We start from the raw sequence: 56259 nt of genomic DNA on the forward strand, positions 1-56259 counted from the left end.
GTTCAGGATGCCGTGAAGCGCGGCGCGACCCTCGTCACCGGCGGCAAGCGCGTTGAGGGCGAAGGAAGCTTCTATGAGCCCACGATCGTGTCGAGCGTTCCCGCCGACAGCGACATCCTTCGCGAAGAAATCTTCGGACCGGTCGTCTCGATCGTTGAGTTCACCGACGAAGCCGAAGGCGTACGCCTCGCGAACGACACCGAATATGGACTCGTCTCGTATGTGTTCACCGAAAGCCTTGCCCGTGGAAACCGGATGATCGATGCCCTCGACACCGGCATGATGGGCCTCAACGTTGGCGTACTCTCCAACGCGGCAGCCCCCTTCGGCGGAGTCAAGCAGTCCGGCATCGGTCGCGAAGGCGGCTCGGAAGGCATCCACGAGTACCTCTCTACTAAGTACACGCTCGTTCCCAATAGCTAATGTGCGACTGCATCCCGTCGGCGCATCTCGAGGAATGCCCTCTGTGCATTGACGAGCCCCACATCACGCGCGGCTACAACTAGATTCCCGTGAGCGAGTGGCCCCACCTAGTGCCGGGGCTGCTCGCTTTCTGGGTTAACGGGCTGGTTAGCGCGCTCAGCCTGCGGTTCGTCGGTTTCGCTCGCTTCTGTTCGCCGGGCGGGTGCAGGGCGCTCGGTTACGCTTGAGGCTCCGCCGCACGCGCTGTGTGCGGTGCCGCGCCACCGAAAGAGTCCCCATGTCTGAGCACCTGTTCGCCACTCTGCGACGTTGGCCCGACGTGGAAGCCCCCAATCTTTTTGCGGTGGATGCCAGCGATCGCCTCATTCTCGATGAGGCTGCTTCGCAGTTGGCCGATACCCAGCCGGGCGAGCTGGTGGTGATGGGCGACAACTATGGGGCGCTCACCCTCGGGGCGGCCACCTTGCACGACTGCCGCGGCATCCGCGTGTTTCAGGATTCTCTGGTGTCGGAGCTTGCTCTGGCCGAGAACGCCGGCGACCTTGCCCCGCACTACAGCTCGCACGCTTTGGGTGCCGAGTTGCTCGAGGGCGCACGGCTGGTGTTGATGCAGTTGCCGCGCAGCCTGGCCGAGTTGGATGAATGGGCCCAAGCCATCGCCCGCTTCGCGTCGCCTGACGTAACCGTGATTTCGGGTGGCCGCATTAAGCACATGACGTTGGCGATGAATGAGGTGCTCGGTCGCTCGTTCGATGATGTGAACGCGGGCCGTGGGCGTCAGAAGTCACGCACGCTCACCTCGTTGGGCGCAAAGCGCGACGCCGTAGAAGCTCGCTACCCGGTCACGTCGGTGTTGCGCGAACCAGAACTTCCCGTCGATGAGCTAACAGTCAGCGCCCACGGTGGAGCTTTCGCCGGTGCCGCCCTCGACATGGGCACGCGATTCTTGTTGACGTTCTTGCCCGAAATGAAACCGGATGCCGCCACCGCCGTTGACCTCGGCAGCGGCACCGGCGTGCTCGCCGTTTCGCTCGCTCTCGCCCGCCCCGACCTGCACGTGGTTGCCGTTGATCAGTCCAGTGCCGCCGTGGCATCGACCCGCGAAACGGCCGACGCGAACGGTGTCGGAGCGCGAGTTGAGGCAGCGCGCGAAGATGCCCTCACCGAACGGCCGACGGCCAGTGCTGATCTGATTGTGTGCAATCCGCCCTTCCACACCGGCGCGACAGTGCATGCCGGCGTTGCTTTGCGGATGCTGGCTGACGCCCGCCGCGTGCTCAAACCCGGCGGAGAACTGTGGGTCGTCTTCAACACCCACCTCGGGTATCGCGACTACCTGAACCGCACCGTCGGCCCCACCCGCCAGGCCGGGCGCAACAGCAAGTTCACGGTGACGGTGTCGGTGCGGGCGTAGCTCGTGCGCGGATGGACCGCTACGCGACTCCAGTCGCTGCCCACTTCTCCATCTGTTCGCGGAGGTGGTTCGGCGTGAGCATGAATTTGGGCTCAAGCTCTTCCCAACCAGGTTTTTTTGCGCGCCGGCTATACGCTGCGTGATCCGCTCCCATCTGGAGCTGCTCGTCGAGGGGCTCGCCCTCAGCACCCATGAGACTGAGGTGGTAGATCCACACCTGACCATCCGCTTCGGTGCTCTTGAACGTCGCCTCGAAGATCTGGCGCTCCGCTGAGACAGCGGCTTCGTGCTCGTCATAGCGATCGTTGAGCACCTTCATCCATTCCTCAAAAACCGGCTCTTGCCCGGGATTCAGAGGAGCACGGCTTAGCTCGAGGCGCATACCGGGCGGAACGGATGATGGCATCTGAAAGCCCTCGAAATCTCGCGGGTGCGGTGTGAACCGGGAGCCTGACGACTCAGTGTTATCTGTTCCCATCATTCGGGACCTGTCTCTTCGTGCGGTCCAGCGTCACCCTTCCGTCGCCGCGCATTTTGAACCACGACGTAGATCGTGAGTGACCAGATCGGAACGATCGAGATGAATCCCAACAAGTCGTTGGTGGCGCCGCCCTCAATATAGAGAATATTAAGCCCAACCAGCCACACGATGGCCGCAACAAACCACGCCACCGCCCACCATGGCGACAAGAAGCGCCTGAGCTTTTCCCTTGCACTTGTCATGAGTTCCCTCACTGATTGCTCATTGAAACCGCTGTGCATTTGATAGCGGTGGCCGAACATGAGCAATTTACCACTCCGGGAGGGTGTTGTCTGCTGCATCGACACCACACATGCCGACGAGACACTAGCGTTCTTGCGACTACTCCTACGAAAAAACCGAAGCGCGCGCGATCTGGTCGGGAGTTAGGGTGACGCCGGTTCGGCGCGCGAGTAGCCGTCGGGCAGCGGACGCCTCGGCCTTTCGCCGTGCGCAACTACGATGGCGACGCTGCCCTTCCCATCGGCTGCTGCTGGCCGAGGTCGACGGTCGTACCGCAGGGTGGGCATCCTTCGGCGGCGGGAGAGAGGATGGAATGACGCCTCTCGGCGAGCTCGCAGGACTGTACGTGCACCCCGACTTCTGGTCGCGAAAAATTGGACATGCACTCCTCCAATGAGTACAACAAGAACTACGCACCGAAGGTTGGCAACAGGCCTACCTATGGGTACTGAGCGGCAACAACCGAGCGATCCAGTTTTACGAGAAGCACCATTGGCACGCTGACGGCGAAGAAAAGGTTATTGACGCTGGTCGAGCTGGAACGCTTCACGAGTTGCGTCACATCCGTCAGCTTTAGCAAGCACCAGGTGCACCTTGGCTGCGGGGACCTCCTAGGGCAGCAAATCCAGCATCTGAGGCCGAGCCTTCATAGCGTGGATGATTAGCTCGTTTCCGCTGTCGAAGATGAGAACAACTGTCTCAAGGAGCCGACCTTGCGTGTCGAATCCTAAACGCAGCTGGCGCGCAGGCGAATCATCATCAAGGTCTTCGAGCCAGAGCGCCCATGTCGCAGCTTGGATTGAGTCTTCTGACCGAACGCCGTGCTTGAGCGCCGAATCGTGAACCTTCACGCGACGTATGAGGTGAGTGCGTCGCGGATCGCCTCCGACCGCGTCTTGTGCTCGCGTGCCGCGCGGGCATCGATCGCGGCAAGTTCATCTGGAGTGAGCCGAAGCGCCACAACCTGCGAAGGCTCGGCACCTCGCCCAGGGCGGCCACGACCGCGCTCCTTCAACTTGGCGACGTCATACCCCGCCTCTGCCTCAGCAGCCCATGCAGCTATTTGCTCCTCAGTGACGGGCACGCCGTTTACCGATTCACCTGTACTCATACGTTTAATGTAATACGAAAATCAGGGTGCGGCAAGACGCTCCGCTCCGCACCTAGTCGTGCAATCTCGCCGCCCTGCTCTCTCTGCCCCCGATCATGCGAACCCTCCCACCTAAGCTGAAGATCGTGATTGAGGAAGTCAGCGCTGCGTATTCACTTCGGGCACAGGAATACGTCGAGCGGTTCGGATCGATGGATGCCGTGCATCCGCAAGATCGTCAGCTGGTCGAGACGTGGGCCCGCGGCATCGAGCCCGGCAGCAGCGTCATTGATGCCGGTTGTGGTCCAGGCCAGTGGACGAACTTCCTTGCCGAGCTGGGGCTATTGGCCCACGGCATCGACCTAGTGCCCGAGTTCATCGAGTGCGCTCAGCGCACCTACCCCGACGTGCCTTTCAGCGCTGGATCCCTCAACAATCTAAAAGTGCCAGACGGTTCCATAGCTGCAGTGCTCGCGTGGTTCTCCCTGATCCACCACGAGCCCGTCGACATCCAGCTCCCCCTGCAAGAATTTCGGCGCGCGCTGCACCCCGGCGGCACCCTTCTTGTTGGTTTCTTCGAAGGACCCGTTGTTGAGCAGTTCGCGCACGCTGTCGCTCCCGCATTCCGGTGGTCGGAGGATGCACTCAGCGACGAGCTACGTGCGGCGGGCTTTGATGTCGCCACTTCGCAGGTCAGGCGTTCGCCGGGCGAGCGGCCGCAGGCGGCGATCGTCGCACGTGCCCGCAATGGGTGCTGACGAGGTTCCCGTAGACCCGCCGTCACCTTGCCGCGGGTGAACGCATCCCGCGTTCACTCACTGCTGAACTCAGCGCACGAGCACTGAGAAAAACTGCGCAGGCCAACGTCGCGATGATGAGAAGGAGAATACCCAAACCCACCAGCAGATCGGATGCTGAGCTCGCGAGAATCGGAGCCGATCCGCCGCCCTCGGGCACACAAAATAGGCCGGGTGGCACCATGCTCCGCACAATCTCTGGATCCGGGCCGAGCCCTGCCTTACCGAAAGCTTCGGCACATGCTCGCTCCACATCATCGGGGTAAACCATAAGCGTGACTCCGAACACCCACAGGGGCAGCCCCAGTGATGCGCCCAAACCGAGAATTCCTGCGCCCGTCGTGCGCGCGGTGCGAGTGCCCTCGTTGGACACGCCTGCCATCAACGCCACCGCGGCGATCAACCACAGGGGAGGGAAGAGCGCAAGCATTACCCCATAACTGCCGATTTGAGCGACGATGAGCGCAGTCGCGAAGATAGCCGCCTCGATGCCAAGCAATGCGAGCTGCAGCCGGGAGGTCTTCTGGGCTTTGAGTCGCGCCATCAATTACACCTCCGTTGCAGATCCCCATTGTGACTGCAATTTGAGCACCTGTCACCTACTAAACCGACTCATCGCTGATCGCTGATCGCTCAGAAACAGAAACGACTCATGCCCATCGCGATCTCACTCTTCGCGGTGAACCTGATGACGAGTTCGTCGGCTGTTATCTTTCCTGCACTGGAATTGGCGGGCGTCATCCCGTCCTGAATTGTGGACAAATAGCAGTCACCCGCCCGGAGAACGACGAGATTTCCTGCTTCAATAGAGCATGACGATAGCTCAGGCACAAGCGGATGTTCGCCGAATCTACCGAGGCGGGTATAGCGGTCCACTCGTGTCCGCGATCCTCTGGGGCGTCGCAAACGCGGTCTACTTCCTTGTGTCACCGGGGGCTGCGATGGTCACCCTCTTTTTCGGAGGCATGCTGATTTTTCCGCTCTCCGCTGTCATCCTCAAACTCATGCCAGGCGAGAGCGCGCTTCCGAAGGGGCATCCCTCGATTGGCCTGGCAATGCAGTCAGCCTTCACAATCCCACTGGGGCTTCTTGTCGCCATCGCCCTTGGCGCCTACGCCCCCGAATTATTCTTCCCAGCCTCGCTGATCATCGTCGGCGCCCACTACCTCACCTTCATCTCGCTGTACGGGATGAGGTCGTTCGCGGCACTTGCGGGCGCGCTCGTTCTCGTGGGAACCATCGCCCTGTTCTTCGTCCCCGCGATCGCGCCGATTAGCGGCTGGATCGGAGCGGGAGTGTTCGTTGTCTTCGTGCCCGTTCTGTATCGAGCAAGCAAACCAACCGGGCCTCGAGGCGACTAAGCGTCGAGATCGAACGGGCGAGAGCCAGCGTCGCGGGGAATCCGGAACAAACTCATTGAGCTCGGGGGTCACGGCCGCATCGACCCTTCACGAAAGCGGCCGGGACTGTGACATCTCACGCTCTTCGATTGGAACAATGGTGCGGGCCCGTCAGTCCGGGCCCTCTAATCCTCCAGAAAAGCATCGATCGCTCGCCTGAATGCTTGGGGTTGCTCGACCCACGGATAGTGCCCGCTGCGCTCAATCACTTCGGCGACCCCAGACGGAAAAAGGTCTGCAAGGGCGACTACCGGGGCGAGGCCAGTGAGGCTGTCCTCGGCGCCGGCGAGTACAAGCACGGGCGCTGAGATATCTTCCAACCGCAGGGCAAAGTTAGTTGGCGGGCTGAAGCTGAAGTACGCTTTCGCCGCGGCCAGGCTCCAGTTGCCGATCTGGGCGTGGGCTTGTTCCTTCGCGCCCCACTGTGCGTAGCCTGCGGGCGCTGTTTGCTGCTGCCACGCGTTGTAACCGGCATCGTCCGTTACTCGTGGGCCTGCAGCTAGTGCGGCGAAAGCTGACTCAAAAACTAGGTCTCCCCGTCGTTTCTGGCTCAGAACTTCGACATCGGATGCTTCGCCGACGAGGTATGTCGCCGGCGGGGTGATCAGCACCATCCGGGAAAGAGATTTCGTGAACTGGGCGGCGTACGCAATGGCCAGCCTGGTGCCGGCGGAATGCGCCACGACAACCACGCGATCAAGACCTAGGTGCATCCGTAGGCGTTCGATGTCGTCAGCTTGATTCCAGTACGAGCCATGCTCTTCGGCCACGGGCATCCGCGAGCGACCCACACCTCTGAGATGGGCAACGATAAGTTGGCGACTTTTACTGAGCCCGGCGAGATCGCCGAGGTAACTGGGATGGCGCGCGGCTCCCCCGGCAAGCAAAATAATCGGTTCACCGTTGCAACCCACGACATCGTAATGAAGCGTTGTTTCATCGGAGCCTACGTAGCTTGGCATTACTTGAAACTACACGGCGCTACCGAAGGGGAGAACTACTCTCTCGAGAACCGAATCACGTCCACCACGGCAGAAATTCGACGGTGTCGTTCGCAGCACCACCCGGGCGGAAGCTGCACTCCCACCCCGGCACCGGAACGGGCATCCACGCTACTGAGTAGCTACCGCCACCGCCCGCTGCTCCGCCCAGCTGCTGGCCGCACTCCGCAGTAGCCGCGCCATGGCGCAAAAAGTATGGCCCAAAGAGAACGACGGCGAGCGTCAGCAGGAGACCCGCCGCTGCGACAAGGACGTGCGTGCTCTTGGCACGCCGAAAGACTTGAGCCATACTCGGCAGCTTACTCCCGCGAGAACGCCGAAGCACGCGCGATCTGCTCGGGCGTCAGCGTGACGCCGGTGTAGCGAACGAACTGCGCCGCAGCCTGGAGTGCGATGACTTCGGCGCCCGTGATGACGAGCTTTCCGGCATCCCGAGCGGCCCGAATGAGCGGTGTCTCGGCCGGGAATGCCACCACATCGAACACCGTTTGCGCGGCGCGAATGTGGTCGGGCGTGAACGCTAATTCATCGGCGGAGTCGCCTGCCATCCCGAGCGGGGTGACGTTGACGATCACCGCGTGGCCGGGCTGCGGGTCGACGCTCACGGCGCGGTAGCCATACTTCGTGGCGAGCGCTTCGCCGGCCGCGACGTTGCGCGCGAGCACCGTCAGGTCAGCGAAACCGGCACCGTGGAAGGCGGCGACAACCGCTTTGGCCATGCCACCCGATCCGCGAACCAGCACCGACAAGCTCGGGTCGAGCTGGTGGCGGGCGATCAGATCCGCGACAGCCTCATAGTCAGTGTTGGATGCCGTGAGCACGCCGTCATTGTTCACGATCGTGTTCACCGACTCGATCGCCGCGGCGGAGTGCTCGACAACATCCACAAGCTCAAGCACTGCCTCTTTGAACGGCATCGAAACGGAACAACCCCGGATGCCTAAGCCCCTAACGCCGGCGATGGCATCCTCAATATTGCTGGTCGTGAAGGCTTTGTAGATGAAGTTCAGGCCGAGTTCGTCGTACAGATAGTTGTGAAATCGCGTGCCGAGGTTAGAGGGCCGGGCGGCCAGCGAAATGCACAGCGTCATGTCTTTATTGAGGATCGGCATTGACCCATTATGGTCGCGCAGCAGGCCGTGAGCCGGAACCGAGGCCGCCGCGCTAGGGCGCGGCAATCAGCGTCGCGAGTTCCTCCAACGCATCCTCACCCGTCATATCACGACCCAGGAGCGGTAGTTCCGTTGTCGGAATGGCGCCGAGATGCTCCCGGAGCGGCAGGAGGGACGCCTCTTCGCGCTTGCTGCGTTCCTTCAGAAAAGCGCCAGCATCCGTGGGCGAGCGACGATTGATAACCACGGCCGCGATATCGACACCCAGCGCGTGAAGCTGATTGACGATGTCGAGAGACTCCGCGATCGGCATGGTTTCCGCAACAGTCACGACCACAAAACCGGTGGTCGAGGGATCGGTGATCGTCTTCGTCATGCGCGCGAAACGGTCGCGCCGGGCGAGCAGGGTGCGTCTGAGTTCTGAGTCGGCTGCAGATTCCGGATCTTGCTCACCACCAACAAGTCCTCGCGCCGCCGCAGCGAAACGGTCCGATCTCGAGCGGCTGGCCAGAAGTGAATCCGTCCATCCACTCAACTTCTCCGGAAGGCTCAGCAAGTGCAGCGTGTGGCCAGACGGTGCGGTGTCGAACAGCACTAGATCGTACTCATCGAGACCCTGCTCCATGAGTTCCGCGATCCGTTCAAGCGTGGCCGACTCGTGGCTGCCCGGAGCTGTTTTCGCGAGCGCGAGATGCGCCTTCGCTGACGGGTGCAATCGTTCGGGAAGGAGCTTCATCATGGTGGTGGTGACGGCCGCAAAATGCCGCTCGATTGTGACGTGCGGGTCAACCTCGACGGCATCCACATAGCCACTCGGCGCGGTGAACACACGGGCGGGCGTGTCTGACAGCGACATCTCCCAGATGTACCCGAGGTTGTGCGCGGGATCAGTAGAGACGAGCAGCACCCGTCCACCACTGCGAGCACGCGCCAGAGCCAAAGCGGATGCCACCGAGGTTTTGCCGACCCCGCCCTTGCCCCCGACAAAGAGAACTTTGCGTGCGGTCGCGAGTGTCAACAACATCCGATTTGATCCAATGGTGAGCGGGGAATTCCCATCCGGCGGTGCCAAGAGTGAAAGTCTTCCCAGAGGGCCGGCATCAGCTCGGCGGTGTAATAAGCGGCCGGATCGGGCACACCAAGGGCTTCACCGAGAACAGCAATCATGAACAGGTCGTCTTCATCTTGCTGTTCCCGCCTGAACATTTGGCGGTACGGCCCTACGTAGTAATCCTGAAGGCCATCGCGGAACGCCGACCAGCGCCGGGAGAATCTCTCCCAGCGTTGGCCCGCAGTCGACGGTTCCATTCAGCTAGACATGTTTCTGAGAGCTGGTCAGCGCAGCATCGGCACCGTCAGCTTCCGGCTCCGAGTCTCTGGCTTTGCGCATCGCGATGATCGCTTCGATCGCGACCCACACGCTGGCCCCGATGATGATCACATCGAGCGCGAAGAGCATCCAATCGGGGTCGCTGGGATTCGCGAAACTGCCCAACTGCACGAGAGCAGCCCAGAATGCCATCCCGAAAATGATCACAAGAGGCACCAGGGCGGTGATGGGGTTACGGCCCTTACGAATCAAGATAACCGCGATGATTGACAAGCTCAGCGAGGCCATCAGCTGGTTGGTCGTTCCGAACAGCGGCCAAATGCGTAAGCCGCCCTCGCCGCCGAGGCCCTGCGAGAAGGTCAACCCGAGGCCAAGCGCCACAACGATAAGAGTCGCCGAGATCTTGCCTATCTTCAGCTTGAATACCTCGCCCGCTTCTTGAACGACAAAGCGCAGCAACCGCATGCCGGTATCCATCGTCGTTGCGGCAAACAGCACAGCCATCGTCGCCAACAGTGTGGCGCTCAACGACTCAGGCAACCCGATACCGTTCTGCATCAGCGTGGCGCCGCCCTGGACAAAGGCGTTGACTCCGGCTGAACCGAATGAACTGTAGATCTCGTTCCACTCGGCAACCGACTTGAATCCACCGATGACGGCGAGGATCGTTCCGAGCGAGAGCAGGCCCTCGCCCACCGCACCGAAGTAGCCGACGAAACGAGCATCCGTCTCCTTGTCGAGTTGCTTCGACGTGGTGCCGGAAGCCACCATGCCGTGGAATCCAGAAATGGCACCACACGCAATGGTCACGAACAGCAAGGGAATCATGTTCGGCGTGCCCTCGGGAAGGTTCATGTTGATCATCGGCGCGACGATATTCGGCGGCGTTGCGGAGAACAGCGTAGCCAGGAGAACGGATCCGAAGAGCAGGATCAGACCGACGAAAAGCTGCACACCATTGATGTAGTCCCGCGGCTGAAGGAGAACCCACACCGGCAGCAGCGACGCGATTGCCCCATAGATAAACAGCGCAAGAATCCAGAATGTCGCCGGAGTCATCCCCAGAATTGATTCGGGGAGAACCACCGGAAACTTGTCGCCAATCAAGATGAGCCCATAGAGGGCGACGACACCGACTACGGTAACGGGCACCAAATGCCAGCGGAGTCGATACACCGCGACACCCACCAGAAGGGCAACGATAATCGCGCCCCACACCGGGATGACCGCACCCGGGGTGCTGATCAACAGGTTCTTGATCACAACGGCGAATGCCGCAACGACCATGAGCAGAACAAGGAAAATGACGACCAAGAAGAGGTTGGCCCCACGCTTACCAATGTACCGAGCGGATAGAGCGCCGATGGAGCGTCCCTTGTTTCGGGTCGAAGCCCAGAGTGTGCCGAGATCGTGCATTCCGGCAAAGAACACGGTGCCGAGAGTGACCCAGAGCAGTGCCGGAAGCCAGCCCCAGATCACGGCGATTGCCGGACCGACGATGGGGGCTGCACCGGCAACGGAGGTGAAATGGTGGCCCCACAGAATGTACTTATTCGTGGGAACGTAGTCCACGCCATCGCTGAGCTCATGCGCTGGAGTCACAAAGTCATCGTTGAGTTGATAAACCTTTCGCGCCAGATATTTCGAGTAAACGAAATAGCCCGCGGCCATCACGCCCAAGCCAATGATCATGAGAATAAGGGAACCCATTAAATTCTCCGCTCCTTGTAGGGTCGCGCTCGCAAACTGGCACGACATCGTGCAGATAACCGAGTGACACCGGTGATACCAGTGGCATTGGAGACGACACTAATACTCACTTTGGAGTTTGCATAGGGAAACTTGGCGCAGTGTTTACTCGGCGCAACACGGCGACGCTTGGCGCGCCACCGCCGCATCCAGAAGCTAGCTCGCTCGGCGGTAGCGGATGTGGGTGGCCAGCGGTGATTGCAGGACCTCCACGGGTTCGAATCCAAAAGTTTCGATCCCGTCGAAGAGTCGCTCGCCAGACCCGAGCAGAACAGGGTCGATGTCGAGCGTCAACTCGTCGACTACGCCGGCAAGGAGTGCCTGCCGCACAGTGGATGCACCGCCCGCAATATCGACGCCCTTGCTGCCAGCAGTTTCACACGCGCGCGCAAAGGCTGCATCGAAACCCTCGGTCACAAAGTGAAAAGTTGTTCCGCCATCCATCTCAATCGGCTCGTGCGGGTGATGGGTGAGTACGAAAACGGGGGCGTGGTACGGCGGCTCGGCACCCCACCACCCACGCCAGCCCGAATCCCATTCGCCACGGATCGGCCCAAACATGTTGCGGCCCATGACATATGCACCGCGCGGGCGCATGAGCCAGGCGGCCGCGATCTCGTCGGCGTCGTTGGCGCGCTCGTCACCAATGTGCCAACCGTGCAGCTCGATCCCGCGTTTACCGAGCGGGTTGTCGACACTTTGCTCCGGCCCGGCAACGAACCCGTCGAGCAAGATTGACATATGGCAGGTGGTTTCCGACACTCCCGACTCCTTCGGCGGATGCTTCGATTGGTGCGTATTCAGCGAGCGAACGCCACCACGACGATCGCGAAGAGCCAAGGAAAGGAGCTCACGATTCCGAAAATGCTCAGTGCAGCTCCGAGCAGCGACGGCACTGTGCCGAGACTCGAGTTCGCACCCTGAAACACTCGACGCGCATAGAGTGCGGTAGCCAACCCTGCTATCCCGATCAGCGTCGCGGCAACAGGCAGCGAGAACAGGGCGGCAGCAGCGATGCCCAGAATTAGTGCGGCGTACGCTGGCGTTGCGGCGACGCGGGGTTTCGCCTCGAGAGTGTCAGCCGTCTGGCTCATGAGCGCGCTTCCTAGTGTCTTGGGCTATCGCAGAATTACGAGCAGATGCGGTATCGCCACAGCGCTCGATACGCCTCCACCGTAACAACTGCGCTCCCCACCGTCGAGCATTTCTTGCCATTGGCGGCGCACGAGACGCAGGAGACCTCGCTGCGCTACGCTCGCCCGAGGAGCCAATCGTGAACTTAATTCAAGCCATCGAGCAATACCTAGTGTGACTAGCGATAACGAGATCATCCGGAGGTCGTGGGATAACCCTGCGGTCTTTGCGGAGATGTACGACCGCCATGCGACATCCGTCTATCGGTATGCCGCCCGGCGAGCGGGCGTTGACGCAGCGGATGACATCATGGCCGAAACTTTTCTGGTGGCGTTCGAGCGGCGCAACCGTTTCGATAGCGCCTTCGAGAGTGCTTTGCCGTGGTTGCTCGGAATCGCGACAGTGCTGATTCGCAAGCATCGGGGTTCTGAAGCGCGGTTCTTGCGGGCGGTCGTGGCCTCCGGGCCACCGGCGACGGTCGTTGAGAATCACGATGATCGCCTCGACGCAGACCTCTCGGTTCGGGCTTTGGCAGGAGCGATTCGCAAGCTGCCTGCTCGCGACCGGGATGCGCTGCTGCTGTACGCGTGGGGCGACCTCGACTATGAGGGCGTTGCACTCGCATTGAACATTCCCGTCGGGACTGTTCGGTCACGTCTCAATCGCGCGCGGCGAGTGCTGCGCCTATCCGCCGGCATCACGCCAGCACAGGAGGTGGATCGTGGACGAACTTCAACAGCTCCGAGCATTCGGTAAGAATGTTGCCGATCCGTCAGCAGACGCTCTCAGCCGAGGCCGCAGAGGTCTCGTGGAACACATCGGGCTACAGCCAGCAATCGCTAAGCCCAACTCGAAGAAGCGCTTTGCGCTGTTCGGCGGCACCACCGCCCTTGCTGCTGGCGCACTCGTGGCCACTCTCGTGTTCACTGACCTGCTCGGCTTGGCCGGCTGGCAAGGTGGGGCGGATGCTGCTGCCGCATCCGCACTCAGCGACGCCGCGGCCGCCGCCATTGAGAATTCCGATCCAGTTGTGGGCCCCGGCCAGTATCTGAAGGTCGATACCGAGGCGGTCTTCGAAGGAGGCGGGCAGACCGCGGATTGGAAGAACTTTGCCTATCTCGGAACCCAAAATTCACAACTGTATATTCCTGCCGACCACTCAGACGAGTGGGTTCTCGTAACCGAACCGCGAGCAGCGATCAAGGTCTTTGGCGAAGGCTTCGAAGAGGAAGCGCAGGAGGCTGCTCAGGCAACCTTCAATAAGGAGGAAATCAGCCGGGCGCCGTACGGCGGATTCGACAATTCGAAACCTCGAGACTGGAGGTTGGATGAGTTGCCGCGCGACCCCCAGCGGTTGCTCAACTATGTCTATCGAGTGACTGCAGGTCACGGCGTGAGCGCCGACGGGCAGGCGTTCGATTTTATCTCCACAACGCTGCGAACAGGTGTGGTCCCGGCGGAGCTTCGTGCCGCTCTTTATCGAGCTGTGGCAGGAATCCCTGGCGTTGAAATCACCGACGAGGCAGCCACGCTCAACGGCCGAACGGGAGTCGCCTTCGGCCGCGAAGAAAGCGATGGATTTCTCCATGAAATCATCATCGACCCGGATACTGGGCTCCTCATCGGTGAGCGCACCGTCCAGCTAGTCGACAGCAAGCTTGTCCCGGTGTTTGCCGGGGAAATTGTTGGGTGGACAGCTATCACCACAACTGTGGTCGACGAGGCACCGACAGGTGGCTCACTCTGCGGCAATGGCGGCGCACCGCTGAACGGCCTCGGCAGCGGGCAGTGCACTGACCCCGATAGGCCGCAGACCGACTGATGCGTCACCGACGCTAGGGCACTGCGACTCACACTCCCGGCGGTGAATGAACTGATCACGACAAGGGAGTTGCGCCCGCTGCCTGCCAGTTGTGTCGGTTTGCGCGAACGAAGAGCTTGATACCGAGGAGAGGAAGGACGAGGTAGGGGAGCAAGAACATCGCGTGCCATCCACCCAGGCCAGAGAAGGAACCCAAGGGGTTGAGTGTCGCGTCTGATGTTGAGTCAGACAGGGCCCGGACCAGCATGTTCAGACCGATAAAGAGCGCAGACGCCATGAGCGGAGTCAGCCACGCGACAATCTTCTCGCGCCTTGACCACGCCACCGAAAACGACATCAGCACCAAACCGACAATTGGACCGATCACGGGGACGACGAAGGTGCCGACGATCAGCAGCAACACTGCGGTAATCGGGAGCGCTCGACTCGGTACCGGCTGTGGCTGCAACTGTGGTGCGGACGGTGATGAGCTTGGTGCGGCATCATCCGCAGTAGCGGCTTTCGCTTCGGCGGCGATGAACGCAGGGTCGCCAAGGTCTTGGATCCGCTCGGCAGCAGCTTCGGCGTTGAGCCCCTCAAGCTCTTCACGGATGCCCGCCACAATCTCTGCGCGCACGTCGGGTCGCACACCCGAGAGATTCGTCTCGAGCTGAGCGAGGTACGCGCTAGTCACGGTGGGGAGTGAGTTGGTCACTGTGTTTCCTTTTCCACGAATCGAAGAACGGTCGCCGCAAACGGCTCCCACTGGAGACGGAATGCTTCGAGTTGCGCTGAACCTTGTGCAGTCAATTGGTAGTACTTGCGCACCGGCCCCGAGGCAGAAGCCTCGTCGTAGGTCGTGACTAGCCCTTGGCTACGGAGCCGCGACAGCATGGGGTAAAGCGTGCCGATGCTCGCGATCATCTGGGCGGCGACGAGTTGCTCCGAAAGCTGCCAGCCGTACATTGGCTCGCGCGAGAGCAGGCCAAGCACGCAGTATTCGACCACGCCCTTTCGGAGTTGAGTGCCCACATCCGCTGTCATGCATTACACGCTAGCTTGCACTGCAACTTACCGCAAGATGCGGACGAACACATGAGCTTGACGACGGCATCCGCTAATCGCACTGCCGCATGCGGCGGACACCGCGTTTCTTGCCGAGAGCCATGCCCACGAGGACGAGCAGGATGCCGAGGGCTTGCTGGGGCCCGAAGTGCTCCGATGCGAGCATTACACCAAGCAGCACCCCGGTGACGGGGTTGAGAAGACCAACCAGCCCGACCGTTCCTGCCGGAAGATGCCGGAGGCCACCGAACCACGCGGCGTAGGCGATGGCCGTTGCGATGATTGACACGTAGGCGAAGCTGATCGCGGCAGGAGCATCCATTGTAGGAATATTTCCTTCGACAATGATCGCGAATGGCAAGACAAGAATTCCTCCCGCGATGAGTTGCCATGAGGTGACAGCGAGAACTTTCTGCTCGCTGCCCCACCTCTTGGTCAACACAAAACCGAGCGACGACATCATCATCGCGGCCAGCGACGCGGCCACCCCCAGCGGGTCGATCGAGCCAACACCACCCATCACCATAACGCCGACGCCAGTGAAGCCCAGCACGGCTCCGAGCAATGAGAGCAGGGCGGGCCGTTCGCCGAGGAGCGGCCAGGCGATGAGCATCAGCATGGCCGCAGACGTCGCCATGATTGTGGAAGCAATGCTCGACGGCAACAGTTGTGACGCAACGTAGATCAGGATAAAGAATGCGCCAACGTTGAGGGCGCCAAGCACCACTGACTTCCACCGCCACGATCCGCGAGGCAGTGTGCGGGCCAGCGCAAGAAGGATTAGCCCGGCGGGGAGGGCGCGAAGAACTGCGCCCCACAGCGGATAATCGAGAGGCAAGAATTGGCGAGTAACAAAATAGCTTGACCCCCACGCAATGGGTGCGATTGCGGTGATCAAAACCCAACGCCATCGAATAACTTCCATGGAAGCTATTATAGCTTCTGCGGAAGGTATTGCGGCTTCCGTGGAAGATATAGTCGACTATGGATTCTCACGACCGGGTCGACCGCATTCAAGAAGAATGGCGCCGCGAACGCCCCGACATCGATGTCTCTCCGCAGGGCATCATCGGGCGACTGCATCAGGTAGCTAATCGGCTCACCGCTGAACTGAATCTCGTCTTCGAACAACACGGGCTCGGGGAAGGCGAATTCGACGTGCTCGCTTCACTTCGCCGCGCAGGCGCGCCCTTCGAGCGCGCCCCCGGCGAACTAGCCCAACACACCATGGTGACCACGGGAGCAATGACCAAACGTCTCGACAGACTCACCGAGGCGGGGCTCGTGATTCGGCGCCCCACCGATGGTGACGGTCGACGACGCACGGTCGCACTCACTGAGCGTGGTCGCGCAGTAATCGATGCTGCCTTCGCCGACCACATGGCCAACGAACAAAGACTCATCGGTTCGATTCCCGAAGCCGATCGCCAAGCGCTCCAGTCGACACTCAAAAACTGGCTGCAGCAACTCGACTAGGACCACCTAAGCTGCTGCCATGACGACCCTGACCTTCCGCGCAGCAACAACCGACGACATCCCCGCCCTGGTCGCACTGGTCACGTCGGCGTACCGCGGCGAAGCTAGCCGCACTGGATGGACGAGCGAAGCCGACTTGATCGATGGCGAGCGCATCGACGCCGCAGCGCTCGAAGCGGATCTCACTCGTGCGCGTTCAATAATCTTGATCGCCGAACGTGGCGATCAACTCGTGGCGTGCGCGCATGTGGCGGATGTCAACGGCACGGGCTATTTCGGGATGTTCGCGGTCGATCCCACTCAGCAGGGCAGCGGACTCGGATCCGTCGTGCTCGCCGAGGCTGAGAACTACGCGGCTCGGGAGTGGGGAATCACTGTGATGCAGATGACCGTGATCGATGTGCGGGAAGAACTCATCGCGTTTTACGAACGCCGCGGCTACGTGCGCACCGGCATCACTAAACCGTTTCCCTACGGGGATGAGCGCGTCGGCACTCCGAGGCGCGATGACTTGCAGTTCGAAGTTCTTACGAAAATGCTCGGAGCAGCAGGGCAACGTCCGGAGTCGAGCGAAGCCGCGGCTACAGCTAGTGCTGCCGCTGCCGCTACCGCTACCGCTACCGAAAGCGTTGCCCAGTGAAGCGCGCCATCGTCTGGTTTTCGGTGGTGGGTGGCCTCGGGCTACTCACCGCCGTTGTACTTACCGTGATCGAAGGCGTGAACTACCGTCTCCGCGAAGAGCAAGGGCTCGACCCGATTTGGGCTGCGGACTGGGTCGCCGCTGCGACCGTTGCGGGGTTCGCGCTCTTCGCCATTTCAGTGGTCGCGCTGATAGCCCTCGCCGTCAGCTCCGGCCAGAAACCAATCGACGAAATCCCCGAATAGCTGCACGGGATGCGCTTCGGACGCATCCGCAACTACGAGGCAGCCCCCTCCGAGTCGCACTGCGGCTCGAGCGTGCCCTTGATCTTGCGACTGACCGAAACCAGAGCATCCTGCTCCTCCGGGGTCAGCACGTCAAAGAAGTGCGTGCGGACAAACTCGGTATAACCGGATGATGCCTGCTGCACTGCTTCGAGGCCCGCGGCGGTGATCTGCACGTCGAGGCCGCGAGCATCCGAGGGGCAGCTCATGCGCTCGAGGAGGCCGCGAGCCTCCATCCGCTTGAGCAGGTGAGAGAGTCGGCTGCGATCCCAGCCCAGCGACAATCCGAGGTCGCGAGCCCGGAAGAGAGTGTCGGATTTCTCTGCGTGTTCGGTGAGCGCCGTGAGTACCGCGTGTTCAGGACCAGAGAGCTGAGCATCCTGCGCCAACTGCTTGTCAAGGGACGAAACCAGCTGCAGCGTTGCGCTAACGAAACCGCGCCACACGGCGTTTTCGCGGTCATCTATCTCCCGTGCGTTCGTCACCACAGCCCCTTTTCATCGCTCGCAAGAACTAGTTTGACACCTTATTGATGACATGACAACATCTTTAGTGACACGTCAACAAAATTCATCCTAAGAGGATACAGCATGACCAAGATTGCGATCATCACGGGCGCCAGCCGCCCGGGCAGCGTCAACCAGTCCGTGGCCGAATGGGTTCTCGCCCAGGTTTCGACCCGCGACGACGCTGAGTTCGAAGTCGTCAACATCGCCGACTTCGATCTTCCGATGCTCGACGAGCCCTATCCCGCGTCGTACCAGAACTACCAGAGCGACCACACTAAGGCGTGGTCAGCCAAGATTAGCGAATTCGACGGCTTCATCTTCGTAGCCCACGAGTACAACCACACCGCAGGCCCCGTGCTTCTCAACGCGCTCTCGTTCCTCAACGCTGAGTTCAAGAACAAGGCCGCCGGCTTTGTCTCCTACGGCTCGATGGGCGGCGTTCGCGCGGTCGAGCACCTGCGCGGAGTGCTCTCCGAACTGCAAATCGCTCACGTGCAGCGCACCGTCATGTTCTCGCTGTTCACCGACTTCGAGAATTTCACCATCTTCGCTCCGACCGCTCAGAACGCCGGCACCCTCGCCCCAATGGTCGACCAGCTCACTGCCTGGTCGCGCGGGATGGCATCCGTACGCACCGAGCAGCTGGCCACCGCCGCCGCCTAAGCACGCGCACACCCCCTCAAACGGCTTTCCGGGATAACCGGGAGGCCGTTTGTGCGTTCGGGCCGCGAACTAGCGACATTTACGCGAGGCAGCCAGTTTTCGGCACTAACAACTTCTTCACGTCTCGACTGCGTCGCGTTCGATCACGCTGTGGGGTGGGCGGCCGTTCGGGATGATGAAATCACCGCTCTGCACGCGGAGAGCAGGGCGGCGCTAACTTTGTCGGCACTGCCGAGGTAACCGCTGACCATGGCCCCGTCGCGCAGCATCATGAGCTCGTCGGCGACCCTGGGGTCATCGATCCCGATGGATGCTGTGAGCTCCCCCAGCATCGACCGAAACCAAGTGCGGTGATCGTCTACGACCGCGCGCACGGGGTGACCGGCGTCCGCGTACTCGGCCGCGGCATTGATGAACGGGCATCCCCGAAAGCCCGGAGTGCAGGCTTCCTGACCGATCCCCTCTGCGACTAAACGAATGGTCTCATCGACGTCGCCGTGCGCCTCCGCGCTCGCGCCGAGGATCGTCTCCCGCTCCCACGCGGCCCGGCGCTCGAGGTAGGCCACGATTAGGTCGTCTTTGCTCGGGAAGTGCCGATAGAAGGTGACCTTAGTGATCCCGGCCCGCTCGATGATCTTGTCGGCACTGACTGCGCGGAGCCCCTGCGCGTAGAAGAGGTCGGCGGCGGCCTCCACGATTCGCTGCCGAGTGATCGCTCCCCGGGCGGTGCTCGAGCGTGCGGGGGCGGCTGCCTGCTGATGTGCCGACGTGGACGAGCTCATATCGGTCTCCTTAGCTCTGATTTCCCATCATAGAACAGCAATAGGGGAACTAGTTCGTCTACAGTCTTGCGCTTTCGTCAACGAGGCCCCACTATGTACTCAGACGTAGAGTTACTAGTTCGTCTACATGCGCACGACACGACCCCTTCTCCCAATCCACAGAAAGAATCCATCATGAACGCTTCCACCTCACCCCTCGCCGGGAACAAACCCACTATCGTCATCGTGCACGGCGCCTGGAGCGATTCCGCTCCGTTCAACGCCGTCGACGCGCTGCTCGAGACCGAAGGATTCACGGTGACACATTTCGCGAACCCGCTGCGAGCCCTCGGCGCCGACACCGATTACCTCAGCGCGTTCTTGAAGTCCCGCACTAGCGGCCCGGTCGTACTGGTTGGCCACTCGTACGGCGGTGCCGTCATTGGCGGGGCCGCGCTGAGCCACCCCGAAGTGAAGGCCCTCGTCTACCTCAACGCCTTCGTTCCCGAAGAGGGCGAGACCATTCTCGATCTCGCCGGCCGCGCCGGTCCGGTGGATGCGGCTGCGTTGTTCGAAAAAGCGCCCTTCCCCGGTGACCACAACGTTGATCTCTACCTCACGCCAGGCGCATTCGCGGGTGGTTTCGTCAACGGCCTACCCGAGGAAATCGCCGCCCCGCTGTTTGCTAAGCAGCGCCCTATAACCTACGGCGCGCTCAGCGAACCCGCACGCGCTAATCAGGCTTGGAAGACCCTTCCGTCGTGGTACGTCGCTGGTGATGAGGACCACAGCATCGCCATCGAAACTCAACTCTGGATGGCCGAGCGCGCCGGTTCCACCCTTACCCGGGTATCGAGCGGACATCTCTCCATGGCCGCCGAACCCGGCACGGTGGCTGGCGTAATCATTCGAGCAGCCGCCTAGTCGCTCAGACGGAGGGGCACTCGACTGGTCGGGTGTCCCTGCATCTCAGCATTCGCTGACCACAACTACTCCGCAATAATCTCCAGCGCGACGCCCTCGCAGGCAGTGCGCTCGAGTTCGGCAAGCGCGCCACCGCGCACGGCGTCGCCGGTCGCGTGACGCGGATCCGTCGAGATAACGACGCGGCCGACGCTGTTGACGAGGGTCACTTTGTCGCCGAGTTCGGCGAGCTTGGGCAGCAGCTGCCGTTCGACCGAATCGATCAGCAAATCGAGGCCGGCTACGCCGACGAACGTGCCGTCGATGTGCACGGGCGCGGCGATCGTGATCGTGTATTCGTCACTGCACAGGTAGTCGACATAGGGCCCGGCAACATGACCGCGACCCGTCTCCATCGGCACACGGAACCACTCGAGTTCGCTGTAATCGATGTGCTCTTTGTTCACCGATTGTGCGGCCAAAAGCAGGCGTTTGGGGTCATCGCCCTGCCACCACGAAAGGTGGTTTCGCTCATCCGTCAGCAGCCCAACGGCTGCAATAAACCCGGCACCGTAGATGTGAACATCGGGCAGCGCAACCGTCGCGAGAGCGTGCGGTTCCACTAGCGCGTCAATCTGCTGAGACGAGAGCGGGCCGAGGTTTCCCGATGCCGCGAGCTCGGTGCCGAGCAGAAGTGCGGTGGCTTCGAGGCTGGCAATCGGGGCACTGAAATACTGGGAGACGATGGCCGCCGCGCGAGCTGCTGTGCTCATGCCGGTGCTCGTTGCTGTCGTCATCGTTGCGTTGCGCTATCGCTCGTGGTCATCGGGTGCCGCCTACTCTGACTGATCCTGTTCGTGGCATCCTATGCACCAGATGCCCTGCACCGCTAGTTCAGCGTGATGGAGACTGCAGATCGATGAGCGCATTGATCACGGCATCCACCATGCGTTCGGTGGCCGCAACAGCTTCGTGGTCATCGCCGGCTTCCACCGCATCCACGACACTGGCCAGCAGCACTGGTTGGGCTCGGCGGGATCTCTCATCCACGTCAATCAGGCGAAGCATGGGCGACATTTCGGCCTGCAATCGCATCTGTTCACGAGTGAGTCGAGCCGACTGGCTCAGCGCGACGAGTTCGATCTGCGCATCGTCGAGGGTGCTGCGCCACTGTTCGAGATCTGATTCGTCGAGGCGGGCCAGGCGCGAGCGCACTTGCTGCACCTCGGAGGGCACCGCTCGGCGCGCCGCCAAACGAACGCACGCAGCGGTAATGGCCGCATAGTGGGCGCCCAAATCACGAAGGGCGACGCGGGATGTTGCGGCCAAGGCGGTGCGAGCGTGGGCTACGGGGTCGGCCGAGTCAGCCACGAAACTGCCGCCATTGCGACCGCGACGAGTCACCACGAGGCCCTGGCTGCGGAGCGCCAGCAGGGATTCGCGCACGGTGGTCGGCGCTACGCCGAAGCTTCGAGCGAGGTCGTTTTCGGAGGGAAGACGCTCCCCGGCCCGCAGGTGTCCGCCCGTAATTGCACTGGCGAGACGGCGTTCCACGAGCTCGGCGCGACCGGCATCACCAATCGACTGGAAGAGCGCACCCTGCAAGCGGCCGGGCCTCGAGGCATCGCGAGAGCGTGCGGTGTCGTCGGCGACCACCGCACTTTTTCGCGGCGCGTCTGCCGAGTCGGTCGAGTGCATTGGCCAATTCTCGCACCGATCACCTGAGCCGTTGCCCTTTTGTGACGATTCGGACACACGCTTGAAATATGAACTCTGGTTCTATAGGTTTACTCTCACTCAGAGATCGCCGTCGTTCCAAGGAGTCACTCGTGCATGCGTCCGCCCAGCAAGCCCCGTCCGCCACGGATCCCACTCCTGCGCCCGGCGCCGTCAGTCTCGCCGGTGTCTCCAAGACCTTCGGCGACTTCACCGCGGTCGAGGCCCTTGACCTCGACGTGAAGCCGGGCGAGTTTCTCTCGATGCTCGGCCCTTCCGGCTCGGGCAAGACCACTGTGCTGCGGATGATCGCTGGCTTCGAAAACGTCACGAGCGGCAGCATCCACCTCAGCGGAACTGACGTCACCGCCGTTCCCCCTCACGCGCGCCAGGTCAACACGGTATTTCAGGATTACGCGCTGTTCCCGCACTTCACCATCGCCGAGAACGTCGGTTACGGCCTCCGAGTGGCCGGCGTCAGCCGGGCCAAACGGGCAACCCAGGTAGGCGTCGCGCTCGAACAGGTTCGCCTCTCGGCCGTGGCCGATCGCCTCCCCCACCAACTTTCGGGTGGCCAACGCCAGCGCATCGCTCTGGCTCGCGCGCTCATCCTGCGCCCCCAAGTTTTATTGCTCGACGAACCGCTCGGCGCCCTCGACAAGCAGTTGCGCGAAGAAATGCAGATCGAGCTCAAGCAGATTCAGCGCGAAGTCGGCATCACGTTCATCTTCGTCACCCACGACCAAGAAGAAGCCCTCACGCTGAGCGACCGCGTCGCCGTCTTCAATAACGGCCGCGTCGAGCAGGTCGGCACCGCCCGCGAAGTCTACGAATTCCCGGCGACCGAATTCGTCGCCCGCTTCTTGGGGCTCTCCAACCTCATCCCCGCCGAACTCTCTGCGGATGGCGTGCAATCGAGCGTGCGCCCCGAACGTGTGCGCCTACTCACCGCCGACACCGCGGCGAGCGCCGGCACCGTCTCCCTGCTCGGCACGGTGTCCGAAACCGTCTACACCGGACCAACCACGCGCTTTCTCGTCGATACCGAATCGGGTGTTCGCGTGATTGCCGAACGAGCCAACGACCATCACCCCTCCGCCGAATCCGCCTTCGCGCGCGGCGACCGGGTGCGCGTCGAATGGACCACCGATCACGCCTCGCGCATCGGCTAACAGATCACCCCTGCAATACCGGCGATTCCGGCACAACCGGGCCAGCCACATCCACACAGCACAGCACAGCACAGCACAGCACAGCACCCACGCATCACATCAAGGAGTAATCATGAGATCCAAGATCATGACCGGCGCAGCGTTCATCGCCGTCGCCGCTCTCGCCCTCACCGGCTGTTCGGCTGAGGCCGACAGCACCGCAACCGGTGGACTTTCTATCGACGTTCCTGACATCCCCATGCTCGAAGAGTTGGGCGAGATGGAAAGCGAAGTCAACATCGTCGCGTGGAGCGGCTTCGTTGAGCCGGCATGGTCCGACGAATTCACTGAAGAAACCGGATGCACGGTCAACCGGCGCGTTGCTGGAACCAGCGACGAGATGGTTCAGCTCATGCGCACGGGCGACTACGACATCGTCTCCGCTTCGGGTGACGCGAGCCTTCGCCTGATCGCCGGTGGCGACGTTCAGCCGATCAACCTTGACCTCGTTCCTAACTTCGGTGACGACATCGTTGAGGGCATGAAGGGTCAGATTTATGACACCATCAACGGCCAGTCGTATGGTGTTCCCATTGGTCGCGGCGCCAACATCCTGCAGTACAACAGCGATGTTGTAACCGAAGAGCCCACGAGCTGGGATGTTGCGTGGGAGCTCGACAGCCCCTACGCCGGCGAGATCATCGCGTACGACGCACCGATCTACATCGCTGACGCTGCCGTGTACCTGATGGCTCACGAGCCTGACCTCGGCATCACCAACCCGTACGCGCTCGACCAGGAGCAGCTTGACGCTGCGATCGACCTGCTCAAGCAGCAGAACACGATCGTCTCCGAGTACTGGGCCGACCCTGCCGCACAGATCACCTCGTTCGCCGGTGGAACCACCTCACTCGGTACCTCGTGGGAGATCCTGCGCAAGCTCACCGACGACGACAAGTTCAAGAGTGTTCTTCCTGAAGAGGGTTCGACCGGATGGTCGGATGCGTGGATGATCGCCGCCGAGTCAGAGTCGCCCAACTGTGCCTACGCCTGGGTTGACTACACCAGCTCCGCCGAAGTGAACGGCGCTATCGCCACCAACTTCGGTATGGCTCCCGCCAACGCTGCTTTCTGCGACACGAGCGACGAAGCCGCAGCACACTGCGAGTACTTCAACGCCACCGACGAAGAGTACTTCAGCAACGTCTGGTTCTGGACCACCCCCATCGAGCAGTGCATCGATGGCCGCACTGACGTCACCTGCACGAACTTCCAGCAGTGGACGGATGCCTGGCTCTCCGTTAAGAGCTAACTAGACCGAGGGGTGGGCCTCACCAACCCACCCCTCGCCCCTTCATCCTTCGCTCGACCAGCAAGCTTCGACCAGCAGCTCCCCACACGCACCAACCGATCGGACTCCCATGAATCGCCGCGCGCAACTCTCGGCACTGCTGGCGCTGCCCATGCTGTGGCTCATCGGCATCTACATTTTCTCGCTCGTCATGCTTCTTGTGACGGCGTTCTGGGTGACCGACCCGTTCACCTCCAAAGTGAAACCGGGCTTCACTCTCCGCAATTTTGAGCAGATCATCGCGAACCCCGCGTATGCCACCACCTCGCTGCGCACTCTCGGCATCGCCCTCGCGGTCACGGTGTTGAGCATCCTGATCTCGGTTCCGCTCGGCATCTTCATGGCGAAGGTCGCCTCACCCAAACTGCGCGCCATTCTGGCTGTCGCGATCACTCTCCCGCTCTGGGCCGGTTACCTCGTGAAGATTCTGGCCATGCGCATCACCTTCACCGAAGAAGGCTTCTTCAACTCAATGCTTGGACCGCTCGGCATCAGCGGCCCCGGCTTCAGCATCGTCACCGTCGTGCTGACGCTCACCTATCTGTGGCTGCCGTACATGGCCGTGCCGGTGTACACCGCGATCCGCCAGCTGCCACCGAACCTGTTCGACGCGTCGTCTGACCTAGGCGCTGGGGCCGGATTCACGATCCGCACCGTGGTTCTCCCTCTTATTAAGCCCGCCATCATCGCCGGCTCCATCTTTACGTTCTCGCTGAGCCTCGGCGACTACATCGCCGCCAAGTTCGTCGGTGGGTCAACGCAGATGATCGGCAGCATCATCGCCTCGAACATCAACCTGAACCCTCCGATCGCCGCCGCATTCTCGCTCGTGCCGATCGCCTTTGTTGTCATCTACCTCGTCAGCGTGCAGCGCACCGGCGCACTAGAACGGATGTGATGCCGCCATGTTGAGACTCTCCCTCGGCGCCAAGTTCACCCTCGGCACTATCGTCGCGATTGCCCTCGCGTTCATGTACATCCCGCTGTTTCTCGTCGTGATCAACTCCTTCAGCGCCGCGCGCCTATCGAGCTGGCCGATCGCCGAGTTCTCCACCATCTGGTGGGAGAAGGCGTTCGTGAGCGAACCCATCCGGGCCGCCCTGCTCAACTCGGTAATCGTGGGCCTCGGCGCAACGACAATCGCCCTCATCCTCGGCACGCTCGTGGCCTTCGCCCTGCAGCGCTACACCTTCTTCGGCAAGCAGACCGTGAACCTGCTCGTCGTGCTACCAATCGCCCTACCCGGCATCGTGACCGGTGTCGCCCTCAACAACACCTATAACCAGGTGCTCGAACCGATCGGCATTGAGGTCGGATACTTCGGCATGATCATCGCCCACGGCACCTTCTGCATTGTCATGGTCTTCAACAACGTGCTCGCCCGCTTGCGCCGCATCAACCCCAGCATCGAAGAAGCCTCCCGCGACCTCGGAGCGACCCCGCTGCAGACGTTCCGGCTCGTGACGTTCCCGCAGTTCCGCAGCGCCTTCGTTGCCGGCGCGATTCTCGCTTTCGCGCTGAGCTTCGACGAAGTTGTGGTCACGATCTTCACGGCCCCGCCCGGAGTCGACACCCTGCCGCTCTGGATCATGAACCAGATGGCACGACCCAACGAGGCATCCCTCGTCAACGTCGTGGCAACCGTCGTGATTCTCGCGTCGTTCATTCCCGTGTGGGTCTCGCAACGCCTCGCCCGCGGAGCCGACGAGCGCGAGTAGCGGATGTCGGACGCGGGCGGGCGCGGCGCGAGCCTGCCGGTCAGCTCTGCGAGCGCGTGCGCATGCGAACCGTCACGACCTGAGCCGCGACAATGGCGGCCGCCACCACAGCGGCCACGATCACTGTAAAGAGATCGCTCTGAACCTTAAGAACCGTGAACGGGATCAGGATGGCGAGATCCAGCACGATGGTCAGCACCGGCAACCATATCCGGGCCTCAATCTTCGCCCGCAGTCGGCGGATAACACCCCACTGCACCGCCATATCCATCGTCAGATAGAGAAAGACACCCATCGACGCAATCTGGCTGAGATCGAGAAACACGGTGACGAGAATCGCCAGCCCGGCAGTGATGATCATGGGCTGGTGGGGAACCGACTTCGGCAGCGACGGAGCCTGCTTCATCTCCTGCAGCATCCCGTACAGCCGTGACACTGAATACAGACTCGCGAGCAGCCCCGAGAGCGTCGCGACCACGGCGATCACAACGGTGATGCCGACACCCCACGCGCCGAAGAAGGGCTCCGCCGCTTGCGCCAATGCGTAGTTGCGAGCATCCACCGCTCCACTCGCACCGATACTCGAACCAACGGACACCGTGATCAGCAGATACAGCACGGTGCAGATCGCAAGCGAGATAAGGATCGAGCGAGCAATGTTTCGCTTCGGATCGCGAAGATCATCGCCCTGATTAGTGATTGTGGTGAAGCCCTTATAGGCGAGAACGCACAGCGTTGTTCCTGCGAGCACTCCGACCATGCTGATGGGGTCTCCGGATGACTTCGCTAAGAAACCGTCGCCGCCGACGGCGACACCGAGCAGCCCCGCAATCGCGAGCACCGCGATGCCGAGTATCTTGGCGACCGCGGTGATGGTTGCCGAGCGCTCGACGAGAGTATTGCCGACGAAGTTCACAATCGCCGCGGCAGCGATTGCGGCAACACCCAAGATGGGAACCAGAATCACAGAATCTTGCAGCCCAAACGGTCGCAGCAGGTAGGTGCCGAAGGTTCGCGCCAACAGGCTCTCAGCCACCACCATTGAGACGTACATGAAAAGCGAGAACGAGCCGGCGGCGACACCGGGGCCGTAGGCGTCCTTCAGCAACATCGCGATTCCGCCCGAGGACGGGTTCACGCTCGAATAGCGCACGTAGGAGTAGGAGCTGATAGCGGCGACTATCGCGCCGAGCAAGAACGCGAGCGGGAAGAAGTCTCCAGCGAACTCCGCGACCTGGCCGACGAGAGCGAAAATTCCCGCGCCGATCATCACCCCCGTGCCTAAGGACACTGAGCCCATGAGCGAAATTTTGTCTGTGCGAGTAGCCATACAAATACCTTTCCGTTCCCAAGCCAATTGAGCAATGCACGATGGCAAGGGCCCGCCGCCCGAGAACGGCGGACCCCACGTCGCTATAGCGAACTAATGATGCTCCGCATGAGCGAAATTTCGGTGGTCTGCGCATCCATGATCTTCTGGGCAAGAGCAAGGACATCCGCATTTTGTCCCGAATCGATTTCCAGCTCAGCCATGTCGATAGCGCCCTCGTGATGCACAATCATCTGCTCGAGGAACAAGCGAGACGCATCGTCTCCGTCTGCTGCTTCGAGGTCGGCCATGTCGGAGTCGCTCATCATCCCGTCGCCGTGACCCATGCCGTCCATACCGTCTGTCATCCCAACACCCCAGCCCTCTATCCACGAGGTCATGAGCTCGATCTCGGGGCCTTGAACTGCCTTGATCTCTTGGGCGAGCGTCACCACGCGCTCGTCGATGCCGTCTTTCTCCAACACCATGTCAGCCATCTCAACTGCCTGTTCGTGGTGCGGAATCATCATGGCCGTGAACATGACATCCGCGCTGTTCGCATCAGCGATCGTGACCGAATCCGTGGGCGATGCGTCCGGACTTTGACCAGATTGGGTCATAGCGTTTGCGCAGCCCGAGAGCGCGAGCAGTGCAGTCAGGGCAATTGCGGCCGTAGCCGAGGAACGAATTTTCATCTCTCAAGTTCTCCAAATTAGTCATTAAAGGCGCGCGACCAGAACGGTCCCGCGTATGGCGCGTCGAAACGAAATCGACAGTGCGCCTCCTAGGTGCGACTAATGCAGAGAGCTAGGAGATCAGGATGCGGCGGCGGCACCACACGCGCCCATCGCGGAGACTGCGCCGGAGCGATCAACCGCTGCTCAAGGTATTGACCCCATCCCCGCACCAGTCTGGGCGAGGCAAGGAGGAGCGAAACGGTGAGGAGGGCGAGCACGCACCACATGAGAGCCATGGATGCGTCGCCACCACACCCCGAGCAGTCGACTGCGCTGAGCGCTGGGGTAATCAACGTAGCTTCCTCGACGGTGGCGCTCCCCATCGACATGGTGGCCGCCATCGCCGACTCAGAATGCGAGGTGGACGACACGAGTGAGTGCATCGCCACAATGCCCGTGATGAGTGCCAGCGCGAGGCAGGCCATCGCAACAAACTGCCACGACGCTCGCAGTATGCGCGAAAAGGAGTTGCTCACGCGCTGTGCGGGCGCAGCGTCAACGCGACGCTGAACCCTATCCGCGCTGAGTGGTGTCATTGCTCTTACTCTTCTGAAGGTGTGAGTTTCCGGCTGCCCTCCGCCGATTCTTGTCCATCTGCCTGTGCGACTCCCGAGACACTATCGGCGCGCGGCAGTCACTCTCGCACCCAGACTCCATCGACCAGGCGATAGATAATCCGATGGTGTTTTCGGTCAGTGGATCCCTGCCAGAACTCGACGTGCTCAGCCTTCAGCCGCCACAGAACCCAGCCGTCTGGGTCAGCATTCTCCCGCGCTGCAGCATCTCGCAATGCAAAGTCAGCTTCGCTATCGGCTCGGCTTGCTTCAAGCACCGGGCCTCTTACCCGAACGGCGCGCACAAGCGGTTGCCACCAGAAGTTGAGCGCTGCGGCCGGATGCGCGGCAAGCTGCACCCCTTTGGCGCTGGCTCGGGGGCCAGCGAACGCCCACCCCCGATCATCCACATCTTTGACGATGAGGGTTCTTGCATCGGGAGTGCCCTCAGCATCGACGGTGGCGAGAGTCATCGCCAGTGGTTCCGCAACAGACGCTTCAAGCGCAGCCTCAAGCCATTCATAGAAGAGCGTCACCGGGTCTGCGGGAAGCGCAGCGTTGTTGAGGGCGGGGCTTGTGCCCACAAGTGTTGGAATCGCCCTCAGCTTCGCGGCGGTGTCGCTCGTCATGACACCAGAGTGCCACGTTTCACGCCAGTTCGGCCGTCAGCACCGCATCGTAGATCTCCATCGCCTCAGCGATTTCGGCAGGCGTGACGACACACGGCGGCAACACATGGATGCGGTTCTCCGCCACAAAGGGCAGCAGACCGCGCTCCACGAGGCCAGCCCGAATGCGTCCCATCGTTGCGGCCGGCACGGGTTCACGGGTCGCCCGGTCGGTGACGAGTTCGAGGGCCCAGAACACTCCGCGGCCACGCACTTCGCCAATGGCCTCATGCCGTTCGGCAAGAGCCTCAAGCGCCGGGCCAATGTGGTTCTCCCCGATGTCGCGCACGTGCTCGAGCACGCCCTCCGACGCAATGGTGTCGAGCGAGGCCACAATCGTGGCAGCAGCAAGCGGATGCCCCGAATACGTCAACCCGCCGGGGAACACCCGGTCGTTGAAGTGCGCCGCAATCGGGTCGTCGATGATCACACCGCCGATGGGAACGTAGCCCGAGTTCACGCCCTTGGCGAAGGTGATGAGGTCGGGTCGCGCATCGAAGGCGTCGAACGCGAACCACTCGCCGGTGCGCCCGAAGCCACACATCACTTCGTCGAAGATCAGCAGGATGCCGTGCTGATCACACAGTTCGCGCACGCCGGCAAGGTAACCGGGCGGCGGAAGCATGATGCCCGGAGTTCCCGGCACGGGTTCGAGCAGTACTGCGGCAATCGTCTCTGCGCCTTCGGCCTCGATCACGCGCCGCAAGTGCTGCAGCGCACGTTCGCTTTCTTGCTCGGGCGTCGTCGCCCAAAACTCGGAGCGATACAGGTAAGGGCCGAAGAAGTGCACGTGGCCGCGCGCGAACTCGTTAGGGATGCGGCGCGGGTCACCGGTGGCGACGATGCTGCTGCCGGTGTTGCCGTGATACGAGCGGTACGCCGAGAGAATCTTGTCGCGCCCGGTGTAGAGCCGCGCCATCCGCATCGCATTCTCGTTGGCGTCAGAGCCGCCATTCGTGAAAAACACGCGATTGAATCCCTCGGGCGCTATCGCCGCCAATCGCTTTGCCGCCTCGCCACGAGTGATGTTGGCCGTCGGCGGTGAGATCGTTGCGAGCAGCTGAGACTGCACCCGGATAGCCTCAAGCAGGGCCGGATGCTGGTGCCCCAAATTCACATTGACGTGCTGGCTAGAAAAGTCGAGATATTCGTTTCCGGCGTGATCCCACACGCGGGTGCCGAGCCCACTCTTGATGCTCACGGCCGAAGCATGGGCGGGAGTCTGCGCCGACCACGAATGAAAGATGTGCGCCTGATCGAGCTCGAGCGCGTAGGCATCGAGGTCGTCGGTGTTCTGCTCGGTCATGGCGCGAGGCCTTTCGATCCGGGGTGGCAAGGAGATGGCACGAAGGTGGTGCGGGGCGCTGGTGTGACGCCGTGAACGCAACGGATGCCGCCCTCACCAGAGTAAGGGCGGCATCCGACTAGCGGTTATTCAGTGTGACTAGTTGCCGCCCTCGAGGAGGGTGACGTCGATCGGTGCGAAGCTGGAACCGGTGGTGTCAACACCCTCGGCTTCGAGCTCTTCAAGTGCCTGCATGATCCAGTCGTTCGACCATGCTGTTGCCGGCGGTGCCGTGGTGATGGGGCTTGCGCCCGTCTCGTTGACGGCACTGATGGCGCCTTCAACGGTGCGGTCCCACGCGGCTTCATCGATGACGCCGATGCCGTTCTCGGCCGGCCAGATCAGCTTGTTGGTCTCGTTGACCATCCACAGTTCGTGGCTGGGGCCCCAACCGGAACCGGCAGCGACGGTGCCTTCGGCAGCATCTTCAGGGTTCTCAGCCGAGTAGATCCAGCCCTTGACTACAGCCTTAAGGAAGGCGACCGTGGTCTCCTGGTAGTCCTCGTCGCTGTCGAGACGCTCGGTGTCAGCCCAGATTGCATCCTGGAGCATGGCGCCAACGGTGTCTTCGTAGCTGATGACGTTGAAGTCTTCAGGCTGGTACAGCTCTCCGGTGTCGGGGTCGGTCGACTCGAGCAGCTGAGCGTACTCGTTGTACGTCATGGCCTGCGCGGCGTCGATGTCGCCCTGCAGGAAGGCGTTCATGTTGAAGTCCTGCGTGATGATCTGCACGGTCGAGGAGTCGAGTCCTTCAGCAGCCATTGCTGCGAAGATCTCCCACTCGTTTCCGAAGCCCCACGAGCCAATCTTCTTGCCCTCGAAGTCAGCGACGGAGTCAATGCCCGAGTCAGCCCATGACACCTGAAGGGTGCCCGACTTTTGGAAGATCTGTGCGATGTCGGTGAGGTTAGCGCCCTGCTCGATGGAGCCGAGAACCTTGGGAACCCAAGCTACGGCGTAGTCAACGTCGCCGTTGGCGAGAGCGTCTTGCGGAACGATGTCGCCACCCGACGGGATGATTTCGACGCTGAGGCCTTCTTCTTCAAAGTAGCCCTGATCGACTGCGGCGAAGTAACCAGCGAACTGGCCCTGGGGCAGCCACTGGAGCTGGAGCTTGATTTCGGTGAGTTCTTCAGCTGATCCGCTGTCTCCCTCATCGGTTGTGGTGGAGCATGCTGCGAGGAGGACCGCTGCCGTTACGGCGAACGCTCCAGCCGCGAGTGCGCGGCGTTTGGTGAACTTCATGTCAGACCTTCCAGATTCACGGTGCAAGTGGATACTGCTGGTAGAGCTGGTGGAGCGGTTATCTCCTTCCCTGTTCTGCGCGGGGTGCTGTCATCGGGAGCCCCCGGTCGGTACACGGCGCAGCACTAGTCGTTCGAGTGCGAGCGTCGCGAGGTAAAAGAGCAGACCGAGTGCGATGGATGCCCCGACATAGGCCCAGGCGCGGGAATACGCGCTTGAGGCTGCCGAGGTCGCAATCAGACTGCCGAGGCCGCCGCGTGGTCCACCGAAGTATTCCGCCACAAGGGCGGAGATAACGGCGAGCGACGAAGCGATACGGATGCCAGTGAGAATAAAGGGGCGGGCTGTCGGCAGGGTGAGCGAGCGCAACATCTGTCCGGAGCTTGCCGCGTAGGCCTTCATCAGGTCACGGTGCACTGGCCGCGTTTGGCGGAATCCGCGCAGGGTGTTGATGAAGATGGGAACGAACGAGGCGATCGCGGCAATCGCTTGGCGACCGAACTGGCTGTCGGCCCCGAACATGGAGTTGAGCACCGGGGCGAGAGCCACGATCGGAACGACCGCGAGCGCAGCAATGATCGGTGCACTCATCTGGTCGGCGATGCGCCACCGGGCGGCGACCGCAGCGAGAACGATTCCGAGCAGCGAACCGACGAGCAAACCCAGGAGGCTGTTCGTTCCGGTGAGCACCGTTGCCGAGACGACGGCTGGCCAGTACGCGACCAGTTCCGCCATGATCGAAGTCGGGCTCGGCAGCAGGTAGTCGGAGACGCCACCGACGGTGACGAGAAACTGCCAGATGGCGAGCACGATGATTCCGAGCGTGACGGGCGCGACCACGCGAAGGATCGACTCCGTGCGCGGGCTCCAGTCTTTGCTGCGGGTGGCTCCGGTTCCGGCGCCAATGATCGCGTTAGCTGTCGTGTTTGTCGTCATCGAGTGTCCACTCCCCGGGCGGAGCGCGGTGCGGGGTTTTCCGCATCCGAGGCTCCGCCGTGCAGTGCTTCGCGCACTTCGGTCACCATCTCGAAGAAGGAGGATGCTTCGCGCAGGTCGTCGTCGCGTTCTTCGCGGCCGTCAGCAGCATCCAATCGCATCGGGATGATGTCGCTGATGCGACCTGGTCGCGGCGACATGACCACAACGCGGTCGGAGAGGAACACGGCTTCAGGAATCGAGTGGGTCACGAACACGACGGCAGCTCCGGTATCGGCGGCGATGCGCACGAGGTCGGTCTGCATCTTCTCGCGGGTCATCTCGTCGAGGGCGCCGAATGGTTCATCCATCAGCAACAGTCGCGGCTGTTCCGCGAGCGAGCGGGCAATCGCCACACGCTGCTGCATTCCGCCCGACAGCTGGTCGGGAAAACGATCAGCGAATTCGGTGAGGCCAACCATCTCGAGTAGGTCAGCAACGCGAGTGCGCCGGGCAGAGGATGCCACCCCGTGCAGTTCCAGCGGAAGCGCAACGTTCGCGGCCACAGTGCGCCACGGCAAAAGCCCGGCCTGCTGAAAAGCGATGCCGTAATCCTGGTCGAGGCGAGCTTGCGTTGCGGTCTTACCGAACACGGTCAGTTCGCCCGAGGTCGGAACATCGAGGTCAGCAATGAGCCTCATGAGGGTTGACTTGCCACAGCCCGACGGCCCGATGAGCGAGACGAATTCGCCGGCCTCAACAGTGAGGTCGATTCCTTCGAGCGCATGAACGACGCCCGAGGCGGTCTGGAACTGCTTGTTGAGTCCGCGAACTTCCACGGCGGCGTCGGCACCAGCAGCGCCGGTCATCGTTTCAGCGGCGGGAGTGGTGGTCGGGATCTGGTCGCTCATGCGGCCTCCTCGGTTCGTCTGTAGTCCTTGAGAATGATGCCGAGCAGCGCAACGGAACCGGCGGCCACAAGGCCGAGCACGATCGCGCCGAAGATGGGGCCCCACGCCTTCGAGGGATCGCCCGATGCTTGACCGGCAAATTGAATGAGTAGGCGTCCGATGCCGCCTTGAAGTCCGGTCGATACTTCCGCGACAACCGCGCCGATGACAGCGTTCGCTGCTCCGAGTCGCAGCGCAGGCAGAAGGTACGGAACGGCTGCGGGCAAGCGCAGTCGCACGAGCGTCGGCCAGTAGCCAGCGGCATACGTGTCGAAGAGCTCAACGTGGATGCGGTCAGGAGACTGCAGTCCCTTGAGCGCGCCAACGGTGATGGGGAAGAACGCCAGGTAGCTCGCAATGAGCGCCACCGACATCCAGTCTTGCCATTCGAAGGAACCGATCTCGACTCGCGAGCCCCAGCTTTTGACGATAGGCGCGAAGGCGATGAGCGGCACGGTTTGGCTGATGACGATCCAGGGAAGCAGACCGAATTCGGCGAGACGCCAGCGTTGCATGAGGAGCGCGAAGACGACTCCCACAATCACTCCGACAGCCCAGCCAGCAGCAGCGATTCCGAGCGTCATGAGCGAGGCAAGCGCCACGACTGCCCAGAGCGGAAGCGCACCATCTGCTCGCGTGACGGGCTCCGCGAGCCGCGTCATCATGTCCCACAGGTGAGGCATAGCGAGGTCGGTCGTGCGCGGAAGCACGCGAAGTTCGCCGATGAGTACGCCGTTGTCTGGGCCGAAGAACTTGTAGCCCTCCCAGATGAGTGCGATGAGCGCTACGCCAGCGATGCCCCAGAGGAAGCCGCCGAGCAGCCGAGTGCGCGCGGGGTTAGCCACCGCACCCGGCGAACTCGCAGGGCGGACGGCAACCTCCCCACGCTGATCGTTTCGGGTTGCCGTCATCGGGTTAGACCTTCGCCGTCACTGTTTCGGTGAGGGCCGGGATTACCGTCTCGCCGTAGACCCGCATGGTCTCTTCTTTGTTGTCATGCTGCAGGTAGCCAGCGAACTGATCGACACCGAGTTCGCGCAACTTCTCGAGCTTCTCGATGTGCTCCTCGGCGGTCCCCATGACGCAGAACCGGTCGACGATCTCGTCGGGCACAAACGCCGCGTGCGTGTTGCCCGCTTGGCCGTGCTGGTTGTAGTCGTAGCCTTCACGCTTTTCGATGTAGTCGGTGAGCGCCTTCGGCACGTCTCCGTCAGAGCCGTACTTCTTCACGATGTCAGCGACGTGGTTTCCCACCATGCCTCCGAACCAGCGGCACTGGTCGCGCATGTGCTCCCAGTCATCACCGATGTACATCGGCGCGGCAACACAGAACTTGATCGACATCGGGTCGCGACCGACAGCCTCAGCGGCGTCGCGCACCTTCTTGATCATCCAGGCGGCAATATCGAGGTCAGCGAGCTGCAGGATAAAGCCGTCTCCGACTTCACCGGTGAGCTTGAGCGCGAGCGGGCCATAGGCCGCAACCCACATCTCGAGTTCAGAACCCTTGCTCCACGGCAGCTGCAACTGTGCTCCGCCGTATTCGACCGAACGCGAGTTAGCGAGTTCACGGATGACGTGAATCGACTCCCGCAGATCCTTCAGCGTTGTGGGCTTGCCGTTGGTCACGCGCACAGCCGAGTCGCCGCGGCCGATGCCACAGACGGTGCGGTTGCCGTACATCTCGTTGAGCGTGGCGTAGGTAGACGCCGTGACGGTCCAGTCGCGCGTGGCCGGGTTGGTCACCATCGGTCCGACGATCACCTTGCGTGTCTCGGCCAAGATCTGGCTGTAGATCACATAGGGCTCTTGCCACAGGATGTGCGAGTCAAAAGTCCAGACGTAGGTGAAGCCGTGCGCCTCTGCAAGCTTCGCGAGTTGAACGGTTCGTGCTGACGGCGGGTTGGTCTGAAGTACTGCTCCGAAGTCCATGGGGCTCCTCATTCGTGGTGGAAGGTCGTTTAAAGTGCAGCATCCGCTGGTGGTAGCCAGCGGATGCTGCAGCGAAACCGTTTAGGTCAGGTACTGAGTGAGGCCGCGCTTCATGAAGCGACCGTCACCCTTGGTGCCGAGGTACTGGTCGTCATCGACGATGACCTTGCCGCGCGAGATAACAGTGTCAACGTGACCATCGATCTCGAAGCCCTCCCAGGCAGCGTGGTCCATGTTCATGTGGTGCTTCTTGCCGGTGGGGTTGCCATTTTCGTCGACCGGCATACCGATCGAGGTGTGACCGTTGGGGTCGTAGACCACGATGTCGGCGTCGGCGCCGGGCTGGATGACACCCTTGCGTCCGTAGATTCCGAACATGCGAGCGGGGGTGGTGCTCGTCAGTTCGACCCAACGCTCGAGCGTGAGCTCGCCGGTGACAACACCTTGATACATGAGGTCCATGCGGTGTTCGACGGTTCCCATGCCGTTGGGGATCTTGCGGAAGTCCGCAAGGCCCAACTCTTTTTGGTCCTTCATGCAGAACGGGCAGTGGTCGGTGGAGACCATCTGCACATCGTTCGTGCGCAGCGACTGCCACATGGCATCCTGATGGCCCTCTTCGCGTGAACGAAGCGGAGTCGAGCACACCCACTTGGCACCCTCGAAGTGGCCGTACTGCTCACTCTGCGCACCAAGTTGTTCTTCGAGGCTCAAGTAGAGGTACTGCGGGCAGGTCTCAGCAAAGACGTTCTGGCCGCGGTCACGAGCGGTGGCGATCTGTTCGACCGCCTGCTTCGCACTGACGTGAACGATGTAGAGCGGGGCGCCGGTGAGCTTCGCGAGCATGATCGCTCGATGCGTCGCTTCCTCTTCCATCTCCCAGGCACGAGCGACACCGTGATAATACGGGTCAGTCTTGCCCTGCTCCACGAGCTGCTCGGCGAGAACGTCGATGACCGGCCCATTCTCGGCGTGCATCATCGTCATCAAGCCGGTGTCGCGAGACACCTGCATTGCCTTGAGGATTTGTGCGTCATCCGAGTAGAAAACTCCGGGGTACGCCATGAACATCTTGAAGCTCGTGATGCCCTCGTCCGGCAGCTTCTCCATCGCCTTGAGCGACTCGGGAGTGACGTCGCCGACGATCTGGTGAAAGCCGTAGTCGATGGCGCAGTTGCCCGCCGCTTTGCCGTGCCACGCAGCGAGCGAATCCTGGATGCGCTCCCCAAAGGTCTGCACCGCAAAGTCGATAATCGAGGTCGTGCCGCCCCACGCCGCAGCGCGAGTGCCCGTCTCGAACGTATCGATTGCCGCGGTGCCACCGAAGGGCAGCTCCATGTGCGTGTGGGCGTCGATGCCACCGGGAATGACGTACTTTCCCGTGGCATCAATGACCTTGTCGACGGATGCCGCAATGTCGGTTCCAAAAAGCGTGCTGCCAGGCGACAGCACTGCCTTGATTACTTCGCCGTCGATCAGGACGTCTGCTGGGGCGCGCCCCGTTGAGCTGACGACCGTACCGCCGGAAATGAGAGTGGTGGCCATGATTCGCTCCTCTGCGTGTCGTGTGCCTACTGTTCCCCAGACGCCAAAACAATCTGGGGCTGGAGTTATGGCTTACTTAGGGATCGACAGGTAGGCGTCGGGGCGACGGTCACGGTAGAACTGCCAGTCGTCGCGCATTTCCTGCACGAGGTCCATGTCGAGATCGCGAATCATGATCTCTTCATCGGTGCCTGAGCCACGTTCGCCGACGAAGTTTCCGCGGGGGTCGATGACCTGGCTGGTGCCGTAGAAGTCAACGGCTTCGTCGCCGTACTCGTTGTCTTCGAGGCCGACACGGTTGGGCTGAAGTACGAAGTAGCCGTTGGCCACTGCTGCTGCTGGACCTTCGACCTCCCAGAGGCGGTTGGAGAGGCCGGGCTTCGTCGCGTTGGGGTTGAAGACGATCTCGGCGCCGTTCAAGCCCAGTTCGCGCCATCCTTCGGGGAAGTGGCGGTCGTAACAGATGTGAACGCCCACCTTGCCGACGGCGGTGTTGAACATCGGGAAGCCCAAGTTGCCGGGCGTGAAGTAGAACTTCTCCCAGAACTTGTCGAGGTGAGGGATGTGATGCTTGCGGTACGAACCGAGGTTCGTGCCATCCGAATCAACAACGACGGCGGTGTTGTAATACACGCCGGTCATCGCTTCTTCATAGATCGGCAGAATCATGACCATGTCGAGCTCTTTAGCCAGGGCCTGGAAGCGCGTAACGATCGGGCCATCAACAGGCTCGGCGTAACGGTAATACTTCTTGTCCTGAGTGATCCCAAAATACGGACCGTAGAAAAGCTCTTGGAAGCAGATGATCTGGGCGCCTTGCGCCTTCGCATCCCGAGCGAACTGCTCGTGCTTGTCGAGCATCGACTCTTTGTCGCCCGTCCAAGTGGTCTGTGTGATTGCTGCGCGAACTGTCGTCATGGTGCCTCCTGCGTTATTCGGCGTCGTTGCCTGCGGCGATGAACCGAGAAAATGACGCGCGAACGGGAACTATCCCCGTGCCCTTATTCTCTAGGTTCATCGTTTCAATCGTGTTGTGCTTGTGTGACGGTGTGGTTACTCATCATGTCCCTGTCGAGTGCAAGAGGCAATGCTCATTTGTGCTGATGAGACCATGTTGCACAAAATTGTCTATGCAATTCCACAATATTTCTGCAAATACCTACGCAGAAGGCGCGGATGTCCAGATTGCACTCGGTCGAGGCTGCCGCGCAAGGGCCGGCTGACGGGGTGCCGCAAACACCGTCGTCACATCGCTCGCGTACATCACCGAGTCGGGAACGCGATCGGCTAGACCCTCAAACCCCGCAGCGGCGAGCAAACCGTCATCGAGGTAGACCAATTCGGCCGGTTGCAACGGCCACGGTTCGTGGTGGTTGCGAGAGTAGATCGTGCGTCCACGATGAGTCTCGTGAAACCCCCACCGCGCGGTCAAGAACGTTGCCAGCGGGTCAGCCGCGAGCGCAACGCTCGCCGCCGGGTCATCTACCGGTTTCACAATGATGTGGGATGCCGCATCCGGTCGTCCGTGCCGTTTCGTTTTGTAGGCAATCTGTCCGTCTCGCTGCCCGATCTTCATCGATGCCCACTGGTAGGGCAGGCCAAAAGCTAGCCGCGCGGTGAGCACTGGAATCAGGTGCGACGCCTCGAGGGAAAGGAAGACCACTCCGCGTCGTCCGTGGGCATCGACAGAGTAGAGGCGCACATTGACTTCGGGAAAGTCGCCGAGCCACGGGATGCGGGGCCCGCCAAAGAATGAACTTTGAGACATCTGAAAGGCGATGAGTCCCACCCACGTGCTGCCGTTGAGCGTGTCGGGACGGCATCCCTCAGGCAGCAGCGGAGCCACGATGGCCGGATCAACCTGCCAGTGCAGGAAGGTCACTTCGCTCCAGCGCTGCCGCAAGATAGGGGAACCGCCGAGTGGTGGAGCTTCACGGAACATCATCGGATGCTCACGATCACCGTGGGAGTTGGTTATCGCGACGCAGGAAAGGGCGCCACAGTTCGACCTGGTCGGCGCGCTGGGCGCGGGTTCCCGCTTTGAGCGAGATCACCTCACCAGCAGAACCGGCAGCGAAGACGCGGCGGCCGGGCTTCGAAAGGAGTTCATCAGCAAGCGCTGCTTCGAGTTCGCGAACGCGCGTGCTGAGTTCTGATACTTGATTCTCAAGATCAAGGATTCGTTTGATGCCTTCGAGGTTGAGACCTTCAGCGCTGAGGGCTGCGATCTCGCGCAACTGCATCACGTCGCGCATGGAATAACGCCGCGAACGACCGCTGGTTCTCGTGGGAGACACGAGACCCAGACGGTCGTACTGTCGCAGTGTCTGCGGATGCATGCCCGCCAACTCCGCCGCAACGGCGATAGCAAAGGCTGGGCTCAGCTCATCCATGACTATTAGCTCCTGGCTCTAGCAATCAGATCGTCCCGCGGGTTTTCTGCGGGCATCGCTTCAGCAAAGGCCTTGAGGTGCTTGAGTGCAGCATCCGGAACGTGACTAGGCACGGCCACTTGCACTTCGGCAAGCAGGTCTCCGGTTGCCTTCGTCGTAGCGACTCCGCGACCTTTTACTCGCAATACTCGCCCGCTCGGGGTTCCCGGCGCAACCTTCAGTTTCACTGGTGCACCGCTCAGCGTCGGCACCTCGATAGTGGCGCCGAGCACAGCTTCCGCAAACGTCACGGGCACAACAACCCGAAGGTTGTTGCCGTCACGTTCGAATACCGGATGCTTGCGCACCGCGACCGTGAGCACCAAGTCGCCAGCGGGGCCACCATTGGGGCTCGCCTCACCTTTGCCCTTGAGGCGGATCTTCTGACCGTCGCTGACTCCCGCAGGAATCTTGACGTTCATCGGACGACCGCCGGCCGGCTGGAGCTTGATCGTTTCGCCGTTAATTGCGGTAGCAAAATCTAGCGTCGTGTTTGCTGCCAGATCGCGGCCCTTTGCGGGGCCACCACGGAATCCGGGGCCACCACCAGGACCGGCTTGACCGCCGAACATGCCACCGAGAAGGTCTTCGAAGCTCGCGCTCGACTGACCTCCCCCATAGCCCTGACCGCCGCCATAGCTTTGGCCGCCATAACTCTGGCCGCCGCCGAACATGCCACCAAAGACATCTTCGAAGCCGCCAGACTGGCCGCCCGCTTGGAAGCGAGCGCCCGAGCCCATGGCACGAACCTGATCGTATTCTTTGCGCGTTTCCGGATCAGAAAGCACGGAGTGCGCTTCGCTAATTTCTTTGAAGCGCTCTTCGGCTTTCGGATCTCCCGGGTTCGAATCCGGGTGAAACTGACGCGCGAGTTTGCGATAGGTCTTCTTCAACTCGGCCTCGGAGATATCTTTCGACACCCCGAGAACCTTGTAGAAGTCCTTATCGAACCAATCTTGGCTAGCCACTACACGCCACCCCCGACCTAATCAGTGGGGCCGGAGACAGCAACCTTCGCGGCACGAACAACGCGCTCACCAAGAATGTAGCCCGGCTCAACGACATCAGCGATCGTGTTTTCGGTCGCCTCAGGATCGTTCAAATGAACAACAGCCTCGTGGAACGCAGGATCAAAGACTTCGCCCTTTTCGCCGATCTTGCGCAACCCGAACCGCTCAAAACTTGAGTTGATCTTCTGCGCAACAAGAGCGATGGGGGTGCCTTCGACAATGTCGCCGTGCTTGTCGGCACGATCGAGATCATCGAGGGCAGGCAGCAACGACCGGATGACGTCGGCGATCACGGCTTCGCGGTTCGCGACTCGATCCCGCTCAACGCGAGTTCGGAAGTTCACCAGCTCAGCCTGAGCGCGCAACATCTGATCGCGCATCTCAGCGACGAGGTCCCGACTAGCTTCCTCAAGAAGACGCTTGTCTTCTTCACTCAACTCATCGGGGGCCTTCGTGGCGCCCGCAGCAGGCTCCTCGTCAGAGGAAGGCTGCCCCTCGGCTGCCGCAGATTGCTCTGCAGCAGCCGAGTCGGCCGCACTCACGTCGCCGATTTCCGGATCAACACGACTGTCGTCGTGAGTCACCGGATCCTGGTTGTCGTCGTGGTCCTTGTTTTTGTCAGGCATCTACTTCTTGTCCGTGTCAGCTTCGTCTTCGTCAACAACTTCAGCGTCGACGATGTCTTCGTCAGAGCTTTCATCAGCGGTAGCGGTGTCGCCCTCTGCAGCGGCCTCAGGGTTTTCTTCCTGGTGCTTGTAGATTGCTTCGCCCAGCTTCTGCTGGCTCTCGGTGAGCTTGTCGAACGCGGTCTTGACCTCTGCTTCGTCGTCGCCGGCGAGCGCAGTGTTGAGCGCGTCGACGTCAGCCTGAACCTCGGTCTTCACATCTTCCGGCAGCTTCTCAGCGTTGTCGGTGATGAGCTTTCCGGTGGAGTACGCGAGCTGCTCAGCGTTGTTGCGAACCTCGGCTGCCTCACGGCGAGCCTTGTCTTCTGCAGCGTGCTCTTCGCCCTCGCGAACCATGCGCTCGATGTCTTCCTTCGACAGGCTTGAACCGCCCGTGATGACCATCGACTGCTCCTTGCCGGTGCCCTTGTCCTTAGCGGACACGTGCACGATGCCGTTGGCGTCGATGTCGAAAGTAACCTCAACCTGCGGGATTCCACGAGGTGCCGGCGCGATGCCGGTGAGCTCGAACGTTCCGAGGTTCTTGTTGTCGCGAGTGAACTCACGCTCACCCTGGAAGACCTGAATCGACACGGAAGGCTGGTTGTCATCCGCCGTGGTGAAGGTCTCGCTGCGCTTGGTCGGGATGGCGGTGTTGCGGTCGATGAGCTTGGTCATCATTCCGCCCTTGGTCTCGATACCGAGGCTCAACGGGGTGACGTCGATGAGCAGAACGTCCTTGCGCTCGCCCTTCAATACGCCAGCCTGAAGTGCAGCACCAACGGCTACGACCTCATCGGGGTTTACGCCCTTGTTCGGTTCCTTGCCACCGGTGAGCTTCTTGACGAGCTCAACGACGGCGGGCATACGAGTCGATCCACCCACGAGTACAACGTGTGCAACGTCGCTCAGCTTGACGCCGGCTTCCTTGATGACATCGTTGAAGGGCTTCTTGACGCGCTCGAGGAGGTCTGCGGTCAGTTCTTCGAACTTGGCGCGCGAGAGAGTCTCGTCGAGGTTGGCCGGGCCGTTCTCGGTGAGCGAGAGGTACGGAAGCTGAATGCTTGCCGTCATCTGCGACGAGAGTTCTTTCTTGGCCTGCTCGGCAGCTTCCTTGAGGCGCTGCTTCGCGATCTTGTCGCCAGAAACGTCAACACCGGTCGAGTCCTTGAAGCGCTGGATCAGGTAGTCAACGACGCGGGCGTCCCAGTCGTCACCACCGAGGCGGTTGTCACCCGAGGTCGACTTGACCTGGATGGTGGAGAAGTCGTCGTCTTTGCCCACTTCGAGCAGCGAAACGTCGAACGTTCCACCACCGAGGTCGAATACCAAGATGAGTTCGTCTTCTTTACCCTTGTCGAGGCCGTACGCGAGTGCTGCAGCGGTGGGCTCGTTGATGATGCGCAGAACGTTGAGGCCCGCGATCTCACCGGCTTCCTTCGTTGCCTGACGCTCAGCGTCGTTGAAGTAAGCAGGAACGGTGATTACTGCGTCAGTGACGTCTTCACCCAGGTACTGTTCGGCATCGCGCTTGAGCTTGGCAAGCGTGCGAGCGGAGATTTCCTGCGGGGTGTACTTCTTGTCGTCGATAGCAACGGTCCAGTCAGTACCAATGTGGCGCTTGACGGATGCGATGGTGCGGTCGACGTTAGTGACGGCCTGGCGCTTAGCGGTTTCACCAACGAGGACTTCGCCATCCTTGGTGAATGCGACGACGGAAGGCGTAGTGCGCATTCCTTCGGCGTTTGCAATGACGGTGGGTTCTCCACCTTCGAGGACGGCAACTACCGAGTTGGTGGTTCCGAGGTCAATACCTACTGCTCGAGCCATGTGCTCTTACTCCTTAAGTCTCGTGAAGCACGAACTTGAGTCGCGCTGTATCAAGTTTGCTCCTGCGCGCGTCGAGAGTCAAGCCGCGTAGCTGAAAGTTGAGTGGGAGTGACTCAAGTACTGGGTCGGACCGCCCGAAACGCCTGCAGCCCGGGCCCCCAGTCGTCGCCTGTGGCAATTCACAGCCAGTGACCCCCAAAGTGGGGTAAAAATGATATTTCCCCATTCTGCGAAGATCAGCAACCCGGAGGCGATTCGTGCGCAGTGCTCAGCGAAATAACGCTGACTTGATCCGTGAACAATCAACACAACTCGGCCACCCCCGATGGCCTTCACCCCAGTGTGATTCGGAGATTGCCTACGCGCTGAACATTGTCGATGCCCAATCCGGAGGCGTCATTTGGGCGGCAGATAGTGGCATGGGAAAGGCCGAGTTTCTCCATCGATTGGCTGCAGAACTCAGCACCACGCCTGCGGTCGATTCGCCCCACGTCATTCGTTTCAACGCCAGCTCACTCCCCTCCGCCACTACAGACATCACCCGCAACCATCACCAGATCGTTGATTCCGTTGACTCGGACACGCTCGTTGTGATGCTGGTCGACAACATCGATCTTGTCGACGCGAATACCCGGGAAGTCATCCTCGAGTTGGCCGCTGGACAGTCACCTCGAGTCGTGCTTTTTGCCACCGCCCAAGAGAGCTCCATCGCCGCGCTCGACTATCGCCCGCTCGAAATCCGCACCCTCCCACCCGTGACCACAGCGCAAACCCTCGACTTGCTGGTGCACGGGCACCAGCGCGAAACATCTCCTCAAGTCGCCGCGATCTTGAACCGCTCGCTGTGCGGCAACCCCGGCATGATTGTCGAAACGGCTCTTCAATTGCGGCCAGAACAACTCGCCGGCAATGCTGAGCTTCCTGACCCCTTGCCACCAACGCCACTCGTAGAAGAGGTTGTCGGCGCTTCCGTTGCCGCTCTCGACTCCACGGGGCGCCAGATTCTGCTTCTGGCGGCACTCAGCGTCACTGACCAGACTCGACTTCTGTGCACGGCAGCCCATATCGATGTCGACACCTTCATCCGCAGCGATGTCTGCTCACTCCTTACGCTGAACTCGGGACGATTCGAAATCTCAGATCCCAGAGTTCGGGCTTACGTTTCTGCGCATGCGAGCGTGTCCGAGCGAACTGAAGCCCATCACCGCCTCGCGGATGCTCTCGCGAATGAGGCTGGCGACGAGTTTTCGGTGTGGCATCGTTCTGTCGCCGCCGTCGAGGGCCATGCCGCACTGACGAAAGATCTCGTCACCCTATCGAAGCGAATATTCCTTCGCGGCGACGCGGTGTGGGCCCACGAAATTGCTCGCGAAGCTGCCAGCCACGCCCCGGCGCACCTCACGCAGTCCGTCGAGTTCCTTGCTGGACTAACGGCTCTCCACTCTGGATTCGTCGACGACGCCGTTGACTGGCTCAACGGCGTCATGCGCTGTGACGATACGGGGTGGGCGGCAAAAGCCCTCGCTCCCTTCATCGTTTCTGTCACTTACGCCCGCGGCTACGTGCCCATCGATGAAGTACTGAAATTTGTAGAGCAGCTTCAGCAGCAACGACCAACCGCCACCGACTCCACCGACGAGCGACTCCGATCGGATGTGGTTGCCGGACTCATCCTGGCCGCGGGGCTGTCGGCAGAACGCGGCAATCACACCGCGGCGCGACAACTTCTCGAGCGCGGCGAAGAACTCGGCAAAGGCATCCGCGAGAGCGTCTGGCTTGTCGCTGTCGCCCGCCAGTGGTGCGCCGCATTCGGCTTGGACCCCCAAGAAGATCGCAACATCGGCACAGCACCACTCGCACTCGATGGCTACGCAGTGCTCGCCGGTGCTTTGGGGTTCGCCGGCAATGGAGAGTGGGCAGCCTCGAGCAACCTGCTTTCTAGCTCGCTTCTCGCTTTCGCCCCCGCTCGCCGGCAGGCCGGACGCGCCGGAGCCCTTGCCTACGCCGCCACGCCTCTTCTCGAAGCCCACCTCCGGGTGGCACTCGCCCTTTCCGAAGCATCGCTCGGCCACGTCGTTCGCGCGAAAACACTGCTCGAGGATGCCGCCTATGACCTGCCGGTGCGGCTACCGTTTGCCGGTCTCGGCGTAGCGGCGCTCGGTCGCTACAGCACCCTCGTTGATGGCACTGCCTCCACCGCCGGCACAGCGCTCTCGCAGCTCTTGTCTCATGTCGATCCCTCAGCGCTCCACCGGGAAAACCTTGTGAACGAGGCCATAGTCGCGTCGTCTGCGAACGAGGTCTGTGAAGCTGCAGCCCTCATGAATCTGGTCTGCAGCAACCGTGCAGGCAGTCAGCTCAGCGCCTTCGAACTTCCCGCTCCCGACGAGCCACAGCTCTGGCTCGCAGCGGGCAACCCCGCCGCCGCTCGCGAAGCGCTCACGCGCCAGCCGATCGACACTGCCACTCAGAGAGCAACGAATATTCGAGGGCTACTTGCCATCGCCACGTGTGACGACCTGCCGCACCTTCTCGTGCAGGCCAGACGAATCAGCCACGAGCAAGCATCCAGTTTCGAACAGGCGCGAATCGAATGGGAGATTGCGACCGCCTATCTCCGTCTCGGCGACGAGCACCGCGCCCGCGTGCACCGCCTCACCGCGGCCGATCTTGCGCTACCCTCCGGGGCGATGTCGTCGATCCATGCGCTCCAGCGGGACCACACCTCGCTCTATCCTGCTGTCGATCTTCTTCCGGCCAGACACCGCGCAGAACACGCAACGACCCGTCAGCCGCAACGGCACATCACCGCTGTGCCACCGCCCACGACGCTCAGTCGCGACGAACCGCATCCCGAGTGGATGAACACCCTGACTCATCGGGAGCAACAGATCGCTGCCCTCGTGGTCGAAGGGTTGACCAACCGTGAGGCGGCGCACGAGCTTCACTTGTCTGTGCGAACCATCGAAACCCATCTAGGTCGAATCTTCGCCAAAGTGGGCGTTCGTTCACGAACGCAGCTTGGCCATTTGTCGCGGCAAAACCCCCGCCGTCGCGCTGGCAGCGCCACTACGTAGTACTACGGGAAACTACGCACGCGACGCTCAGACAGTGTGGATTCTGCTGACGCTATCCCTCCTCATGATTGTTACGTTTCGATAACACTCATTCATCAGGAAGGCACATTTTCCATGACTCATCAGAGATCATCTCGACGCTTCGCCGGCATCGCCCTCGCCGCTGCGAGCGCGGTGTTCGCCAGCGCGCTTATTGCCCCCGCCGCCACTGCGGCACCGCAGACGGGCGCATTCGCCGCCGCCGCGGCCGCGGCCGACGAAACCCCGACAGCCCTCAACGGCTACCGCAACGTCGGCTACTTCCCCCAATGGGGCGTTTACTCGAGCGACTTCAAACTGAAGCAACTGCAAGATTCCGGAGCCGCGGCCGGGCTCACCCACATCAACTACGCCTTCGGCAACATCCACAACGAAAGCCTCGAATGCTTTATCGGGCAGCAAGCCCAAGGCTCAGGCTCCACCGGATCTGACGGTGCCGGGGATGCGTGGGCCGACTTCGGAATGGGCTACACCGCAGCAAACTCAGTCTCTGGCGTTGCCGACACGTGGGACCAGCCGCTGGCCGGTTCATTCAACCAGCTCAAGCAGCTGAAAGAAGAGAACCCCAACATTCAGCCGATCATCTCGATCGGTGGGTGGACCTGGTCGAAGAACTTCTCGGCAGCAGCGGCAACCGCTGACTCTCGCGAGAACCTCGTGTCTTCCTGCATTGACCTCTACATCAAAGGCAACCTTCCCGTCATTGACGGCCGAGGTGGCGACGGGGCCGCAGCAGGAGTGTTCGATGGCATCGACATCGACTGGGAATGGCCAGGGTCGAACAATGGCCTCGAAGGAAACACCGTTGACACTGTCAACGACCGCAACAACTTCCGTCTGCTCCTCAAGGAATTCCGTACGCAGCTCGATGCCTACGGCGAAACAACCGGCAAGCACTACACCTTGAGCGCGTTCCTTCCCGCAAACGCTTCAGACATCGAGTCTGGAGGCTGGAATGATCCCGAACTGTTCGACTACCTCGACTTTGGAAACGTGCAAGGGTACGACTTCACCGGGGCGTGGACCTCTGGTCAAACTGGGCATCAAGGCAACTTGTATCCCGACCCCAAGAACCCCAGTGGCACAGGCGGCTACAGCGTCTCATCAGCGGTCGAACAGTACACGGATGCCGGAATTGCGCCATCGCAGCTCGGCATCGGGCTCGCAATGTATGGCCGCGGTTGGCAAGGAGCTTCGTCGAGTGAACCGTGGGGACCCGCATCCGGTGCCGCCAGTGGAGTTTCCGAGGCAGGAAACAACAACTACGACGTCATCAAAGACCTCGGAACCGGATACTTCGACCCGGTAGCCGGAGCGTCGTGGCGCTACGACGGCAACCAGTGGTGGTCGTATGACGACGCCAAGTCGGTTGCAGCCAAAACGGACTACATCATCGAGACGGGCCTCGGCGGTGCCATGTGGTGGGACCTCTCCGGCAACAAGGACGGCTCACTCGCGAAAACGCTCACGGACGGTCTCAACGCAGCAACCACCGGACCAGTAACCCAACCCGGACCGGTCACGCCGACCGATCCCACGGACCCAACCGAACCGACGGATCCCACAGATCCGACCGAGCCAACGAATCCGACTGACCCCACAGATCCCAGCGCCGCAGCATGGTCGAGTGTCGCCATCTACGTCAAGGGTGACACCGTCAGCTACGGCGGCTCAGTCTGGACCGCAAGCTGGTGGACGCTGGGCGACGTGCCCGGTGCTGACCAGTGGGGACCGTGGCGCCAGTAATGACAACTACAACGAAAACTGGTGAGGTGCAGCTTGCACGCAACAACCGTCGCTCTCGATTGGCGACCTACGGTCTGGTAGCCGCTGTTGCGTGCACGGCGCTCGTGGGTGCGGCACCCGCCTCCGCGAGCGCCCCCGCTCCCGCGTCGGGCTGGGATGTCGTTTTTCTAGACGACTTCACCAGCCCGGCCGGGTCGGGACTCAACACTGACGACTGGCTCTATGACATCGGACACGGCTATCCGGGTGGCGCCAACAACTGGGGCACCGGCGAGATTGCCTACATGACCGACAGCACCGAGAACGTCTATCAGGATGGTGAAGGAAACCTTGCGATTAAGCCGATCCGGGATGCCGCAGGCAACTGGACCTCTGGTCGCATCGAAACCCAACGCACCGACTTTGAACCTCCGGCCGACGGAGTGCTGAGAGTCGAAGCCTCCATCATGCAGCCGAGCGTTTCGGGCGCCCAAGCGCAAGGCTATTGGCCAGCGTTCTGGATGCTCGGTGAAGGAGCTCGGGGCACAGCCGCGCACGGTTGGCCCGGAATCGGCGAAATCGACATCCTCGAAGCGGTAAACGGCAGCGAAAGCAGCCATGGTGCTTTGCACTGTGGAACGCTGCCCGGTGGCCCGTGTAACGAGCCAGGCGGATTGGCAAGCGGCACCTACAACCTGCCAGGAGCAACATCCGGTTTCCATACCTACGCTATGGAATGGGATCGCTCGGGTGACGTAGAAGAGATCCGGTGGTACGCCGACGGTGAGAACTACTTCACGATCAATGAAAACGCTGTCGACGCTACGACGTGGGCGAACGCGACGGATCATGGCTACTTTGTGATCCTGAATGTCGCTATGGGTGGCGTGTGGCCGGGCAGCCCGACAGCGGCCACGACCTCGGGCGCACCGATGCTCGTTGACTATGTCGGCGTTTACTCTCGCAGTGGCTCTGCGGGCGGCGACGGCGGCACTGGCGGTGACAGCGCTGAAGGCACCATCACCGGCATCGGCGGAAAGTGTGTCGATGTGGCTGGTTCCAACACGAACAATGGCACCCAAGTGCAGCTCTACACCTGCAATGGAACGGATGCCCAAAGTTGGGATATCCGTTCTGACGGCACCGTTCGTGCGTTCGACAAGTGCCTTGACGTGGAGGCAGCTAACACCACTAACGGCACCAGAGTTCAGCTGTTTGAGTGCAACGGAACAGCCGCTCAACAGTGGTATCTCAACTCGGCGAGCGGCGACATCGTCAGCGCTCTCTCGGGCACCTGCCTTGATGCGCGCGGCGTGAGTTCAGCAAATCGAACGCCTCTGCAAATCTGGGAGTGCGGTGGTGGGGTCAATCAAAAGTGGAACTGGTAACCAGCGACGCTGAGAAATAGAAAGAGCGGTGAGGGGAAAGATGTGAACTCTTTCCCCTCACCGCGTCAACTCTCTGGTGCTGCTAATTACTCGCTATTTGCGGCTGCTTTTCTCCGCCGCGCACCCGACGTGCAGGCAAGAGAAGGAACAGTCCGCTGAGCAACAGCAGTCCCGCGAGCAAGCCTCCCAGCGCAATGCTCGATCCCGTGAAGGCGAGCATCAGCGTCGTGAGACCCTGGATGACCGAGCGTGTGCCAAAGGCAGGCAGCTCGACCGTTGAAGTTGTTCCCGTCGATGGGCGGTAGTCGGCCGAGACCGAATCCAAGTCGACAGTTGCCGTGTAGGTTCCGGCGGGCAACGAGGTGAGTTCCCACGCACCGTTCTCATCCGTAACGACCGTGATCGTGATCGGACCATTCGGGCCATCCCAGACCACGTTGACCGTGGCGTTCAGGATGCCCTTGTCTCCGCTGTCACGAACTCCGTTGCCGTTCGGGTCGTCGAACACAACACCGTTGAGCGTTGCGCTGCCGACCACGATGAAGTCAACGTCGAGGCGAGTTTCGCCCGCAATGAGTTCGGTCGTCGTTTCGAAGAGCACGTCACCGTCAAGGTCAGCGCTGGGCACGAAGCCCTCGGTCAGCGTCGTGGGATCGTAGGAGACCTTCACTTCGCCAGCCGGCAGTCCCTCGACGAGGTAGTTGCCGTTCTCGTCGGTCGTTGTCGTGACGATGAGGTCGTCGTCAGTGCCAAACTCGCCGTCGGTGCCGGGGCTTGTGACAGTCATCACGATTCCGGGAAGACCAGGCTCATTCTCGCCCTGAATCCCATCGTTGTTGACGTCGAGCCAGAGCAGGTCGCCAACACCCGCGTCGCCGCGGTAGCCGAAGTCCTGATCAAGGTTCGCTTCTGCGCCAAGCAAGGTGAGCTTGGAGGTGTCATCGAAACCAGCATCCGGATCTGCCGTAGCAGTGAGGCCAGCAGGCAATTCGCTCAGGGCGACCGTGAAGAGTCCCGAGGGGAGATCTTCGAACAGGTAGTTGCCTTCGCTGTCGGTGCGCTGCGTGTTCACGACATCGTCCTCAGTCTCAAGGATGCCATCGAGGCCAGCCCAGGTGAGAGTCACGAGAACCTGAGCAATGCCAGATTCGCTGTCGTCAACAATGCCATCACCGTTCTGGTCAAGCCAGACGGTGTCACCGATCGTGCCCGTTCCGACATAACCGAAGTCGATGTTGTCGAGATCGGTGTCGGCCGGCAGCGCAATCGCAGTGGTCGAGTTCGGGCCAACACCAGAAGCCTTCGTGTTCTCGGTGGGCTGGTTGGGGCCAGCATCCGCATCGAACGTCGGCGTCACTCCGGCAGGCAGAGTCTCGGTGTCGACCGTTGCGGTGTAGTTGCCTTCAGGCAGTCCGCCGAAGAAGTACTTGCCGGTGGAGTCGGTGGTGTCGGTGAAGGTCACGTCATCGCCGTTGCCAGCAACACCATCCGGGCCGAACCAGACGAGGGTGACAACAGCATCGGGCAGGCCGGGCTCGCCGTCATCCTGGACACCATCCTGGTTAAGGTCGAGCCAAACGGTGTCTGAGATGCTGGAATCGCCGACGTAGCCGAAGTCCTGGTTGAGATCAGAGCCGACCAGGGTGACACGAGAAACCTGATCAGGTGACGTCGTTCCGCTGTCGTTGTCGAAGGTCGGGGCGAAGCCTGCAGGCACACCGCTCACTACCTCGACAATGAAGTTACCGTCAGGGATCTCAGTGATCGCCCAGTTGCCGTTCTCGTCAGTTTCTGCCGTGAAGATGAGGTCATCGCCGTCGTCGTCTGTATCGAGAACCCCGTCGGCGCCGAGGAAGGTGACGCGGATGCCCACACCAGGGATCCCCGGCTCATCAGCGGTCTTCTCGCCATCCTTGTTTACGTCCCACCACACGAGGTCTCCGATGACGGAGGTCACGTCGTAGCCGAAGTCAATGGTGTCAATGCTCAGGCCAGGAGCCAGCGACACGGGAGTCACCGAGTCGTTGTTGCCGTCGCGGTCGTAGCTTGCGACCGCGGCTTCGGGCAGGCCGTCCGTGACAGCTACCGAGTAGTCTCCGGGCAGCAGGTTCGGGAAGAGGTACTTACCGTCAGCGTCGGTCTTCGTGACGAATACAGCATCGTCGTCACCGCCGAGCTCTCCGTCAGCACCAAGCCAGGTCAACTCAACGGTTGCGCCGACGATGCCGGGCTCACCTGAGTCTTGGTCGCCGTCGCCATCGCGGTCAAGCCACACGAAGTCGCCGATCGAACCGGTTCCGGCGTAGCCGAAGTCCTGGTCTTCGTTGTCTTCGCCAGCTCCCAAAATAACGTTCGAGGTCGCATCTGCTCCACCAATGGGGTCGGAAACAAGTTCGAACCCTGTCGGCGCTCCGCTGACCGTAACCGTGTACGGGCCTGCAGGAAGCAGGGCTACCGTGTAGCCGCCAGCGGCATCCGTCGTGGTTGTGTACGTGATGTTGTCGTCGGTCGTAGCGAGATCGCCATCGAGGCCACCAGAGACAACCGTGACAGTTACGCCGGGTAGGCCGGGCTCGTTGGAGTCTTGAACGCCATCCTTGTCCTGGTCGAACCAGACGAAGTCACCGATCGAACCGGTGCCGGTGTAGCCGAAGTCAACGTCGCGCTTCTCGGCGTCGCTGGCAAGAGGTCCTTGCCAGATGCCGTTCGGGGTGTCAGCCCCTCCGTCGAGGTCGTAACTTGCGGTCATGCCAGCTGGCAGGGTGGCAGCGTCAACGGTCACGCGGTAGTTGCCACCAGGAAGATCGGAAACAAGGTAGTCACCGTTACTGTCGGTCACTGCCGAGTAGGTTTCGTTGTCGTCCGTTGTCGCAAAGTCGCCATCCGCACCCGCATAGAGCACGGTGACCTTTACGTCAGCGATCCCGGGCTCATCAACGACACCGGCTTCTGCGTCATTTTGGGTGCCGTCGTTGTTGATGTCGAACCAGATGCGATCTCCGATGGAGGCGACATCGAGCGTGACAGTGACGGTGTCATCTTCGACGTCGGTGTAGGTCTTGAAGTCCGCAGGAACAGTTCGGTCATCTTCAGGAACACCGAAGTACTCTGTGACGTCAGCCGTGTTGACGACAGTCGGGTTCGCAATAACGGTTGCACTGTTGAGGGGCATCGTCACGGTGTACGTGATCGTGACCGAGCCGCCAGTGGGGATCTCGGCAATGGTCCACTCAAGGCTTCCCGCGGAAGTTCCGTTGTCGGTGCTTGCCACGACTCCATCGATAGCGTCTGACTTGTAGTCAGTGACGCGAACGTCAGGAGTGTCAGTAACCACTACGTCGTAGGCGGGCGAGGTGCCGTTCTTGTTGGAAACCACGACCGTGTAGGTGAGAGTCTCACCTGGCTTGGCGCGACGCGCATCGGTTTCGCCAGCCGGGCTCGCAACGACCTTGCTGATCGTCAGCGCAGGCTCGGTCACCTTCACGTCTGCGGTTGACGGGGTGCCTGCAGTGTCGTAGAAGCTGTTGGGAGGCACAGCTGCTGAGCCGGTGTAGGTCTTGTCCGTGTAGTTCCACCGCGGGGTGGCAGTGTTGCTCAGGGTGTCTTCGTCCTCTGCTGCGGTAGTGACAACGCCGGAGTACTTGATGGTGACGACACGGTCTGCTGTAGCGGCGTCAACGTTGCCGAGGTCGAATCCGATTCTGCGATCGCCTGCCGCCGGCGTTCCCCCCATTGCCGCACTGGGCAACTCGGAAATTCCGGTGCAGTCGCTGCCAGCTTCATCGCACTCGATGCTCGTGAATGACCCGAAGCGAACATCCGCTGGCATCTGATCGATGATCGTTGTTTGGTAGGCGATAACGTCCTTAGGAATCGTTACAACGAGCGTGTAATCGATCACTTCACCGATCGTGCGGCTCGAGGGCGTCGCAGTCTTCGCGACGCCGATCGAGGGCGCCCGCAGCGTTACGGTGCTCGAGGCTTGGTAACCAGTCTTGCCGGACGTCGACGTGCGTTCACCGGTGGCCGCACCGTCAAGCGAAGTAGTGGTCACAACCACCGTGTTGGAGATCGCTGAATTACTCACTAAGGGGTCGATAACCTTGGCGTCGTATTTGAGCGAGACAGTCTCGCCTCGTTGAATATCGTTCAGCGTGAAGATGATCTCGCGATCTGACTCGTGCCAGATTCCATATGCTCCGACGGGGTCACCGTCTTCAAGAGGATCGCCCAGAGCATCGACGAGTTCAACGGAATCGGGGACTTTGTCTACGGCAACAGTCTCGTGCGCTGTCGACACATTTCCGCCGTTGCCGTTGCTCACTGCAACCGTGTAGGTCACCGGCTGGCCTGGCTCGACAATGCCGTCGCTGTCATCGCTTGTTTTCTTCACGGCGATGCGGGGTTCGACGATGAGCGTGCTGATCTCGTTGCTTGTAATCGGAGATGCTTGAGCGCCGTTGGCATGTTCCCAAGCGAAGGTAGCGGAGTTCTTGACAGTGTTTCCGAGTGACGGACCAGCAGCGTCAAGAACACGTGCCGTGATCGTGAGAACGACGGTGTCGGCACCGCTATCGGGCAAGTTCTCGTAGGGCGTTGGCAGCGCGACAGTAACCGATTGGTTCGCGCCAACCACTGCATCACCGCTGGCTCCTACTGAGCTGTTGCTCAGGATGTAGGTCGGCGTACCGACAAGCAGCAAGCGTGAGTTCACTACATCAGTGACAACCGCTTGATTGTAAACACTGGAACCCTGCGGAATCGTCGTGGTCACCGTGTACGTGACAAGTTCACCGATCGTTGCTTCAGCGACCTTGTTGTCGTCGTCAATGACCGAAGTGACCGCGCTTTTGACGATCGTCGGGCTAGCAATCTTTACTATCGCCTCGTCTATCGCCTCGACGCTGTTGGCCAGCGGTTCAACTGTCGGATCGATGTTATCGACGGGGTAGTAGTTGGTGGGTGTTCCCGTGTTGGCGTCACCCTGATACACGCGAACGCCTGCGGTGTTCTTGAAGCTGTAGCCAGCCGAAGAATTCGCCGGGATTGTCACGTCATAGGTGAGGGTTTTGGTCTCATCTTTGGCGAGCGAGTCAAGCTTCCACGTGATGATTCCGGAGTCACAAGAACCGTCACCGAGTGACGTTGCGACGACGTCAGCACAGTCCAACACATCGGGAAGAGTGTCCCAGACTTCGACGTTCGTGGCGTCTTGGCCGCCATCGTTAGTCACGAGGATTTCGTAGGTGACTACTTCGGTCGCTTGAACAGTGACGTTCTTGCTCGGCGAACCGGAGACATCCTCGCCGTCAACCTGGGTGATGCCCTTGGAAAGCGCCAGGATGGGCTTCTCGACGAGAGTGTCCGCGCTGTCACGCAGCTGGAAGACATCGCCGGCCGTGTTCTTGTACGTCATTTTCATGAGGTTCGACGTGATGTCGCCATCGGAGATGACCGCAGGATCAGTGATCTCGGCGGTGACGAGAACCTGGAACGTTGTTCCCTTGTCAACGTTTCCGATATTCCACGTGAGCAGTCGAGACGGGTCGCCAGCAACTACCGGCACGAAGGTCGATTCAACGTTGTTGAGCGTGGTCTCGGCGTAGTCGATGAAGGTGAAACCGGCCGGCAGGAAGTCATTCACGACGTTGTCGAGGGTGTCGAGTTGGCTCGGGAACGTGACGGTCAGCTCATAGCAGACCCAATCGCCGGGGTGGAAGGCGCCAGCGGCCACGTCATCTTTGAAATCGAGTGTGCTGATCGTGTCGCACGTGTCGTCCATCGCGGCTACCGGCTCAGCGACCCGCTTGGTGAGGGTAATGCCCTCGGCCTGTTGGCTGGCACTTGAGGTGTCGAGAATCTCGATCTCTGAAGTCGTGGCGTCATTGTCGGTGATGATGGTGGTGGAGGTCGTGAGGTCTACGGTGTTCGTCCACGAGTCGTTCGAGCTGACGGGACGCTCCACATCGCCGGCGCCTGTGAGGCGGTAGGAGGCGAGCGTCGAGGTGTAGACCTCAATTTTTCCTACTTCGGATGCTTTCTCAAACGCTGCTGCATCCCACGACACGGTGATCGTTCCGTCGTCGTTGTAGGTGGGCCCGGAGATCGGATCGGGACTGCTGCCTTCGAATTCGAGTCCGTCGGGAATCGTGTCAGTGATCACGATGGTTCCCGTGGAAAGCGCATATTCCGACGATTGGTAGTCGAGAGTCCAGATACTCTCGGCGCCCTGAGTGATGGCATCCACGTTGACAGTCTTTTGAATGGCGACATCTTCTGCCGTGACGGTGGCCGTGGCATCGTCGCTATAGCTCTCACCATCGCCGGAATAGGTGCCACTCGTTACGGCGTAGTTGGTAAGCACTTGCTCGTCATGAGTGAGGTCACCCGTGTTGTTGTCGAGGTTCGCGGTCGCTTCGCCATCGAACGCAACATTTTCCCGCAGCGGGATCGCAGCGGCATAGGCAATGGTCACTACTTCGCCGGCCGCGAGCTCGCGATCGATAGTCCACACAACCTTTGTGTAGACGGCCTCGGCGAGCGGGCCAGCTCCATCAGGGTCAACCACAACGGTGCTCGTGGTCGGGACCAAGCCGTCACAATCAACCGCACTGGGGAAATTAACGATGCGACCAGACCCGG

General features: G+C 61.1%; 58 protein-coding genes (2 of these 58 only partly in view). 19 read left to right on the forward strand and 39 right to left on the reverse strand.

Annotated elements, in window-relative coordinates; translation table 11 throughout:
• Positions 1-423, forward strand: the end of a protein-coding gene (locus I6E56_RS07975) for an NAD-dependent succinate-semialdehyde dehydrogenase (protein WP_197137191.1). It extends 1044 nt beyond the left edge of the window; the window shows 423 of its 1467 coding nt (coding positions 1045-1467); its start codon lies off the left edge, out of view; its stop codon occupies positions 421-423.
• Positions 424-700: 277 nt separating this feature from the next.
• Positions 701-1837, forward strand: a complete 1137-nt coding sequence (locus I6E56_RS07980) for a methyltransferase (protein WP_197137194.1) — start codon at positions 701-703, stop codon at positions 1835-1837.
• Positions 1838-1856: 19 nt separating this feature from the next.
• Here I6E56_RS07980 and I6E56_RS07985 read toward each other — a convergent pair whose 3' ends face one another.
• Positions 1857-2243 (reverse strand): DUF6176 family protein, encoded by a 387-nt coding sequence (locus tag I6E56_RS07985; protein ID WP_231606280.1) that lies wholly within the window; start codon positions 2241-2243, stop codon positions 1857-1859.
• 71 nt (positions 2244-2314) lie between these two features.
• A complete protein-coding gene (locus tag I6E56_RS07990; protein WP_197137196.1) occupies positions 2315-2560 on the reverse strand; it encodes a hypothetical protein in 246 nt (81 codons plus the stop codon).
• A gap of 188 nt (positions 2561-2748) precedes the next feature.
• On the opposite strand from I6E56_RS07990, the gene I6E56_RS15395 reads away from it, so the two are divergent.
• On the forward strand, positions 2749-2997 hold the full coding sequence (locus I6E56_RS15395; RefSeq protein ID WP_197137198.1) for a GNAT family N-acetyltransferase: 249 nt from the start codon (positions 2749-2751) through the stop codon (positions 2995-2997).
• A gap of 42 nt (positions 2998-3039) precedes the next feature.
• On the opposite strand, the gene I6E56_RS15195 is transcribed toward I6E56_RS15395, so the two are convergent.
• Genes I6E56_RS15195 through I6E56_RS08005 form a run of 3 tightly spaced genes read right to left on the reverse strand, consistent with a single transcriptional unit; the run spans position 3040 to position 3711 of the window.
• Positions 3040-3162, reverse strand: coding sequence for a hypothetical protein (locus I6E56_RS15195; RefSeq protein WP_255529379.1), 123 nt, complete (start codon positions 3160-3162; stop codon positions 3040-3042).
• 49 nt (positions 3163-3211) lie between these two features.
• Positions 3212-3451: a toxin gene (locus I6E56_RS08000; protein WP_197137199.1), complete on the reverse strand. Its 240-nt coding sequence runs from the start codon at positions 3449-3451 to the stop codon at positions 3212-3214.
• Positions 3448-3711 carry a ribbon-helix-helix domain-containing protein gene (locus tag I6E56_RS08005; RefSeq protein WP_197137201.1) on the reverse strand — a complete coding sequence of 88 codons (264 nt, stop codon included), beginning with the start codon at positions 3709-3711 and terminating at the stop codon, positions 3448-3450. The genes I6E56_RS08000 and I6E56_RS08005 overlap by 4 nt, the downstream gene beginning before the upstream one ends.
• Before the next feature lie 125 nt (positions 3712-3836).
• Between I6E56_RS08005 and I6E56_RS08010 the strand changes: the two genes are divergently transcribed.
• Complete coding sequence (locus tag I6E56_RS08010) at positions 3837-4448, forward strand: class I SAM-dependent methyltransferase (RefSeq protein WP_197137203.1); 612 nt, start codon at positions 3837-3839, stop codon at positions 4446-4448.
• 22 nt (positions 4449-4470) lie between these two features.
• On the opposite strand, the gene I6E56_RS08015 is transcribed toward I6E56_RS08010, so the two are convergent.
• Positions 4471-5031, reverse strand: a complete 561-nt coding sequence (locus I6E56_RS08015) for a hypothetical protein (RefSeq protein WP_197137205.1) — start codon at positions 5029-5031, stop codon at positions 4471-4473.
• A 268-nt stretch (positions 5032-5299) separates the two neighbouring features.
• On the opposite strand from I6E56_RS08015, the gene I6E56_RS08020 reads away from it, so the two are divergent.
• Positions 5300-5848, forward strand: coding sequence for a hypothetical protein (locus I6E56_RS08020; protein ID WP_374061600.1), 549 nt, complete (start codon positions 5300-5302; stop codon positions 5846-5848).
• A 164-nt stretch (positions 5849-6012) separates the two neighbouring features.
• On the opposite strand, the gene I6E56_RS08025 is transcribed toward I6E56_RS08020, so the two are convergent.
• The 8 genes from I6E56_RS08025 to I6E56_RS08060 form a co-directional block, all read right to left on the reverse strand.
• A complete protein-coding gene (locus tag I6E56_RS08025) occupies positions 6013-6849 on the reverse strand; it encodes an alpha/beta fold hydrolase (protein WP_197137209.1) in 837 nt (278 codons plus the stop codon).
• 55 nt (positions 6850-6904) lie between these two features.
• On the reverse strand, positions 6905-7177 hold the full coding sequence (locus tag I6E56_RS08030; protein ID WP_197106722.1) for a hypothetical protein: 273 nt from the start codon (positions 7175-7177) through the stop codon (positions 6905-6907).
• A gap of 10 nt (positions 7178-7187) precedes the next feature.
• The gene (locus tag I6E56_RS08035) at positions 7188-8000 is read right to left on the reverse strand and encodes a shikimate 5-dehydrogenase (RefSeq protein WP_197137211.1); all 813 of its coding nucleotides are present in this window, start codon (positions 7998-8000) and stop codon (positions 7188-7190) included.
• A 52-nt stretch (positions 8001-8052) separates the two neighbouring features.
• Positions 8053-9024: a TRC40/GET3/ArsA family transport-energizing ATPase gene (locus I6E56_RS08040; protein WP_197137212.1), complete on the reverse strand. Its 972-nt coding sequence runs from the start codon at positions 9022-9024 to the stop codon at positions 8053-8055.
• Positions 9015-9308, reverse strand: a complete 294-nt coding sequence (locus I6E56_RS08045) for a cory-CC-star protein (RefSeq protein WP_197137213.1) — start codon at positions 9306-9308, stop codon at positions 9015-9017. Before I6E56_RS08045 ends, I6E56_RS08040 begins: the two co-directional genes overlap by 10 nt.
• Before the next feature lie 4 nt (positions 9309-9312).
• Positions 9313-11040 carry a carbon starvation protein A gene (locus I6E56_RS08050; RefSeq protein WP_197137214.1) on the reverse strand — a complete coding sequence of 576 codons (1728 nt, stop codon included), beginning with the start codon at positions 11038-11040 and terminating at the stop codon, positions 9313-9315.
• Between the two features lie 195 nt (positions 11041-11235).
• Positions 11236-11841 (reverse strand): dihydrofolate reductase family protein, encoded by a 606-nt coding sequence (locus tag I6E56_RS08055; RefSeq protein ID WP_307842805.1) that lies wholly within the window; start codon positions 11839-11841, stop codon positions 11236-11238.
• 38 nt (positions 11842-11879) lie between these two features.
• The gene (locus tag I6E56_RS08060) at positions 11880-12173 is read right to left on the reverse strand and encodes a hypothetical protein (protein ID WP_197137215.1); all 294 of its coding nucleotides are present in this window, start codon (positions 12171-12173) and stop codon (positions 11880-11882) included.
• Between the two features lie 214 nt (positions 12174-12387).
• On the opposite strand from I6E56_RS08060, the gene I6E56_RS08065 reads away from it, so the two are divergent.
• Positions 12388-12969, forward strand: a complete 582-nt coding sequence (locus I6E56_RS08065; protein WP_307842806.1) for a sigma-70 family RNA polymerase sigma factor — start codon at positions 12388-12390, stop codon at positions 12967-12969.
• The gene (locus I6E56_RS08070; RefSeq protein WP_197137216.1) at positions 12935-14035 is read left to right on the forward strand and encodes a CU044_5270 family protein; all 1101 of its coding nucleotides are present in this window, start codon (positions 12935-12937) and stop codon (positions 14033-14035) included. Before I6E56_RS08065 ends, I6E56_RS08070 begins: the two co-directional genes overlap by 35 nt.
• 55 nt (positions 14036-14090) lie before the next feature.
• On the opposite strand, the gene I6E56_RS08075 is transcribed toward I6E56_RS08070, so the two are convergent.
• From I6E56_RS08075 to I6E56_RS08085, 3 genes are all read right to left on the reverse strand, one after another.
• Positions 14091-14729, reverse strand: a complete 639-nt coding sequence (locus I6E56_RS08075; protein WP_197137217.1) for a hypothetical protein — start codon at positions 14727-14729, stop codon at positions 14091-14093.
• Complete coding sequence (locus I6E56_RS08080; protein WP_197137219.1) at positions 14726-15058, reverse strand: PadR family transcriptional regulator; 333 nt, start codon at positions 15056-15058, stop codon at positions 14726-14728. Before I6E56_RS08080 ends, I6E56_RS08075 begins: the two co-directional genes overlap by 4 nt.
• A gap of 73 nt (positions 15059-15131) precedes the next feature.
• Positions 15132-16004, reverse strand: a complete 873-nt coding sequence (locus tag I6E56_RS08085; RefSeq protein WP_197137221.1) for a DMT family transporter — start codon at positions 16002-16004, stop codon at positions 15132-15134.
• A 59-nt stretch (positions 16005-16063) separates the two neighbouring features.
• Here I6E56_RS08085 and I6E56_RS08090 point away from each other — a divergent pair, with 59 nt between their 5' ends.
• The 3 genes from I6E56_RS08090 to I6E56_RS08100 are packed head-to-tail and all read left to right on the forward strand — an operon-like array spanning position 16064 to position 17440.
• Positions 16064-16555 carry a MarR family winged helix-turn-helix transcriptional regulator gene (locus tag I6E56_RS08090; RefSeq protein ID WP_197137223.1) on the forward strand — a complete coding sequence of 164 codons (492 nt, stop codon included), beginning with the start codon at positions 16064-16066 and terminating at the stop codon, positions 16553-16555.
• Positions 16556-16574: 19 nt separating this feature from the next.
• Entirely contained in the window at positions 16575-17195 is a 621-nt protein-coding gene (locus I6E56_RS08095) for a GNAT family N-acetyltransferase (RefSeq protein WP_197137225.1), read from the forward strand.
• Complete coding sequence (locus I6E56_RS08100) at positions 17192-17440, forward strand: hypothetical protein (protein WP_197137227.1); 249 nt, start codon at positions 17192-17194, stop codon at positions 17438-17440. Before I6E56_RS08095 ends, I6E56_RS08100 begins: the two co-directional genes overlap by 4 nt.
• Positions 17441-17472: 32 nt before the next feature.
• On the opposite strand, the gene I6E56_RS08105 is transcribed toward I6E56_RS08100, so the two are convergent.
• Positions 17473-17964 carry a MarR family winged helix-turn-helix transcriptional regulator gene (locus I6E56_RS08105; RefSeq protein ID WP_197137229.1) on the reverse strand — a complete coding sequence of 164 codons (492 nt, stop codon included), beginning with the start codon at positions 17962-17964 and terminating at the stop codon, positions 17473-17475.
• A 105-nt stretch (positions 17965-18069) separates the two neighbouring features.
• Between I6E56_RS08105 and I6E56_RS08110 the strand changes: the two genes are divergently transcribed.
• Positions 18070-18651 carry an NADPH-dependent FMN reductase gene (locus tag I6E56_RS08110; RefSeq protein WP_197137231.1) on the forward strand — a complete coding sequence of 194 codons (582 nt, stop codon included), beginning with the start codon at positions 18070-18072 and terminating at the stop codon, positions 18649-18651.
• A 143-nt stretch (positions 18652-18794) separates the two neighbouring features.
• Here I6E56_RS08110 and I6E56_RS08115 read toward each other — a convergent pair whose 3' ends face one another.
• On the reverse strand, positions 18795-19433 hold the full coding sequence (locus I6E56_RS08115) for a TetR/AcrR family transcriptional regulator (RefSeq protein WP_197137233.1): 639 nt from the start codon (positions 19431-19433) through the stop codon (positions 18795-18797).
• Between the two features lie 174 nt (positions 19434-19607).
• Between I6E56_RS08115 and I6E56_RS08120 the strand changes: the two genes are divergently transcribed.
• A complete protein-coding gene (locus I6E56_RS08120) occupies positions 19608-20336 on the forward strand; it encodes an alpha/beta fold hydrolase (RefSeq protein ID WP_197137235.1) in 729 nt (242 codons plus the stop codon).
• A gap of 65 nt (positions 20337-20401) precedes the next feature.
• On the opposite strand, the gene I6E56_RS08125 is transcribed toward I6E56_RS08120, so the two are convergent.
• Together I6E56_RS08125 and I6E56_RS08130 are read right to left on the reverse strand one after the other, a co-directional pair.
• Positions 20402-21088 (reverse strand): cache domain-containing protein, encoded by a 687-nt coding sequence (locus I6E56_RS08125; protein WP_231606281.1) that lies wholly within the window; start codon positions 21086-21088, stop codon positions 20402-20404.
• Between the two features lie 121 nt (positions 21089-21209).
• Entirely contained in the window at positions 21210-22013 is an 804-nt protein-coding gene (locus I6E56_RS08130) for a FadR/GntR family transcriptional regulator (RefSeq protein ID WP_197137238.1), read from the reverse strand.
• 131 nt (positions 22014-22144) lie between these two features.
• Here I6E56_RS08130 and I6E56_RS08135 point away from each other — a divergent pair, with 131 nt between their 5' ends.
• The 4 genes from I6E56_RS08135 to I6E56_RS08150 all read left to right on the forward strand — a co-directional run bounded on the left by I6E56_RS08135 (position 22145) and on the right by I6E56_RS08150 (position 26251).
• On the forward strand, positions 22145-23203 hold the full coding sequence (locus I6E56_RS08135; RefSeq protein WP_197137239.1) for an ABC transporter ATP-binding protein: 1059 nt from the start codon (positions 22145-22147) through the stop codon (positions 23201-23203).
• A 112-nt stretch (positions 23204-23315) separates the two neighbouring features.
• Entirely contained in the window at positions 23316-24494 is a 1179-nt protein-coding gene (locus I6E56_RS08140) for an extracellular solute-binding protein (RefSeq protein ID WP_197137240.1), read from the forward strand.
• Positions 24495-24603: 109 nt separating this feature from the next.
• Positions 24604-25431: an ABC transporter permease gene (locus I6E56_RS08145; protein WP_197106733.1), complete on the forward strand. Its 828-nt coding sequence runs from the start codon at positions 24604-24606 to the stop codon at positions 25429-25431.
• 7 nt (positions 25432-25438) lie between these two features.
• Complete coding sequence (locus tag I6E56_RS08150) at positions 25439-26251, forward strand: ABC transporter permease (protein WP_197106734.1); 813 nt, start codon at positions 25439-25441, stop codon at positions 26249-26251.
• A 40-nt stretch (positions 26252-26291) separates the two neighbouring features.
• Here the strand turns inward: I6E56_RS08150 and I6E56_RS08155 are convergent, their stop codons facing one another.
• The 17 genes from I6E56_RS08155 to dnaK all read right to left on the reverse strand — a co-directional run bounded on the left by I6E56_RS08155 (position 26292) and on the right by dnaK (position 43388).
• Entirely contained in the window at positions 26292-27581 is a 1290-nt protein-coding gene (locus I6E56_RS08155) for an APC family permease (protein ID WP_197137241.1), read from the reverse strand.
• An 83-nt stretch (positions 27582-27664) separates the two neighbouring features.
• The gene (locus I6E56_RS08160; RefSeq protein WP_197137242.1) at positions 27665-28255 is read right to left on the reverse strand and encodes a DUF305 domain-containing protein; all 591 of its coding nucleotides are present in this window, start codon (positions 28253-28255) and stop codon (positions 27665-27667) included.
• A gap of 89 nt (positions 28256-28344) precedes the next feature.
• Positions 28345-28833 carry a DUF6153 family protein gene (locus I6E56_RS08165; RefSeq protein WP_197137243.1) on the reverse strand — a complete coding sequence of 163 codons (489 nt, stop codon included), beginning with the start codon at positions 28831-28833 and terminating at the stop codon, positions 28345-28347.
• 98 nt (positions 28834-28931) lie between these two features.
• The gene (locus tag I6E56_RS08170) at positions 28932-29480 is read right to left on the reverse strand and encodes a pyridoxal 5'-phosphate synthase (protein ID WP_197137245.1); all 549 of its coding nucleotides are present in this window, start codon (positions 29478-29480) and stop codon (positions 28932-28934) included.
• Between the two features lie 19 nt (positions 29481-29499).
• Positions 29500-30825 carry an aspartate aminotransferase family protein gene (locus I6E56_RS08175; RefSeq protein ID WP_197137247.1) on the reverse strand — a complete coding sequence of 442 codons (1326 nt, stop codon included), beginning with the start codon at positions 30823-30825 and terminating at the stop codon, positions 29500-29502.
• Between the two features lie 138 nt (positions 30826-30963).
• Positions 30964-32109 carry an ABC transporter substrate-binding protein gene (locus I6E56_RS08180; RefSeq protein ID WP_197137248.1) on the reverse strand — a complete coding sequence of 382 codons (1146 nt, stop codon included), beginning with the start codon at positions 32107-32109 and terminating at the stop codon, positions 30964-30966.
• Between the two features lie 90 nt (positions 32110-32199).
• Positions 32200-33045: an ABC transporter permease gene (locus tag I6E56_RS08185; protein WP_197106749.1), complete on the reverse strand. Its 846-nt coding sequence runs from the start codon at positions 33043-33045 to the stop codon at positions 32200-32202.
• A complete protein-coding gene (locus tag I6E56_RS08190; RefSeq protein ID WP_197137249.1) occupies positions 33042-33935 on the reverse strand; it encodes an ABC transporter ATP-binding protein in 894 nt (297 codons plus the stop codon). Before I6E56_RS08190 ends, I6E56_RS08185 begins: the two co-directional genes overlap by 4 nt.
• Complete coding sequence (locus I6E56_RS08195) at positions 33932-34885, reverse strand: ABC transporter permease (RefSeq protein WP_197137250.1); 954 nt, start codon at positions 34883-34885, stop codon at positions 33932-33934. Before I6E56_RS08195 ends, I6E56_RS08190 begins: the two co-directional genes overlap by 4 nt.
• A gap of 4 nt (positions 34886-34889) precedes the next feature.
• Positions 34890-35906: a TIGR03842 family LLM class F420-dependent oxidoreductase gene (locus I6E56_RS08200; protein WP_197137251.1), complete on the reverse strand. Its 1017-nt coding sequence runs from the start codon at positions 35904-35906 to the stop codon at positions 34890-34892.
• A gap of 81 nt (positions 35907-35987) precedes the next feature.
• On the reverse strand, positions 35988-37451 hold the full coding sequence (hydA, locus tag I6E56_RS08205; protein ID WP_197106753.1) for a dihydropyrimidinase: 1464 nt from the start codon (positions 37449-37451) through the stop codon (positions 35988-35990).
• Between the two features lie 72 nt (positions 37452-37523).
• Positions 37524-38369 (reverse strand): nitrilase-related carbon-nitrogen hydrolase, encoded by an 846-nt coding sequence (locus I6E56_RS08210; protein WP_129072489.1) that lies wholly within the window; start codon positions 38367-38369, stop codon positions 37524-37526.
• Positions 38370-38610: 241 nt separating this feature from the next.
• A complete protein-coding gene (locus I6E56_RS08215) occupies positions 38611-39393 on the reverse strand; it encodes a YqjF family protein (RefSeq protein WP_231606282.1) in 783 nt (260 codons plus the stop codon).
• Between the two features lie 16 nt (positions 39394-39409).
• A complete protein-coding gene (locus I6E56_RS08220; RefSeq protein ID WP_197137253.1) occupies positions 39410-39844 on the reverse strand; it encodes a heat shock protein transcriptional repressor HspR in 435 nt (144 codons plus the stop codon).
• Between the two features lie 5 nt (positions 39845-39849).
• On the reverse strand, positions 39850-40851 hold the full coding sequence (locus I6E56_RS08225; RefSeq protein WP_197137254.1) for a DnaJ C-terminal domain-containing protein: 1002 nt from the start codon (positions 40849-40851) through the stop codon (positions 39850-39852).
• A 17-nt stretch (positions 40852-40868) separates the two neighbouring features.
• Positions 40869-41519 carry a nucleotide exchange factor GrpE gene (locus I6E56_RS08230; RefSeq protein ID WP_231606283.1) on the reverse strand — a complete coding sequence of 217 codons (651 nt, stop codon included), beginning with the start codon at positions 41517-41519 and terminating at the stop codon, positions 40869-40871.
• A complete protein-coding gene (gene dnaK / locus I6E56_RS08235) occupies positions 41520-43388 on the reverse strand; it encodes a molecular chaperone DnaK (protein ID WP_197137256.1) in 1869 nt (622 codons plus the stop codon).
• 419 nt (positions 43389-43807) lie between these two features.
• On the opposite strand from dnaK, the gene I6E56_RS08240 reads away from it, so the two are divergent.
• The 3 genes from I6E56_RS08240 (at position 43808) to I6E56_RS08250 (ending at position 49617) form a co-directional block, all read left to right on the forward strand.
• The gene (locus I6E56_RS08240; RefSeq protein WP_197137258.1) at positions 43808-46465 is read left to right on the forward strand and encodes a LuxR family transcriptional regulator; all 2658 of its coding nucleotides are present in this window, start codon (positions 43808-43810) and stop codon (positions 46463-46465) included.
• Positions 46466-46579: 114 nt separating this feature from the next.
• The gene (locus I6E56_RS08245) at positions 46580-48250 is read left to right on the forward strand and encodes a glycosyl hydrolase family 18 protein (protein ID WP_197137260.1); all 1671 of its coding nucleotides are present in this window, start codon (positions 46580-46582) and stop codon (positions 48248-48250) included.
• Positions 48250-49617 carry a glycoside hydrolase family 16 protein gene (locus tag I6E56_RS08250; RefSeq protein ID WP_197137261.1) on the forward strand — a complete coding sequence of 456 codons (1368 nt, stop codon included), beginning with the start codon at positions 48250-48252 and terminating at the stop codon, positions 49615-49617. Before I6E56_RS08245 ends, I6E56_RS08250 begins: the two co-directional genes overlap by 1 nt.
• An 82-nt stretch (positions 49618-49699) precedes the next feature.
• Here the strand turns inward: I6E56_RS08250 and I6E56_RS08255 are convergent, their stop codons facing one another.
• On the reverse strand, positions 49700-56259 hold the 3' portion of the coding sequence (locus tag I6E56_RS08255) for an SdrD B-like domain-containing protein (RefSeq protein ID WP_197137262.1). The gene runs 742 nt beyond the window's last position; only the last 6560 of its 7302 coding nucleotides appear in the window; its start codon lies beyond the right edge, outside the window; the stop codon is at positions 49700-49702.

Source organism: Salinibacterium sp. NK8237 (assembly GCF_015864955.1).
Classification (GTDB): domain Bacteria; phylum Actinomycetota; class Actinomycetes; order Actinomycetales; family Microbacteriaceae; genus Rhodoglobus.

What these genes read in the sequence shown, in the direction of transcription:
- I6E56_RS08240 (WP_197137258.1), top strand. Translation starts at nt 43,808, where the DNA reads ATGGGAAAGGCCGAGTTTCTCCATCGATTGGCTGCAGAACTCAGCACC.
- I6E56_RS08175 (WP_197137247.1), bottom strand. Translation starts at nt 30,825, where the DNA reads ATGACCGAGCAGAACACCGACGACCTCGATGCCTACGCGCTCGAGCTC.
- I6E56_RS08005 (WP_197137201.1), bottom strand. Translation starts at nt 3,711, where the DNA reads ATGAGTACAGGTGAATCGGTAAACGGCGTGCCCGTCACTGAGGAGCAA.
- I6E56_RS07985 (WP_231606280.1), bottom strand. Translation starts at nt 2,243, where the DNA reads ATGCCATCATCCGTTCCGCCCGGTATGCGCCTCGAGCTAAGCCGTGCT.
- I6E56_RS08050 (WP_197137214.1), bottom strand. Translation starts at nt 11,040, where the DNA reads ATGGGTTCCCTTATTCTCATGATCATTGGCTTGGGCGTGATGGCCGCG.
- I6E56_RS08165 (WP_197137243.1), bottom strand. Translation starts at nt 28,833, where the DNA reads ATGACACCACTCAGCGCGGATAGGGTTCAGCGTCGCGTTGACGCTGCG.
- I6E56_RS08215 (WP_231606282.1), bottom strand. Translation starts at nt 39,393, where the DNA reads ATGTTCCGTGAAGCTCCACCACTCGGCGGTTCCCCTATCTTGCGGCAG.
- I6E56_RS08185 (WP_197106749.1), bottom strand. Translation starts at nt 33,045, where the DNA reads ATGACGACAAACACGACAGCTAACGCGATCATTGGCGCCGGAACCGGA.
- I6E56_RS08120 (WP_197137235.1), top strand. Translation starts at nt 19,608, where the DNA reads ATGAACGCTTCCACCTCACCCCTCGCCGGGAACAAACCCACTATCGTC.
- I6E56_RS08015 (WP_197137205.1), bottom strand. Translation starts at nt 5,031, where the DNA reads ATGGCGCGACTCAAAGCCCAGAAGACCTCCCGGCTGCAGCTCGCATTG.
- I6E56_RS07990 (WP_197137196.1), bottom strand. Translation starts at nt 2,560, where the DNA reads ATGACAAGTGCAAGGGAAAAGCTCAGGCGCTTCTTGTCGCCATGGTGG.
- I6E56_RS08180 (WP_197137248.1), bottom strand. Translation starts at nt 32,109, where the DNA reads ATGAAGTTCACCAAACGCCGCGCACTCGCGGCTGGAGCGTTCGCCGTA.
- I6E56_RS08085 (WP_197137221.1), bottom strand. Translation starts at nt 16,004, where the DNA reads ATGGAAGTTATTCGATGGCGTTGGGTTTTGATCACCGCAATCGCACCC.
- I6E56_RS08125 (WP_231606281.1), bottom strand. Translation starts at nt 21,088, where the DNA reads ATGAGCACAGCAGCTCGCGCGGCGGCCATCGTCTCCCAGTATTTCAGT.
- I6E56_RS08245 (WP_197137260.1), top strand. Translation starts at nt 46,580, where the DNA reads ATGACTCATCAGAGATCATCTCGACGCTTCGCCGGCATCGCCCTCGCC.
- I6E56_RS08090 (WP_197137223.1), top strand. Translation starts at nt 16,064, where the DNA reads ATGGATTCTCACGACCGGGTCGACCGCATTCAAGAAGAATGGCGCCGC.
- I6E56_RS08190 (WP_197137249.1), bottom strand. Translation starts at nt 33,935, where the DNA reads ATGAGCGACCAGATCCCGACCACCACTCCCGCCGCTGAAACGATGACC.
- I6E56_RS07980 (WP_197137194.1), top strand. Translation starts at nt 701, where the DNA reads ATGTCTGAGCACCTGTTCGCCACTCTGCGACGTTGGCCCGACGTGGAA.
- dnaK (WP_197137256.1), bottom strand. Translation starts at nt 43,388, where the DNA reads ATGGCTCGAGCAGTAGGTATTGACCTCGGAACCACCAACTCGGTAGTT.
- I6E56_RS08195 (WP_197137250.1), bottom strand. Translation starts at nt 34,885, where the DNA reads ATGACGGCAACCCGAAACGATCAGCGTGGGGAGGTTGCCGTCCGCCCT.
- I6E56_RS08045 (WP_197137213.1), bottom strand. Translation starts at nt 9,308, where the DNA reads ATGGAACCGTCGACTGCGGGCCAACGCTGGGAGAGATTCTCCCGGCGC.
- I6E56_RS08115 (WP_197137233.1), bottom strand. Translation starts at nt 19,433, where the DNA reads ATGAGCTCGTCCACGTCGGCACATCAGCAGGCAGCCGCCCCCGCACGC.
- I6E56_RS08030 (WP_197106722.1), bottom strand. Translation starts at nt 7,177, where the DNA reads ATGGCTCAAGTCTTTCGGCGTGCCAAGAGCACGCACGTCCTTGTCGCA.
- hydA (WP_197106753.1), bottom strand. Translation starts at nt 37,451, where the DNA reads ATGGCCACCACTCTCATTTCCGGCGGTACGGTCGTCAGCTCAACGGGG.
- I6E56_RS08150 (WP_197106734.1), top strand. Translation starts at nt 25,439, where the DNA reads ATGTTGAGACTCTCCCTCGGCGCCAAGTTCACCCTCGGCACTATCGTC.
- I6E56_RS08110 (WP_197137231.1), top strand. Translation starts at nt 18,070, where the DNA reads ATGACCAAGATTGCGATCATCACGGGCGCCAGCCGCCCGGGCAGCGTC.
- I6E56_RS08200 (WP_197137251.1), bottom strand. Translation starts at nt 35,906, where the DNA reads ATGGACTTCGGAGCAGTACTTCAGACCAACCCGCCGTCAGCACGAACC.
- I6E56_RS08035 (WP_197137211.1), bottom strand. Translation starts at nt 8,000, where the DNA reads ATGCCGATCCTCAATAAAGACATGACGCTGTGCATTTCGCTGGCCGCC.
- I6E56_RS08230 (WP_231606283.1), bottom strand. Translation starts at nt 41,519, where the DNA reads ATGCCTGACAAAAACAAGGACCACGACGACAACCAGGATCCGGTGACT.
- I6E56_RS08060 (WP_197137215.1), bottom strand. Translation starts at nt 12,173, where the DNA reads ATGAGCCAGACGGCTGACACTCTCGAGGCGAAACCCCGCGTCGCCGCA.
- I6E56_RS08095 (WP_197137225.1), top strand. Translation starts at nt 16,575, where the DNA reads ATGACGACCCTGACCTTCCGCGCAGCAACAACCGACGACATCCCCGCC.
- I6E56_RS08170 (WP_197137245.1), bottom strand. Translation starts at nt 29,480, where the DNA reads ATGACGAGCGACACCGCCGCGAAGCTGAGGGCGATTCCAACACTTGTG.
- I6E56_RS08080 (WP_197137219.1), bottom strand. Translation starts at nt 15,058, where the DNA reads ATGACAGCGGATGTGGGCACTCAACTCCGAAAGGGCGTGGTCGAATAC.
- I6E56_RS08155 (WP_197137241.1), bottom strand. Translation starts at nt 27,581, where the DNA reads ATGGCTACTCGCACAGACAAAATTTCGCTCATGGGCTCAGTGTCCTTA.
- I6E56_RS08250 (WP_197137261.1), top strand. Translation starts at nt 48,250, where the DNA reads ATGACAACTACAACGAAAACTGGTGAGGTGCAGCTTGCACGCAACAAC.
- I6E56_RS08130 (WP_197137238.1), bottom strand. Translation starts at nt 22,013, where the DNA reads ATGCACTCGACCGACTCGGCAGACGCGCCGCGAAAAAGTGCGGTGGTC.
- I6E56_RS08140 (WP_197137240.1), top strand. Translation starts at nt 23,316, where the DNA reads ATGAGATCCAAGATCATGACCGGCGCAGCGTTCATCGCCGTCGCCGCT.
- I6E56_RS08025 (WP_197137209.1), bottom strand. Translation starts at nt 6,849, where the DNA reads ATGCCAAGCTACGTAGGCTCCGATGAAACAACGCTTCATTACGATGTC.
- I6E56_RS08040 (WP_197137212.1), bottom strand. Translation starts at nt 9,024, where the DNA reads ATGTTGTTGACACTCGCGACCGCACGCAAAGTTCTCTTTGTCGGGGGC.
- I6E56_RS08145 (WP_197106733.1), top strand. Translation starts at nt 24,604, where the DNA reads ATGAATCGCCGCGCGCAACTCTCGGCACTGCTGGCGCTGCCCATGCTG.
- I6E56_RS08220 (WP_197137253.1), bottom strand. Translation starts at nt 39,844, where the DNA reads ATGGATGAGCTGAGCCCAGCCTTTGCTATCGCCGTTGCGGCGGAGTTG.
- I6E56_RS08210 (WP_129072489.1), bottom strand. Translation starts at nt 38,369, where the DNA reads ATGACGACAGTTCGCGCAGCAATCACACAGACCACTTGGACGGGCGAC.
- I6E56_RS08160 (WP_197137242.1), bottom strand. Translation starts at nt 28,255, where the DNA reads ATGAAAATTCGTTCCTCGGCTACGGCCGCAATTGCCCTGACTGCACTG.
- I6E56_RS08020 (WP_374061600.1), top strand. Translation starts at nt 5,300, where the DNA reads ATGACGATAGCTCAGGCACAAGCGGATGTTCGCCGAATCTACCGAGGC.